The following is a 57,671-nucleotide window of genomic DNA, read 5'->3' as shown; positions in this document are numbered from 1 at the left end:
ATCGCGCTGGAGACGACCACATTGCCCGCCCGCGCGGCATTCACCAATCCGGCGACGCCGAGCACCGAATCGGGTCGGAAGTGCATCGGGTCCAGAAAGGTGTCATCGATGCGGCGGTAGATCACGTCGACCTGGCGCTCCCCCGCCGTGGTGCGCATATACACGACATTGTCGCGGCAGAACAGGTCGCGCCCCTCGACCAGTTCCACTCCCATTTGCCTGGCCAGCAGCGAATGTTCGAAGTAGGCCGAGTTGTAGACGCCGGGCGTGAGCACGACCACCGTCGGATCGGCCTCGTTCGGTGCGGCCGAGGCGCGCAGCGCCGCCAGCAGATGGGTCGGATAGTCACCGACCGCGCGCACCCGGTGCGAGGAGAACAGGTCCGGGAAGACCCGTGCCATGGTGCGCCGGTTCTCCATGACATAGGACACCCCGGACGGCGAGCGCAGATTGTCCTCGAGCACCCGGAAGTCGCCGCGCTCGTCGCGGATCAGATCAATACCCGCCACATGGATGCGCACCCCGTTCGGCGGAACCAGTCCGGCGGCCTCGCGGTGGAAGTGCTGACACGAGGTGACCAGCCGCTTCGGGATGACCTCATCACGCAGGATGTTCTGCTCGCTGTAGACATCGGCGAGGAACAGCTCCAGCGCCGTGACGCGCTGCTTGATCCCGCGCTCCAGCTTGGCCCATTCGGCGGCCGCGATCACCCGCGGCACCAGATCGAGTGGGAAGGGCCGCTCCTGTCCGGACAGCGAGAAGGTGATGCCCTGATCGATGAACGCGCGGTCGAGTGCGTCCGAGCGGGCCGCGAGATCGGCTACGTCGATGGGTGCCAGCGCCGAGAAGATGCCCCGGTATGGCTGACGCACCCGGCCCTGGCTGTCGAACATCTCGTCGAAGGCGTCCGCGTACCGGCCGGGCCGATAGCCCTCGAACAGTCCGGATGTGGTTGCTCTGCCGTTGCCGTTCCCCTGCCCGTTCGGCCGGGCACGGGTCGGCGCAGGTGATCGTGCCGAACGTGGCGGCGCGGCGGGGGTCATGCAAAAATCGTGCTACATGCAGCATCGATGCTGTGTGAGACGCAGGTAAATTTCTCGCATCACTCCGGGTTTCCGCCCGTTTTTCCGGGTCGGTAACGTTGCTGATCGAACCGTTCGCGCGGTGGCGATTTCGCATGCCGGGTGGTGGTGATTTCGTGTGCGACGCGCCGGCTGGTACCCTCGATCTTCGGCGTCGCGTTACCTGATTACTCCGGTTGCCACCGCGCGCTCGCAAACTTTTCAGCACCGTCCACCAGCGACAGGAACACGAGGAAACAGGCGTGGCCAACATCAAGTCCCAGATGAAGCGGATCCGCACCAACGAGGCGGCGCGCAAGCGTAACCAGTCGGTCAAGTCCGAGCTGCGCACCCAGATCCGCCGCTTCCGGGAGGCCGCCGCGGCCGGCGACAAGGAGAAGGCCGCCGAGCAGTTGGTCTTCGCCAGCCGCAAACTGGACAAGGCCGCCTCCAAGGGCGTCATCCACGCCAACCAGGCCGCCAACAAGAAGTCGGCCCTCGCACTGGCGCTGAACAAGCTCTGATCTCCCCGGTGCCGCCCGCGGTACCCCATACGTTGACGCAGCCGCCGTGGCCCCGATGACCACGGCGGCTTTTGTCGTCCGCGTCGCCTATCGCGAAGATCACTTTTTCGGTTCGGTAGCCGCAGTTCAGATTTTTCCTCAGCAATAACTCAGCAATCCTCTGCCTCGGTGGTGATGCCGCTCCCTGGGCGTTGAGCGGAACCGTCCCGGCAGATGCCGTGTCATCGAGACTTCCCTGGCAAACCGGCAGGAAAGTGGCGGCCCGGCAACATCCCCAGGTCATCGCCATATCCCACTCCTCGAGCCGAATTCGGATCGGGCAGCCACATGTCGGAGGTTCCCGCTACGATTCGGCGCATGGTTACCGTGTACGCCAATCAGACGCCGGTTCGCTCCGAAGATCTGCCGGATGTCATCCGCGCAGCCGAGGTCCTAGGCATCGGACTGAAGATCGAGAACGTCATGGTTCCCGATGAGGAGGGCGGCTACTCGCTGGAGTGGATCGTCACCCGGGACGAGGAAATTCCGGTCTACGAGGAGTGGGAGGGCCGGTACGAGGAGTCCGAAGACGACGTCGAGCTGGTTCTCAGTTCGGCCGAATAGAAACCCCGCGAATCCGCACCCGCACCGAGCGGGTGCGGATCTCTGACGGCGCTGAGTACTCAGCCCAGGTCGGCGTTCAAGCGATCCAGCGCGGCCTGCGAGTCCGCATCGGCCGCGCGATAGATGATGATGCGCTGGTCGGGATCCTGTAGCGGCATGAGTACTTCGAAATTGACCACCAGCGGGCCGACCTCCGGGTGACGCAGCGGCTTGCTCCCGCGCCCCTGCACCCTGACGTCGTGCCTGGCCCACCCCTGCGCGAACTCCTCGCTGCGTGCGGTGAGCTCGGCGACCAGATCGGCCAGCTCCTGATCGTCGGGGTGGGCCGCCCATGCGGCGCGCAGATCGGCGACCCCCTCGCGAATGATCCGATCCCGGTCGCAGTAGAAATCGCGCATCGCGGGATCCAACAAGCACAACCACATGGAGTTGCGCTGCCGCGGCGGCAGGGCACCGAAGTCGACGATCAACCTGGCCATTTCCGGATTCCACGCCAGGATGTCGTAGCGGTGATTGACCAGCATCGCGGGCAATGGCGACAGATCGTGCACCAGCAGCTCCAGCGCGGGTGCGGGGACGGTGCTCGGTTTCCCGGCATTCGGCTGGCGCTGCTGGGCCAGATCGAAGAGGTAGGCGCGCTCGTCGGTATCCAGGCGCAGGGCGCCTGCGAGCGCCTCCAGGACATCCGCGGATGGGCGCAGACCGCGCCCCTGTTCCAACCGCACGATGTAGTCGGTGCTCACACCCGCCAGCTCGGCGACTTCCTCGCGGCGCAGTCCCGGGGTGCGCCGAGCCTGTTTGCGCGCGGGCAGACCCAGATCGCCCGGATTCAGTCGCTCGCGCCGAGCGCGCAGAAAGGTCGCGAGTGCTTGTGCCCAAGTCGCGGAGCTCCCCGACGCTCCGTGGTCACGCGAGCCACCGCCTCCGGGCCTGAGCTCGACCCGCTGTGTGGCATTCACCGTGCTGGTCATAGCCCTCGATCTTACGGCTGACTAGGACTGGCTTTCCCAGGACGAACCTTCCCTTACCCACGGTATCGCGCCGTTCCAGAATCGATGGCATCGGAAACGAAATACGAATGACGGGAGCACGATATGTCTGGAACCCGCACTCTCGATACCTACCGGTTGCTCGGCCGCTCGGGTCTTCGAGTGTCTCCGCTGTCCCTCGGAACCATGACGTTCGGCGCCGATTGGGGTTGGGGCGCCGATAAGGACGAGGCCCGCAAGATCTTCGACGCTTACGTCGAGCGCGGCGGCAACTTCATCGATACCGCGAGCCAGTACACCAACGGCACCTCCGAACAGCTGCTCGGCGAGTTCAGCGCCGCCAATCGCGAAAGTCTGGTGTTGGCAACGAAATACACGATGCTGCGCCGCCCGGGCGATCCCAACTCCGGCGGCAATCACCGCAAGAGCATGGTCGGTTCGGTGGAGGCCAGCCTGCGTCGGCTGAATACCGACTACATCGATCTGCTGTACCTGCACGCCTGGGACTTCCTGACCCCGGTCGAGGAAATCCTGCGCGCCATGGACGATCTGGTCCGCGCCGGCAAGGTGCTCTATGTCGGCATCTCCGACGCACCGGCCTGGCAGATCGCCCGCATGCAGACCATCGCCGACCTGCGCGGCTGGTCGCCGCTTATCGCGCTGCAGATCGAGTACAGCCTGATCGAACGGACCGTCGAACGCGATCTCATTCCGATGGCGCGGGAACTCGGCCTCGGTGTGGTGCCGTGGTCGCCGCTGGCCAGCGGCGTGCTCACCGGCAAGTACAGCCGCACCGATCTGGCGCACGACGCGGAAAGCTCACCCCAGGGCACACGCAAGAATGTGGCAGCCGCCAACGGCTCGCTCACCGAACGCAGCCTCACCATCGCCGATGTGGTGAAAGACGTTGCGGCACAACTGGGTAAGACGCCAGCGCAGGTGGCGCTGGCCTGGACGCTACAGAACCCGGGTGTCACGGCGCCGATCATCGGCGCGCGCACCGCGGCCCAGTTGGAGGACAACCTCGGTGCACTCGAGGTCGAATTCGATGCCGCGCAGCTGGACCGGCTGCAAGCGGCCAGCGCGATCGAACTCGGCTTCCCGCACGACATGCTGGCCCGTCCGATGACTCGCAGCGTGACTTTCGGCGACCTGAAAATCGAGGGCCGCGACTGAGTTTCCCTGATGCGGTGGTGCGAGCCGGACTCACACCACCGCATCAGGACGTCAACAAGATGGCGGAAACTCCGACCAACATCCGTTACGACGACCTACATAGGGTGTGCTGCGAACACTTCGGCACGCCGCGCCAGGAAGACACCAGCCACGCGGTGATCCGCTCGCAATTGTTGCCACGGAACCGCGTCAGCTTGCGGAGTGCAGGTCCAGGATCCGCGTGAGGGCGTGCTCCAAGGCGTAGTTGGCGTCGGCGGCACCGCCCTTGACATCCGCATTCAGCGTGGCGACGACTTGGAGGGCCGCGCCGATGCTGGCCTGGTTCCACCCCCGCGCTTGGGCTTGGGCCTTCTTCACCTTCCACGGCGGCATACCCAATTGCTGGGCCAGCTTGAATGGGTCGCCACGGCCCGCGGAACCGACGCGGGCAATGGTGTGGACCGAGTCGGCGAGTGCGTCGGCGAGAAGTACCTGCGGGACGCCGCGGTCGGTGGCCCAGCGCAATGCCTCCATCGCACCGGGCCGATCCCCTGCCACCGCGAGTTCGGCGACATCGAAACCGGAGATCTCGGCCTTGCCGGAGTAGTACCGGCGCACCGCGGCGATATCGACTTTGCCGCCGGTATCGGCGACCAATTGCGAACAGGCGGCGGACAATTCCCGCAGATCCGAGCCGACCGCCTCCAACATCACCTGCACGACCTCGCTCGACACCCGCACCCCGGCGTTGCGGAATTCGCCGCGCACGAATTCCACCCGCTCGGCCGCCTTGGTCAACTTGGCGCATTCGTGCACCTGCGCACCCGCCTTTTGCAGCGCGGGGACCAGCGCCTTGGCCCGGCCGCCCCCGGAGTGCAACACCACGAGCACCACGCCATCGGGCGGATCGCCGGCGGCGGCGGTGATCACCGCGACCGCATCCTTACCCGCATCCGCCGCGGACTCGAGCACGATTACCCGATCCTCGGCGAACAGGGAAGGACTCAACAACTCCGCCAGTTCCGCGGTGCTGGCATCCCCGGCCCGCAGCCGATCGACGGGTACCGCATCGGGATCCGGCGCATTCGTCCGCACGTGCGCCGTAATCCCCGCGATGGCCCGTTCCACCAACAGCTCTTCATCACCGAGCACCAGGTGCACCGGCGCAGTCCGCTCGGTCATGACCGCACCTCGCTGTGCTCCGGCGTGACCGATGGTGCTGTGCATCTGGTTCGCTCGCTGCGGTCGCTCACGGCGAGCATCCTACGGTTCCGCACCGACAGGTCCGCACCCTCACGGGCACCAGTACAGCCAGCCCGATGTGAACACCGGTTGCCCGCCGCAGTGGCCTCGATCAACTCCCGCCGACACACTCCGCCTTTTGTCACCCGTTCGTACGCCCCCTGAGGACCCTCACGCCGATCGGGCGGACGGTGTTCGTGCTGCGCGAGGCCTTGATCTGGGGTCGACGCGACGGCTTCTCGGAATTGCGCACGGAGTAGATCGCGCTGGAAGCCGTCATGGCGCTCGGACAGTCGCCGCACTTCTATTCACCACGACCATGTCACTGGGCTATCCCGACGACGGTCTGGTTGGGCGGACGGTCAGGGTTCGCAGCTGGCGGCCCTCCCCCAGGACCAGTACATCGCCCTGTTGATCGGTCCGCGCGACCGCAACCCCCAGATCGGCCAGGTCCGTGAGCACTCCCGGATTCGGATGTCCGAAGGTGTTGTCGGCACCGACGCTGACCAAGGCGAGTCGAGGGTGGACGGCGGCGATGAATTCCTTGGTGGTCGTTCGGGATCCGTGGTGTGGCAGCTTCAGCACGTCGGCCTGTAGGTGAGCACCCGAATGCAGCAGTCGTTGTTGCGCCGGGGCCTCGATATCGCCGGTGAACAGGATTCGGCCCGCGGCTGTGGTGGCGGCGATGACGATCGAGCGGTCATTGGCATCGTCGGTGCTGGGCTGGCCGGTCGGGTGGTGCGCGAGTGGGGCCGGGGCCAGTACGTTCAATTCCACAGCGCCGAAACGCAGTACCTGTCCCGAGGACAGCTCCTGCACCGGGATGTCCGCCTGTGCTGCGAGGCTGGCGACTTGCTCCGGTCCGCTGACCGATGCGCGCCGATTTCGTGGGGAACGCGGTTCGCGGGAAGCGGCCGTCGACTCACCTGAATCCGCCTCGGATCTGTTCGGATTCGATGTTCGACGGTCGCCCGCGCGTCCGGATTCGACATTGCCCGTTGTTCCGGAGAGCTCGCCGGGACCGACCGCCAGGGCATCGACCGAACGACCTCGTAAGGCACCGGCCAACCCGGCGATATGGTCGGCGTGCGGATGGGTCAGCACCAGGAGTGAGATTCGGTTGATGCGCAAGCGATTCAGACAGGTGCGCATGGTGCGTGGGTCCGGTCCGACATCGATGACCACCGCCGTGTGGTCATCGACGGATAAGGCGAGTCCGTCACCCTGACCGACATCACAGACGGCCAGTACCCACCCAGCGGGTGGCCAGCCCGGGTGCCAAACGCGGACCGGAATCAGTACCGCCGAGACACCGAGCAGTGCGGCAGCGGCGAGGCGGCGCATCATCGCCGACCGCAATGCCAACACGATGAGAACTACTGCCGCACAAGCGATAGCCCCGCCGATGAGCCCATCGCGCACGGAAATCTCGGCACCCGGAACATTCGCCGCATGTTCAGCGACGAACAGCAACCACCACAGTGGCGGTTGCGCGCAGCGCAGTATCAGTTCAGCCAGCGGCGGCCAAGCCGCAGCGAGCACGGTGCCGACCGCCCCGAGGACCGTCACCGGTGCGATTACCGGTTCGACCAGGACATTCGCGAGGATCGCGACCAGGCTGAGCCGTCCGGTCAGCGCGACGACGAGCGGTGTCGTCACGACGAATGCGGCGGCCGATACCGCGACGATTTCGGCCGGCACCCGCCACCAGCCGCGGCCGCGCAACCAGTCCGCCCAACTCGGCGCCAAGAGGATCAGTCCGGCGGTCGCCAGTACCGACAGTCCGAATCCGGCACGCACCGCAAGTTCCGGCCACAGCGCGAGCAGACCGATGACCGCCGCGCAGAGCGCGGGCAATGCTTGTTTCCGGCGTCCGGTCAGCAAGGCGAGCAAGGTGATCGCGCCCATTGCCCCTGCCCGCAGCACACTCGGGTCCGGACGTGCCACCACAATGAACATCAGCAGTGCCGCCGCCGCGACCACGGCACTGGCGCGCGGGCCCACGGTGAGCAGCCGCAGCGCACCGAGCACAACCGCCGACAAGATCGTGAAATTGGCCCCGCTGACCACGCAAATATGTTGCAGTCCAGCGATTTCGAACTCTTCGCGAACTTCGTCGGATAGCGCGGAGGTGTCCCCCACCACCAGCGCTGGCAACAGCCCCGCCTGCCGCTCGGGCAGCACGCGTGCCGCCGACGCGAGGTCGGTGCGTACCGCGGCGGCGACGCGTTGCCACCAGGGCAATGCGCCGACCACCACCGGCGATCCCTGGACGCGCAGCGTGGCGACGGTCAGATCGCGGTGCCACGGCGGCTCCGGCTCGGCCCGAAACTCCACCGCTCGTCCGGGCAGCAGCTCGCCCCATTCCGCGCCGGAGGCCAGAATCACCACGGTGCCACCCGCCCGCACAGTCGATACGCCTTGCCGGTACTCACGCAACCGTGCCCGAACGGTCCATCGCTGCTCACCTCCGAATGCACTGGACCGCACCGGCTTCGGGTCATCGATGGGTACCACGACCACACGCACCGAAACCACGGTGTTGCGCAACGGATGCGTCGCCACCCGATGCTCGCGCCACGCCCCGGCCAGCGCGAACCCGGCACCTAGCAGCAGCGCGGCAAGCGCGGCCACGGCGACCACCCGCCACCGCTCACTGGGATGGGCCACCGCACGCAATAGCACCACCCAGAGCCCGATGGCCAGCAGCACCAGCGCGGCTGCCAGTACCAGCCCGGCCGTCCATCCCACCGTCAGCGCGACAATCGTTGCGCCCCAACAACTCAGCGCCGCAGGCAGCAACCGAGCGTCCAGCACCGGTGCCGCCGCTACCGCTGGCTCGCCGTCGGTGGCAGCCCGCCGATCGATATCACCCGGCCGGTCCGATATCCGCTCGAATGCGGTCATACCGTCACCAGATCGCGCAGGCGGGCGAGGCGGGCCGGGCCGATGCCGTCGACCTCGCCGAGTTGGGCGACATCGGTGAATCGTCCATTCGTGGTGCGCCAGGCGACGATCGCGCGGGCGGTGATCGGGCCGATACCGGGTAGGGCGTCGAGGTCGGCTTCGGTTGCCGAATTGAGGTCGACCTTGCTCGACGGACGTTGCGCCGCAGCCGAATTCGATGCCGAGCCGCTTGGTGCTCGACCGCTTGCGCTGATCGTGGTGCTGCCGAGCTGCGGCCCCGCATTCGGACCGCTCGGACCGACGAGAACCTGGTCGCCGTCCTGAAGACGCTGCGCGAGGTTGAGTCCGCTCAGGTCCGCACCGTCCTTCGCACCGCCCGCGGCGGTGAGCGCGTCGGCGACCCGCGCTCCCGCGGGCAATCGCACCAGACCGCCGCGCTGGACGAGACCGACCACGCTGATCACCAATTCCGTTGCGGGACTGGCAGATATCGGCACAGCAGAAGGTGCGGCGCCGGATGATGCCGCCATGCTGGCGGACAGCCCAGCCGGTACCGTGCCGCCGCTGATGCGCACCGCGGACGGCGGCGGCACCGGCTGCGCGACCGGCCGCTCACGCAACACCACGACAGCCGCAACGACCACCGACGCCAGTCCGACCGCGATGAGCGTCGCAAGTCCCCGCCATCCCGGATCCAGTCGAGTCCCGCGAAACCGTTCCGGCACAAGCCGATCCCGCCATGCGGAGCGGCGCTGCGGTTCATCCAGCCAACCCGGTGCCCGCACGTCGCCGGCCCGGCCCACACAATCCTGCTCACCGTCGTCGGACCCGACGTCCTCGGTCCACTCATTCTCAGGACGGGACTCCACTTCCTCGGATAACTGCTCGTCATCCCAGCGCCCACCGCCCACCGCACGCCCCGGCTCAGTGCGCACCGACCCTTTTCCGGACCTCGACGAACGGGGCGAACTTCGACAGAGCTCAGCACCTACGGGGTCGGACGACGGCGGACGCCCGGTACCGATCGTTCGGCTGGCGCCGACGCGCTCGGTCAGCACGGTCAGTCGGCGGCGAATCCGCTCGCGCTCGTCATGTCGTGACATGGCGGCGACGCTAGTCCTGCGACAAGGTCAGCAAGCCGTGCCGACCAGGCGAAATAAAAAGTCTGTTGATAACTGCGAGCCTGTGGATAACCACGCCCGCGAAGGCGCGAAAACTGGTGCGGCAATACCGGATCAGTTGCTGGGCATCTTCGCCGCCAGCCGTGCGAACGAGTTCCCCACCCGACGTTGGCCAACCCGCTGGGCCGCGACCCCGTCGCCCTGGGCACGGTGCTGCGCGAGCAGTTGTCCAGCGATTGATCCATGACACGACGAACCGCATCCGGGATCGTTCGAGCTCATGAACCACCGAGGCCGGATTGGGTTTCTCGTTTGACTTCGGTGGGGGATTTGTCGGGGCGCAGGCCGCGCCAGGAGGGGTGGCGGAGGCGGCCGTCACCGGTCCATTCGGTGAAAGTTACTTCGCCGACGAGGGTGGGGTTTGTCCAGACGGCGTCGCCGACATCGGCGCTGACGGTGGGGGTATCGCGTTGTAGGGGTTGAAGTTTGGACTGCAGGGCGGCGAGGGCGGATTGGGTGAAGCCGGTGCCGACACTGCCGATGTAGACCAGATTTCCGGAGTCGTCGTGCACTGCCATCAGCAGGGAGCCGATGGTGCCCGCGCGCCGGCCGGTTCCCGGTCGCCAGCCGACGATGACGACCTCCTGGTCGCGCATATTTTTGACCTTGGTCCAGCGTGGGCTGCGCCGGCCGGGTAGGTAGGGGCTGTCGAGGCGCTTACAGAGAATGCCTTCGAGGCGGAGGCGTTTCGATTCGGCGAGTATGTCGGCGCCTATGCCGTGCAAGCGCGGTGGAACCTGCCAATGCGGGCCGCGTAAGCCGAGCTGTTCCAACAGTTGGCGACGCTGCTGGTAGGGCAGGTCGATCAGGGATCGGTCGCCGATGTGGAGCAGATCGAAGATCAGGTACGTCGCCGGGATGGACTTCTGCAGAGCGCGGATCATGGCCGGATTGCGCTGATGCATCCGCGGCTGCAGCGCCTCGAAGGAGGTCCTGCCGTCGGCGGTGAACGTGACGACCTCGCCGTCGACGACGAATCTCGGATTCCCGGGTGCGATATCCGCGAGTTCCGGCCAGGCGGCGGAGATGTCCTTGTCGTTGCGCGAGATCAGCCGCAGAACGTCATCGACGTAGCCGATGGCGCGAATGCCATCGAATTTGACCTCGTAAGCCCACTGATCATCGTCGGCGGGAAGCTTTCCCGCCGCTGCCAGCATCGCCGCGTAATGCGGCAGCCTCGTCACACCCGCCTCGTCGCCATCACCAGTCCTCTCGCGCACTCTAATTGCTGCTAGATAACCAGTTGAATGGTACCGGCCGGTCTCGGCGTCGCGTGGGAGCGCGCGGTGCTCTATTCAGGTGGCAGCGAAAGCGCGTGTTGATGTGCCCATTGCCGGATAGGTACACATATCAGCTGATTGCGGCTGGCATGGATGATCTCTACCTCGGCGAGCCACAAGCCGCCGATATTGAGCCGTAGCCAGCGGTGTAGCTGGGCGGGGATCCACTGTTCGGACGGCGGCGGATCCACTGCGCCCGCAATCACTTCGAGCGCTGCGCGGCCCGGTGGCAGCCAGGCGGAGGGTAGGACGAAACACCACGCGGGTTCTCCATTCTCTGAACACAGTTCGAGCGAGTACCGCATGCATCTGGCCGGCAGTGACTATGTACCGCTGCGCTGCACTCGGTGTTGCTTCGCCGCAGTAGAGCGCGCTGTCGGGAGGTTGTGGTTCATCGAGACGAGGTTGGACTTCTTGATGTGGATATGTAGTATCCAGAATTATGCGGATGTCAGGGGGTGTCGAGTGGGCGGTACACAGCTGTCTGAATCTGTTCTGGGCCGGGCCCGATCCGGTCTCGGTCCGGGAGTTGGCCGCCTACCATGAGCTGCCGACGGCCTACCTCAACAAGCGCTTGCAGGCGCTATGTCTGGCCGGCGTGCTGAGCTCGCGTTCCGGGCCGCGGGGCGGTTTCCAGTTCGCCCGACCCGCGGACACGGTGACCGTCATGGACATCGTGGCCGCGATCGAGGGACCCGACAATGCTTTTGCCTGCCAGGAAATCCGGCGGCATGGGCCCGATGGCGGGCCGCCGGAGAAGTTCCCGCACGAGTGCGCGGTGAAGCAGGTGTTCACCGCGGCCGATCTGGCGTGGCGCCGGAGTCTGGCATCCCGGACTGTCGCCGATATCGCGGCACAGGCCGAACAGGAAGCTCCCGGCGTGGGCGAGCGCGTCCGCGCCTGGTTCCATCGGCCTGCTTGAACACCTCTTCGGGCGCGTTCCCGCATGCCCCCAATTCTGGACTCCTAATATCCAGGAAAGAGATTGGATCGAGATGTCTACGACCCTTCCCGCACGCACGACAACCCGCGAGTGGCTCGCCGTCGCCCTCGTCGCGTTGGGCATCTTCACCATGGTGACGGTGGAAATGCTGCCGGTCGGCCTGCTCACGCCGATGACCGGGCAACTGAACGTCACCATCGGCACCGGCGGACTCATGGTCACCATTCCCGGTGTAGTGGCGGCGATCGCTGCGCCGTTGGTCATCGGAGGCGCGGGTCGTCTCGACCGACGCATACTGCTGTGCGGACTGATGAGCACCCTCGCCCTTGCCAATCTGATTTCCGCTGTGGCGCCCAATTTCCCGGTGCTGCTGACCGCGCGTGCTCTTGCCGGCGTGTGTATCGGCGGATTCTGGTCCGTTGCAGGAAGTCTCGCGGTTCGCCTGGTTCGTGCGGAGTCGGTGCCCCGAGCCACCTCGCTCATCTTCGGCGGGGTTGCCACCGCATCGGTGCTCGGCGTCCCGCTTGGCACCCAACTCGGTCAGATCGCCGGGTGGCGTTGGGCTTTCGCGGCCGGCGCGGTGCTGGCCGGACTTGTCCTGGCCGGCATGGTCTCGACGTTGCCCACCTTGCCGTCGACCGCGAGTTCGCTACGCAGCCTCCCGAATCTGGTACGCACCAACCTCGGTATCCGTTGCGGGCTGTTCGTCACCGGCTGTGTGGTAGTCGGCCACTTCACCGCCTACACGTTCGTTCGCCCGATCCTCACGGATGTGGCCGGGATCGCCCCCGGTCTCATCGGTGCGCTGCTGCTCGGTTACGGGGTGGCCGGTATCACCGGCAATTTCATCGCCGGCGCGCGAGTGGCGCGACGCACCTTTGCGACCATGGCCGCCATCGCCATCGGCCTCGCGGTGGTCCTGCTGGCAATTCCGTTGCTGGGCAATGGCCCTGCGGGCGGCGTCGGCATCCTGCTGCTGTGGGGCCTGGCCTACGGCGGGGTCTCGGTGAGCACACAAACCTGGATCATGCGTGCCGCACCGAATGCGGCGGAGGCCGCCACCGCCCTGAACGTGTCGATCTTCAACCTCTCCATTGCCCTCGGTGCGGCAGCCGGTGGGTTCATCGTCGGAACAACCTCACTCACCACCACGGCCTGGTTCGGCGGAATCCTGGTCGTCCTCGCCGTTCCCGTTGCATACGTCGGCCGTAAATCGGTCGCCTGAGGTGTGCCACGACCGCACCGTTGTGGAGGGCACCCGCCATCGCCAGCATCGCCGCATAGTGCGGCAGCCTCGTCACACCCGCCTCGTCGCCATCGCCAGTCCCTCGCGAACTCGAACGCAGCTGACATTCAGCTGAATGATACCGACTGGCCTGGCCAGCAAGGGTTGGCGGAAGAAGAGTGAGTCCTCTCCGGATGAGTCGGACCGGACCGAATCCGGGCCTACTCAACCGGAGAGGAATCTCGGGCATCCCGCGTTGTGTTGAGTGTCGGCACATGGCATCTACCTCCATTTCAGTGCTGGAACCGAATCGACGGATTTAGGTGAACAGCCTGGTGAGGAAGGCGTTCATATTCTCCCGAACCCGCTCGATCTTGGTCTCCTCGGTGATGAGATTTTCGCGGTATCGATTGCCGAGCGCGGGCGTCCGCTTACCGCGCGCGTACAGCGAACACGCCAGATCGGTGCACATGTAGGTACCGATCGAGTTGCCCCGGCGCCCGGATTCGCCGGCCTTGCGCGCGGTCATCAGCGACACACCCCGCCCGGTATGCGAGGTCAGGCAGATCGCGCACATCTGGGTCCGGCCGGATCCGCCGGTTTCATAACGCAGTGCGACGCCGACGATGCGATCGTCCTGCGGCACAACGAGATAGCCGCGGCCCGGTAGCGACGGATCGTTCCAGCCGAGGAAATCCAGGTCATCCCACGGTTGTGCGTCCAGGTCTCCGGGCACCGGCAACTTCTTGGCGGTCGTCTTGGAACAGTTGATGAACGACGACCTGATGTCGCGTTCGGTGACGGCTTTCATGACGGCATCGACTCCTTCGATCGATCGGTTGACAAACCGAAGCGACGTTACCGCTGGTCATTAGCCCGAGCAACGGAATTTCGAGCCGCCGCGCCGCGCTCACACGCGACGCATCACCGAGACAACCTTCCCCAGCACCACGGCCTCGTCACCGTCGATCACGTCGTAGGCCGGATTCCGCGGTTCCAGATAGATATGCCCGTTGCGACGCCGATAGACCTTGACCGTCGCCTCGCCATCGATCATCGCGGCGACGATGTCACCGGAATGCGCCTCGTGCTGTTTGCGGATCACCACAAGGTCACCGTCGCAGATAGCCGCATCGATCATCGAATCGCCGCGCACGCGCAGCCCGAAAACCGTTCCGCGACCGACGAGTTCACGCGGCAGCGTCATCATGTCGTCGGCGTGCTCCTCGGCGAGGATAGGCGTGCCCGCCGCGATATCGCCGACGACCGGAACCGCGACCGAATCCTCGACCTGCTCCGCGACCACGGAAGCCTGCAGGAACATCCGCACATCGATCGGCCGCGACATGGTCTCCCCGCGCCGCAGAAATCCCCTGTCCTCCAGGGATTTCAGATGCTTCGAGACCGAGGACGAGGACCGCAGGCCGACGGCATCGCCGATCTCCCTGGTACTCGGCGCGTACCCGTACCGCAGCACCCAGTCCCGAATCGTGGCGAGGATCCGCTGCTGGCGCGGCGGCAGGGTCGAGGTGTCGAGGTGCTCGAAGGCATCGTGGTCATATCCGGTCACCCGGGAATCCTAGAGGTGCGCGCGGACAATTCCCGGCTTTGTCACACCCGGTCCGCCTGCGTCGTCATCCGGGTACAGACATCGGCCCACGCGAACTTCGGAGGAACCATGACGACAATCCTGCTGACCGGCGGCACCGGCACGCTGGGCCGCCACGTCACACCACTGTTGGTCGAAGCGGGTTTCAAGATTCGAATGCTCAGCCGCAATGCCCACGAGTCGACCGATGGCATCGAATTCGTGACCGGGGATCTGCTGGCGGGCACCGGCGTCGAGGCGGCGGTCGACGGCGCGGAGCTCATCCTGCACTTGGCGGGCGGCCCCAAGGGCGACGAGGTGGCGACCCGGCACCTCGTTGACGCCGCCGTCAAAGCGGGTGTCCAGCACATCATCTACATCGGCGTTGTCGGCGCCGAAAAGCTGCCGATCGGTTACTTCCGGGCCAAGTACGCCGCCGAACAGGCCATTATCGAATCGGGCGTCCCGTACACCATCCTGCGCGCGGCCCAGTTCCACGACCTCGCCCTGAAGACCGCGCGTGCCATGGTGCAGAGCCCGATCGTCCCGGCGCCCGGTGCGGTGCTGTGGCAGCCGGTCGATTCGCGGGAAGTGGCCGCGCGGCTCGTGGAGCTGACGCGCGGCGCGCCGGCCGGGCGGGTGGCGGATCTGGTTGGGCCGACGGTGTACTCGATGGCCGAGCTGATCCGCGGCTACCTGAAGGCCGAGGGCAAACGACGGCTGTTCCTACCGGTTCCGGTGCCGGGCAAGGTCGGGCGCGCGTACCGCGCGAAGGAGAATCTCACCCTCGATGGTGCGACAGTCGGCAAGCTCGCTTGGGAAAACTTCCTCGCCGAGCAGGCGTGAGCGCGAATCTGCTGGCGCGGCCGCCGGAATAACCGAACTGCCAGCGCTGTGACGGTTCTGCTACTGTGGCGCACATGAAGCGCGCCGCTGTGACGACGACGCCGGAGACTGTCCCGGCGCGCTGATTTCTGTCTTGAACGAACGCCCCGGGCGAGTGCCTGGGGCTTCGTCTTGTGGTCACTCGCCCGCTGTCCGCGAGGAGATCCCATGCACGACCATCGCAAACTCGGCCGCGAACTCGGCCTGTTCGATACCGACCCACTGATCGGATCCGGCTTGCCGTACTGGCTGCCCGATGGCGCCACCGTGCGCCACGCACTCGAAGAATTCATCCGCACCGCGGAGCGACGAGCCGGGTACCGACACGTGTACTCACCGGTGCTCGGAAAGCGGGAGCTCTACGAAATATCCGGGCACTGGTCGCACTACCGCGACGATATGTTCCCGCCCATGGCGTTGGGCGGCGAACAGGTGGTGTTGCGCCCGAGCCTGTGTCCGCATCACGCGGTGATGTTCGGCTCCCGCTCGCACAGCTACCGCGAATTACCGTTGCGGATGGCCGAATTGGGCGGGATGTATCGCTCCGAACTCTCCGGCGTCCTCGGCGGACTGACCCGGGTCCGCGCGATCCAGCTCAATGACGCACACATCTTCTGCACCGTGGATCAGGTCGCCGACGAGGTCGCGGGCGCGCTGGAACTCATCCGATCGGCCCACGCGGCCATGGGCATCCGGCCCACCCGATACCGCCTCTCACTGCCCGGACCGGGCGGGAAATACGTTGTGGCCCCGGAACTCTGGCAGCAGTCGATCGCCATGCTCACCGACGTGCTCGACCGCTCCGGCCTACCCTACGAAGCAGTCGAGGGCGAGGCCGCGTTCTACGGCCCCAAAATCGATATCCAGTTCACCGACAGTGCGGGCCGCGAATTCACCCTCTCCACTGTGCAGGTCGACTTCCACCAACCGGAGCAATTCGATCTGCACTATATCGGTGCGGATGGTGCCCAACACCGCCCGGTCATGGTGCACCGCAGCATTATCGGCAGCGTCGAGCGGGCCGTCGCGCACCTGATCGAGGTGCACGGCGGAGCGTTCCCGGCCTGGCTGGCCCCGACCCAGCTGATCATCCTGCCGGTTTCGGCGGCTGAAGCGGCACCTGCAGAAGCGCTCCTCGCACGCTGCCGCGAGCTGGGACTGCGCGCCGAAATCGCCGATCACGAACTCGGCAGTCTCGGCGCGCGTATTCGCCAGGCCCGCCTGGTCCCCTATCAAGTTGTGATAGGTCCGAAGGAGGTCGCGAATGACCTTGTCGCGGTGCGTCTTCGGAACGGACATCGCCTCGAACCCTTGTCGTCCGACGAATTACTTTCCCGGATAACCGAACTCATCGCCGCACACAGCACCCTGCTGTGACCATCACTGCTCGGTCACGAAGTGAATCGCCAAGCGATCACACAGTTCACCGAGCGCACACGCATCGATATGTGGCCCGTCCGGCCACGCATCGGCGTTCGTCCACGGCACCCAGTCCGGGGTGCCGTATGGACGAGCGAATACGTGCTGATGGAAATGCGCCACACTCAGGTCGGTGATCGCGGAGAACACGAATTCCGATGCCAGCTCGACGTGCAACGCGTGCGCGGCGCGTCGAGCGGCCCAGCCAACCGCCTGCGCCTCGGCGTCGGTCAAGGTCGATAACGTCGGTGCGTGCCGCCGGGTTTCCACGAAAAGGTAGCCCGGCACCGGCGTGCCCTCGGTGAGCGGCCGATGCGTCACCAACACCAGGTCGTCGGCGTAGAGCACCGGGCCGACCAGCGCCCCGATCCCCCGGTGCTTATCGCAGATCGGGCATTCGTTCCCCACATCGTCGCCATGGCTTTCGTGCAACGCCTCGATATCGAAACTCCGCCATCCCACTCGACATCGCCGAAAGCCCTTGCCGCACTCGGTGATTTCCCGCTGAGGTGGTCGGGTCGGGCGGGGTCGCCGAGCGGACCCGCCGCACATTGTGGATCGTGGCATCGTCGATCAGTTCAGAGCCTTCGCGTTGCGGAACTCGTCATCGCCGCGATGATAGTCACCTCCGATGCCGACCGAAGGGGTTACGATCACGCAGAAATTATTAGGCCCACCACAGCATTCGACCGGAGAGGCGGCATATTCGCGAGTGCTGAACCGCGGCCGATCACGCGCAGCCGCCGGGGACGACCACCACACCGACAGCACCGACGCCGAGATGTACGCCGAGGGTCGGCCCGAATTCCGCGACGATCAGTTCACCGATGCCGGGCACCAACTCGCGCAGTTGGGTGGCAACGGTATTCGCGGCGTCCTCGGCACCCAGGTGTTGTACCGCGACGGCGGCGCCATCGTCACCCGCCGCATCCACCGCTGCCGCAACGAGTTTGGCGTATGCCTTGGAGCGAGTGCGAACCTTTTCGCGCAGTTCCAGGCGGCCCTCGACGATCTGTAGCAGCGGTTTGCTCACCAGTTCGCTGCCGAAAAATGCGGCGGCGCTGCTCAATCGGCCGCCGCGGCGCAACTGTTCGGTGCGGTTCACCAGGACGAAGGTGCGTGATCGGCTGGCCGCGGCAACGGCGGTGTCATAGACGACATTCACGTTCGCGCCGCTATGCGCGCGCCGGGCGGCGGCGAGCACCGGCAGGCCGGTGGCCAGACCGGCGCCGAGTGAATCGACCAACCTGACCCGATCGGCAGCATCCATATCGCGAACCGCCTGTCGTCCCGCCTCCCAGGTGCCCGAGAGTTGGCGCGAAAGATGCACCGCGACAACACCGTCCCCGTTGCTGCGGTCCAGGGCCTGTTCGTAGGCCGCGCGCAGCTCACCGGGCGAGGCCGCCGAGGTCGTCACGGTATCGGAGCCGTAATCGATATCGATGGCGTCGACACCTTCGCGGATGGTGCGGTCACCGACCAGAACATGCAGTGGGACAATGGCAATGTCCAACTCACCGACAAGTTCGGCAGGCAGGCTCGCGGACGAATCGGTGACGACCACAACGGCCACGGACTACCGAACCTCCTGCAAGGTCTTCACCATTGCATTCGCGACCGCGGTATGTCCGGCCCAGCCCCAGTGGATGCCGTCCGGATTCGCGTCGCCGGAGAAGATGTCCTCACGTACCGCTTCCGCGAGATCGACCAGCGGGACGGAGGTCTTGGCCGACCATGCGCGCAGCACCTCGACGGCAGGCTCCCGACCGCTGTGCACATGCCCGTAGGCGGCACAGTCGTGCACGGATGGCAGTACCGCGACGACCGGCAGATCCGGGCGCAGCTGGGCCAGCGCTTCGCGCGACTGCTCCAGGTAGTCCACACTCACCTTCGGCGGCAAGGCCACGGGGCGACCGAGTTTCGACAGCTTCGGCTGCAACCAGTTGTAGGTGGCGCGAACCACGCGACGCAGCGCCGGGGGACGCACATAGCGGATCAACTCGCGCAGCGCGGTCGGTAGCGGCGAGGGCAAGGTGTCCATGCCGCCGACCGCGAAGACGACCGCACCCGCGCGCGGCACCGTGGCCCAGACCCGGGGATCGCCGATCAACGCCCAGTAGGCGTCCCGGCAGGTCCAGCCGATTCGCCCGACCAACTCGACATCCCAGTCGAGTTCGGCGCCGACCAGGTTCGGCCAGATCTTCGGATGGTCCGCGGGCAGGCCGCCCTTCGGACCGAAGTAGGACAGCGAGTCGGCGATCACCAGCAGCACCGGACGATCCGATACATCGGTCGAGGCCGGTTCCACCGCGGCGGCCGAAACCTCGTCACCGATAACCGATTCGGGCTCGGGTACCGATTCGGGCTCGTCGACGACCGAATCCACCGTGACAGTGGATTCGGCACCGCTTGTCGAAACCGCGGCCGGGACATCCGGCGCGGATTCCGCTGCGGGAGCTATGGACTCATCTGCGGGGGCAGCGCCGATCACCGATTCCTCGGTCGACGCCGCGATATTCGTATCGGCAGCCGCCGCACTACCTTCCGGTGGCTCACCTGCTGGTTCCGCGGGCTCCACACCGCTTCCGGATACGGTCGCGGGTCCGGCCGGCTCCTCGTTACCTTCCCCGGAGTCGGCGGCGGCAACCGTTTCATCGCCCTCGGACTCGGCCGATTCCGCCGGCTCGACCTGCTGCACCGGGGAAGGTCCGAACAGCGCATCCGGGATCGCCCGTTCGGGCTTTGCCGAAACCCGACGGAACAATTCATCCGGTACTTGCCGAACCGGTTCTTCAGAGGACATCCGGGGCCACCTTCGCCGCTGCGTTCCACACATCCAGGCGCCAGCCGGGCTGATCGATGCTCGGACCGTGACTGCTCAGCTGTACCCAGCTGGTATTGGCCAGTCCCCCAAGGGCAGGCCAGTTCCGCGGCGGCAGGTCGAGCAGCGCGGCGGTGAGGGCGGCGATCAGCCCGCCATGCGCCACCAGGATGATAGTCCGGCCCGGCCAATCCTGCCGCTCGGCGAATAATTCCCGCACAACCGGTAGTGACCGTGCGCCGACCTCGAGTTTGCTCTCCCCGCCCGGCGGGGTATAGGCCGCGTCCAAGCGCCAGGCCACCCGCGCGCCCGGATAGTCGGCGTCGACCTCCAGATGGGTCAACCCCTCCCAGTCACCGAGATTGGTTTCACGCAGCCGCGGATCCGGGACCACCGGAAGATCGGTGTGATCGGCCAGTGCCGAGGCGGTATCGAAGGCACGGCGCAGATCGGAGGAGACGATCGCGATCGCATTGCGCGAAACCAGTTCGCGTGCGGCCTCTTTCGCCTGACGACGACCGAGTTCGGTGAGATCGGTGTCGATTTGTCCCTGCATCCGGTCGGCGGCATTCCACTCGGTCTGCCCGTGCCGCAACAGGATCAGCGTGCGGACGCCGGCATACTTGCTCACAGCTGCGCCTCGCTCCGCTCGGCTCCGCCGCGAGCAAGCTCGCAGTATTGATGGTTCACTCGCTACGCTCGCTCACGCTGTCTTCCCCCGCTTGACCACGTACCGCGACGCCCTCGGACTCGGTGTGCTCGCGCACCTCGGTCCCGGCCGCGATCCCGTCCACCGGAACCACCGGACAATCCTTCCAGAGCCGTTCCAGCGCATAGAAATTGCGTTCGTCATTGTGCTGGATGTGCACGACGATGTCGACATAATCCAGCAGTGCCCACCGGCCCTCGCGGGTGCCTTCGCGCCGGACCGGCTTGTGTCCGGCCAGGCGAAGCTTCTCCTCGACATTGTCGACGATGGCATTGACCTGACGCTCGTTCGGCGCGGAAGCGATCACGAAACAGTCGGTGATCACCAGCTGTTCGGACACGTCGAGCACCACGACGTCGGTGGCCAGCTTCTCGTCCGCCGCGCGCGCGGCGACCTGCGCCATCTCCACCGACTCGACAGATGCGCTCAATTAACTACCTTCCACTCCAACGGGCACATACAGATGCCGCTTCGATATGTACTGCACGACGCCGTCGGGCACGAGGTACCAGACCGGCCGGTTCTCCGCGGCTCGGCGACGGCAGTCACTCGATGAGATCGCCAACGCCGGGATCTCGATCATGGTCACCGCATCGACCGGCAGGTCACGCAGATGCTCCTCGAGATGATCGGTGTTCAGCTCATACCCCGGTCGGCTCACTCCGACGAATTTCGCCAGTTCGAACAACTCCGCCCAATCCTGCCACGTCAGGATGTTGGCGAGCGCGTCAGCTCCGGTGATGAAGTACAGCTCGGCATCGGGATGCTTGGTGCGCATCTCGCGCAGCGTGTCGACGGTGTAGGTGACCTTGCCCCGGTCGATATCGGCCCGGCTGACCGAGAATCGAGGGTTGGAAGCGGTCGCGATCACGGTCATGAGGTAGCGATCCTCGGCCGGGCTGACCTGCCTATCGGCCTTCTGCCACGGCTGTCCGGTCGGGACGAAGATCACCTCGTCCAGTTCGAACCGGTTCGCGACCTCGCTGGCGGCGACGAGGTGGCCGTGGTGGATGGGGTCGAAAGTGCCACCCATCACCCCCAGCTTGCGTCGACGCCGACCGTTCTCCTGCATGAGAGCCGAGCTTAACGGTCGGTTCGGTCCGAGCCGGGGCCGGACGGTCAACTGCTGACGATTGCCCGCAGACCCGGCTTCAGCACTCCGTCGAGTTCGGACCACGGGATCGTGATGTCGATATAGCCCAGCGCGTGCGAGGCGATCTCCCCGAGGTAGACGCGCAGACCGTCGGGTGTGGCCAGCCAGTCCTTGAAGTTCTCCACGGCGGGCGCGATGCGCTCCTTGTCGTAGGGGTTCGTGCCGACGCGGGTCTTGGGGATCTGCTCCTGCGCCTGCGCCGAGAGCCGCTCCAGGCCCTGCCGTAGATCGGTGAACAGATCCGGCAGGGTGAGCGCTTTGCCGGTGTCGATATCCGTCACGTGCGTGCGTTTGAAGGTGGTCGGATGCAGATAGCCGTCGCTGACCTCGATGCCGAGCACACCGCTGAGCACATGGCGGCCGATGTGGGCGACCTCGCTGTTGAAGCCCTTCACCCGCTGGTTCTCCGCCGCGGCGCGCAGGTACGGATCCAGCTCGGCGCGCATGCCTTCGTTGAAGTCGGTGCGCGCTTTCTCGGTGCCGCCTGCGACCTGCGGCAGGTCGAAGGAGTACCAGGGGCCCTCGAGCCGAATCGAGGTCGCGGTGAACGCCGGTGCCGCGGGTGTGTCGGCCCGATCAGCGGACCCGCACGCCGTGAGCACGGCGAACAGCACGCTGACCAGGACAGCGGCAGCGGTCTTCCTCATTACGCCTCCACGAATAACTCGCGTCCCGTGCCCGAGAAGGTACCACCGCGAGCTATTGCGGGTTCATCAACTGCTGACGACCGCGCGGATCTCCGGCTTCAGCACGCGCGTTTTCGATCAACAGTCGTCGGAAGCGCATACCCCGTATATTAACCGGGGGGATTGCCCCGGTTATCTATTGCACAGGAGTATGCCATGTCCGTGACCCCTCGTGAGACCATCGAACGCCTGCTGACCTTGATCGCTAGCGGACCGACCCCGGAGATGGCCGATATGTATGCCATTGATGCGGTGTTCGAACTGCCGTTCCTACCGCCGGGGGCGCAACATCCCGAGGTGGGCCGCGAGGCATTTCGCGCGCACCTGGTGGCAGGCGCGCGGATCCAGCGCTTCGATTCCGTCGACGACGTCCACATCCACGAGACCGCCGACCCCGAGGTTGTCATCTCCGAATACCGGATCAACGGCACGGTGCTGGCCACCGGCAAGCCGTTCGATCTCCGGATCATCAATGTCTCCCGGGTACGTGCCGGGCTGATCGTCTCGACCCGCAGCTATTCGAACCCGCTCGCCGCTGCCATCGCTTTCGACCAGGTCGAAGCGCTGCTCGGCGGGCTTGTCGCCGAGCAGTCGGCCAGGTGATCAGTCGTCCTCGTCGCGCTGCATATCGGCAAGTTGGGTGCGGGTGTTGAGAAGTTCGGTGGTCACCTCGGGCGATGGGGAGGTTTCGGCCAGGTCTTCCAGTTCCGTGAGTAGATCGCGCATGGTCGTGAGCCATGGGCGGTCGGATGCCATTCCGGCGCCGTATCGCTGTAACCACGCCGCGGAACGTAGGCATTTGGCTCGGGAGCCGATGCGGTCGAGGGTGCCCCAGAGGTGAGCGGCGCGGAGGAAGGCCACGACAGCTTGTTCATCATCGCCGCAATAGTCCAGGGCCGAGGCCGCCGACCATATGAGCTCGGCCTCGAGTTCGACGCGGTCCGGATTGTTGTAGACGAGACAGCCCGCCTCGACGAACTGCTGTGCCGCATCACGGAATCGGTTGAGCTTGCGCAGGGACTCGCCGTATTGCCGGCGCACGATCGCCATTTCGGCGGGCGGGTACGGCTGTTCGCCGGCCGCGAGCGCCTGTTCGAACAGCGCGGCGGCCTCGCCGTGCCGTCCGGCCCGATGGCAGGCGCGCGCGGCGACGAAGGTGAGGTGTATCGCATCCGCGGCCGAAATCGGTTCCCACCGTGCGGCGGCGGTGAGTGCCGCATCGGCCAGTTCGTATTCGCGGCCCGGCTGCGCGGAGAGCACCATGACGAGCTGGGAACTCAGCCGGGCCAGATGTTCGGCGGGCAGTGCGGTCGCACCGATCGAAAGCGCTTGGCGCAGATACTGTTCGGCATCCTGCGGATAGTCGACCAGACGTACCGCGGCCAGTTCGGCGAGTTGCAGTGCGTCCTCGGCTTGTTCGGCGACGGTGGCGGTAACGGCGGGCGCCACAGCGACGTCCCTGCGCGACAAAGTGTTTCGCACACCGAGTGGGAGTTGGTCGATCAGTGGTTGTTGCGCGAGCCGGGCCGCGACCCGCTCGCTGACCACCGTATTGCCATTGCGCGCGTCATACCGTGCGGTGAGCTCGCCGATTTCGACGCTCAGCTCGGCACGGACCGAATCCGCCGTGCCCGCACCGACTGCGAGCGCACCGAGACCCAGTTCAGCCAGCCGCCGCAGCAGTACGCACACTCCCGATATGAAGGCGAGCCGAATGGCGACATCCGCGCCGGGATCGGCCAGCCACGCCGCGTGCTCGGCCAGCATCTCCAGACCACGCGCCTCATTTCCGGTCAGTGCGCAGAACTCGATGTGCTCACCGACCGAGCGCCGCAGATCCGGAAGGTGGCGCACCAGTGGATAACCCGTCAAATGCGCACTGCGTGCCTCGGTGGTGCGCCCGGTGCGCAACATCGGCAGCAGGGCCTGCCCGAGCACCCGATGCGGCTCCTCGGCACAGCTGCGCGCACCATCGATGACCGGACGCCAGCTCTCCAGTGCGGACTCATCGTCACCGGCCTGCGCGTAGTTCGCGCCCCATTGGCTGCGTTCACAGGCGTCGCAATCGGACATGCTGTCGCGCGGTGCCGCACGCGCGGTATCCAACAGCTCGGCGGCCAGGTCGTGCTGACCCAGTTCCCGTGCCAGCTCGGAACGCAGGGCGAGCACCGGGCGCACACTGTATCCCCGCTGCCGATAACGTCTTTCGAGCTCGTAGAGCCAGAGGTAGGTGGTCGGCAGCGGCACCGCTGGATTATCGATCAGACCCCAGGTCAGCCATTTGAGATACCAGTGCACCGAATACGTCATCGGACCGAGTTCGGCAGGGAAATCGTCATAGATCCGCAACAGCCGGCCGTAGGCGACCGGTGCCCGATCACGTTCGCCCGCATAGGCATACGCCTGGGCCAGCTCCAACAGGACACTGCCCTCCAGTGCCCGGTCGGGACCCGACTTTGCCGCGGCGGCAAGCATTTCCAGGCGTTCGGTGCGGCCGCGTCCGTGCGGCAGTGAACGGCTGTGTGCCAGCGCGGATTGGATCTCGGAGGTTTCCATCTCAGGCTGCCACCGCGCTCCGGCCCGCCGCACGTCGGGTCGCCCAACCGATGCGGTGATCGGTTGGGCGCAGACCCGATTCATCGACGACGAATCGAATCGCGGTGGGCGCCAGGGCATCACGCTGCCCGCGCGTGGTGACGGCATCGACCGCGTTCTGCCGCAGCTCACGGATGTAGACCCGGGGACTTGAATACAAGTCGACCTGGAATGAATAATCCCCACTACCGCTGTGGCCCGACCCCACCCGTGCGCCATGCGGCGCGTTCTTCACCATGGACCGAATCCTGGTGCGCGGCCCCAATGGTTCCCTTAACGAATGCTGATGGTGTTAACCGACACCGATAATGAGTTCGGTCACCATCGCGTCATACCGGTAGCAGCCGGGACACCACCGCGGTCAGTTGTTTGGCCGAGCGGCACTCGTGCATCTCGATCACTTCGCGATACCGGTCGGCGGCGGAATCGCCGGTGCCCCAGCTGCTTTCCTTCTCCGGATTGAGCCAATGCGCGTGTTTGGCGGTCTGCACCAACTCGCGCAGCGTCTTCAGTTCCGGATCACGGTAATTGGTGCGGGCATCACCGAGGATCAGCAGCGAGCTGCGGGCGGTGACCGCGTCCGGCCACTGCTCGACAAAGGTCGACAACGCATAGCCATAGTCGGAATGCCCGTCCAGGCCGACCACCTTGCCCTCGGTAAAGATTCGGGCCATGGACTGGTCCAGCTGAGTGTTCGGATCGAAGAACCGGGTCACCTCGTCGGTCCGGTCCACGAAAGCGAATATCCGCACCCGGGAGAACTGTTCGCGCAGCGAATTGACCAGCAAAAGCGTGAAGTTGCTGAATCCTGCCACTGAGCCGGATACATCGCAGAGCAGCACCAGTTCGGGGCGACCCGGCCGCGGTTTGCGATTCACCAGGTCGATGGGCACACCGCCGGTCGACATGGATTTGCGCAGCGTTTTGCGCAGATCGATCGCACCGCGGCGAGCGTGCCTGCGCCGCACGGCAAGTCGGGACGCCAGGATCCGGGCCAATCGCTGCGTGCTGCGCCGCAGCTCCGCGAGTTCGGTTTCCGAAGCACGCAGGAAATCGACATCCTCGACCTGCCGGGCGACGGCATAACTCGCGACGCGCTCCCTACCGATATTCTCGGCGACCCGCCGGTGCGTCTCCGCCTCCACGATGGCGCGGAATCCGGCAATGCGCTGCCGGCCGATGCGGCGGGCGATCTCGGTCTCGAATTCGCTGCTATCCGGTCCGATAGCCAAACCCGCCAGAATCCTGGCCAGCAGCGTTTCCGGCTGCACCTCGCGCAGCGTCCGGTAGGCGGAGAAAGACGGACCGCGCGAGGATTCGTACTGCCCGAGTTGTTCGACCAGCTGCGCGGCGATCATTTGCTGCTGCTGCGTCGAATCCTCCCTGGTCAGCATGGCCGCGAGCAGTGCGCGCAGCGCCGGAATGTCGATCTCACCGGATGGCGTGCGTGGAATCTCCAGATCATCGGGAGCGCCGCTGCGCGCGCCGAGGGCGGCCGGGAACCACAGGTCGAACAGGCCGTCGAAGGTGCTGCGATGGGTGGTGCGGCGCAGCAGCGCACAGGCCAGCCCCTCGCGCACTACCTCGCGGTCCATCAGATCCAGCACCGTAACCACGCGCCCCGCGTCCACCGTCTCCGAGGGACCGACCGGGATGCCGCGCGCCCGCAATGCCTCGACGAAACCGACGAGATGTCCCGAAATCCCGTGCGGCGCATCGAGTGTGGGCTGCGATCCGGCCGCCATGGCTCAGGCCAGCTTCAGTTCGGCCAGCGCGCGCTGGTGGTCGGCCTGATGTTTGAGCACGACACCGAGGGTCGCGCGCACCGTGGTGTCGTCGAGATCCTGCAGCCCCAACGCGAGCAGGGTGCGTCCCCAGTCGATCGACTCCGCGACGCTCGGCAGCTTCTTCAGCTGCATCCCGCGCAGCACGTGCACGATCCGCACCAACTGCGCGGCGACCGCGGCGGACAGCTCCGGCACCCGGCTGGCCAGGATGCGACGCTCGAGTTCCTCGTCCGGGAAGTCCAGGTGCAGGTAGAGGCAGCGGCGCTTGAGCGCTTCGGAGAGTTCGCGCGTCGCATTGGAGGTCAGCACCACGAACGGCTTGCGGGTGGCGGCAATGGTGCCGAGTTCCGGGACGGTGACCGCGAAATCGCTGAGCACCTCGAGCAGCAGACCCTCGATCTCGACATCGGCCTTATCGGTCTCGTCGATGAGCAGCACGGTCGGATCGGCGCGGCGGATCGCGGTCAGCAGCGGACGGGACAGCAAGAATTCCTCGGTGAAGACGTCGGCCTTCGTCTCTTCCCAATCGTTCTCGCTCGACGCCTGGATCCGCAGAATCTGCTTGGCGTGATTCCACTCGTACAGCGCGCGGGCCTCGTCGACACCCTCATAGCACTGCAGACGCACCAGCTCCGCGTCCGCGGTCTGCGCGACCGCCCTGGCCAGTTCGGTCTTGCCGACACCGGCCGGACCCTCGATCAGCAACGGTTTACCGAGCCGATCGGCCAGGAATACCGAGGTCGCGGTCGCCTTATCGGCCAGGTACCCGGTCGTGGCAAGCCGTTCGATCACATCATCGACCGAGGTGAAGACCGGCTCCTGCACTGCGCTTTCGGTACCCACGTAGCCGTCCTTCCTTCGAAACCCACCCATAACGCTACGGGAGGACCCGAAGCAAGCACTCGGCGGTTCTTACAGCGAACGAAATCTAGACCGGGCGGATCTGGCCGTCGCCCCAGACGATCCACTTGGTCGAGGTCAGTTCCGGCAGCGCCATCGGGCCGCGGGCGTGCAACTTCTGGGTGGAGATGCCGATCTCCGCGCCGAAGCCGAACTGCTCACCGTCGGTGAAGGCGGTGGAGGCGTTCACCATGACGGCGGCGGCGTCGACGCGGCTGGTGAATTCGCGGGCCGCGGCCATCTCAGCGGTGACGATGGCCTCGGTGTGGCCGGTGCCCCAGGTGTTGATGTGCTCGACCGCCGCATCGAGATCCTTGACGACCTTGAGCGCGATATCGAGGGTCAAATACTCCTCGCCCCAGTCCTTATCGTCGGCGGGCACCAGTCCGGGCAGGTCGCCGTGCACGGTGACACCGTGGCGTTCCAGCGCCTTGATCAGCCGAGGCACGGCCGTTGTGGCGATCGCGTCATCGATGAGCACCGTCTCGGCGGCATTGCACACGCTGGGACGGCGGGTCTTGGCATTGATCAGGATCTGCTCGGCCATCTCCAGATCGGCGGCTTCGTGCACATAGACGTGGCAGTTGCCGGTGCCGGTCTCGATGGTGGGCACCTGGGCGTCGCGGACCACGGCATTGATCAGGCCCGCCCCGCCGCGCGGGATGACCACGTCGACCAGGCCGCGCGCCTGGATCAGATGGGTCACGCTGGAGCGATCGTGGCTGGGCAGCAGCTGTACGGCATCCGCCGGAATGTCCAGTGCGACAAGGGCTTCCCGCAGCACCGCCACCAATGCGGCATTGGAGTGCGCGGCCGAGGAAGAACCGCGCAGCAACGCCGCGTTGCCGGATTTGAGCGCGAGTCCGAATGCGTCGACGGTGACATTCGGGCGGGCCTCGTAGACCATGCCAACGACGCCGAGCGGCACCCGGACCTGACGGATCTCCAGCCCGTTCGGCAATGTCGACCCGCGCACGACCACCCCGACCGGATCGGGCAGCCCCGCCACCTGGCGCAGCCCGGAGGCGATGCCATCGATGCGCGCCTTCGTCAGCCGCAGCCGGTCCAGCAGCGACTCCTCGGTCCCCGCCGCCTGCGCGGTCGCGATGTCCTCGGCATTGGCGGCGAGCACGGTATCGGCCGCCGCGAGCAACGCATCCGCCGCAGCATGCAGCGCCTCGTTCTTCTGCGCCGTGGTCAACTGCGCGAGCACCCGCGAGGCCACCCGCGCCTTATGCGCGGCATCATGCACCGTCTCGCGGATATCTTGGCCGGTCGTCGTTCCTACCGTCATGACCAACAGCGTACTGACCGGGCGAAGTGGCCTCGGCACCCATTCCCGCGAGCGCGAGGAGTCGACCAGCGCGTTCGGCAGATCCGACCGACCGTCAGCACGAGTTCGCTCAGCAGCTGTTCGTGCAGCCGCTGCCAGCACGTCGCACCCGAGGCTCCGAAGGGGCGGATCGGCAGCTGGTCCCAACCGAAACACGCTGCGCGGCAAGCTAAACCGGCACATCAGACGCAGTCCGATCCGAGTTCTCACCTTGACAGGCTGATACCTTGCATACCCGCACCGTCCAGTGCCTGGTCCCGATAGCTGCGTGAAGGAGTCCTCCGAGTGAACAAGGCTGCAAGGTGGCTCACCGATCAGCGCAGGATCTGGATCACGGTGCTGATCGTGGCTGTGGTGGCGGGTATCGCCGCGGTCGTGTGGGTGAACCGATCGCCAGAGCAGCCGCAGGAGGTATCCGCAGCGTACGGCCGGTTCCTGATTTCGCCCCGGCTCGACTCCACTCCGGTGCCACGATGGACATTGCGCGCTGCCGACTTGTCCGACGAGCCCGGTGCGGTTTTGCTGGCCGCGCCGTACTCCCTGGGTCGCTATTCCGGCTACGGCTCGCCGATGGACGCCGGGACGATGATCGTCGCGGCAACCGCGGTGCCCGGCGAGCCCGCGCCGGGTGAAAATGCTGGACTGACCGTCGGACCGGTGCGGATGCACGGCATCGATCCGGATACCGGCCTGGTGCGATGGACGACCGATGTCGGCGAACTCTTCGGCTGCCGTGAGCAGGTATTCGACGGACAGCTCGCCTGCTACGGCACGCATCGAGTGTTGATCATCGAGGCTGCCACGGGCGCGGTACTCGGGGACCATACGACGGACTTCGAGGTCATGGACGTGGTGGTGCGGGACGGTGCGGTTTCGGTGGTCGGCCGAACCGCGGACTGGACGACCACCGTCGTCACGCGAGGGACCGCTTCCGCTATCGATGCCACCTGGCGGCGGACGTATCCGACGCCCGTTCCCGGCGACCCGGTCAGGCCCAGGATCGCGCAGGACTACTTCCTGGACGTGCACGACCGTGACGTTCGCGTCTACGATCTGCGTACCGGCGAGTTGCTGTTCACCGGCCCCATTGCCTACACGTTCGACGGCGGCATTGTCGCTTCGCAGGTGATCGATCGCGGCGCGAGCGCGGGACGGGTCACGCTTCTAGATCGCAATGGCCACCCGATCACCGAGGTCAGCAACGCCAGCTTCCTCCTCGAGTGGTACCCGACCGCGACTGCGACGCCGCCGCCAATCCTCACCGGCGAGAGTGCCTACGAGCGAACGACAGGCCGAGTCCTCTGGACCAATGCGCAGATCGGTATCGACGAGTACGCCGGACGCAAGAGCGCGATACAAGGAGTAGTGAATAACACCGTGATCGTCCGATCGCTCGATGGATCAGAGCTGGTCGGCCTCGATCTCACCGACGGACACCGAATCTGGCAGCAGCCGACGCCGTTCTCGAACAGGTCGCGCTACGACGGCATAGCCGACGCGAGCCACCTCATCCTGACCGACGGCACCACCGTGCACGCGATCAACGCCGCAGACGGTTCGACCGCCTGGTCGATGCCGTCACCGCCCAGTGGTGATCCCAGAATGCGCTCGGCGGTGAAGGCAATGGGTGGCCGCATGGTCACGGTGGCCGCGCAGGAATTCACCGGATACGCTGCGGCATAACGTGACTTCGATGCCTTACGCGCGATCTCGAGGTCGGTGACCTCGCAGCGCGCCGAGATGTCGAAGATCGGCAGGCCGTGGTCGGTGGCCGCCGCCGAAATCGGACAATCAAGATCAGGTGGAACTGGTGGCGTAACCTCTCGCGTTTTGCCGCCATGGTTTCCACGTGATCATTTGTCCAGTGGAGCGAGGGCGGTGCGGACGATGTGGGGGTGGGGTCGGGTCAGTGTTGGGCGCCGTTGTGTTCGACGGCCATCTGCTACTTCCGCCAACCGAGGTCGACGCGACCGACGCTGAGTGGTCCAGTCGCTGGGACCGATCCGGCGAACCGCTTCCCTCGCGAGCGTTCTCTGCCACTCTGGTGGCACGTTCCACAGCAGCGAAGGCGGCCGAATGAGAGAGCACACAGCGGCCCAGGAACCGATCGGTGCTGCTGTGGCCGATCGACGCGGACGGCAAGATCGTGGGCGAGGATTCCTACCATTCGGGCCCGGTCGAGGTGCGCAAGCTGACCCGCGACGAGTTGCCCGCGAATATGTCGAGTTCGTCCACGCCGGCGCCTGATCGGCTCGGATCATCGGCCCACGAAAGCGATTACGACATGACTGATCACCGGCGCGCCGACATCGCCGCCATGCTCCTCGACCGCCTCGGCGACACCCATCCCGGACTGCGCACCCGCACCGCCACTTGGACCTGGGACGAGGTGGTACGCGAATCCGCCGCGCGGGCGGAGCTGGCGCGAAAGTTGCGGCGGGACGGGCCGTTTCATATCGGCGTGCTGCTGGAGAACGTGCCCGACTACGTCTTCTGGCTGGGTGCGGCGGCGCTGGCGGGCGCAACGGTGGTCGGCATCAATCCCACTCGCGGCACCGCCCAGCTCGGGGCCGACATCCGGTACACCGACTGCCAGCTCATCGTCACCGATGCCGCCGGGCGGGCACGGTTGCGGGAGCTGGATCTCGGGCTGGAGCCGGATCGTTTCCTCCTGGTCGACGACCCCGCCTACACCGGTCTGATCGATGCACAGCGGGCCGAGCCCGGTCCGGCCGTCGGGGCGCCGGATACGCTGCTGCTGTTGCTGTTCACCTCCGGCACCACCGGAACATCGAAGGCCGTCAAATGCAGTCGGCGCCGGCTGGCCACTATCGCCTACGCCGCCGTCGACAAGTTCGGTCATGTGCGCGCGGATGTCGACTACTGCTGCATGCCGCTGTTCCATGGCAATGCCATCATGGCGTTGTGGGCGCCCGCACTGGCGGTCGGTGCGACGGTGTGTCTCACCCCGAAATTCTCTGCCTCCCGGTTCCTTCCGGATGTGCGGTACTTCGGCGCGACGTTTTTCACGTATGTGGGTAAGGCGCTCGGCTACCTGCTCAGTACGCCGGAGACGGCAACGGATTCCGACAACGCGCTGGTGCGGGGGTTCGGCACCGAGGCGTCGGTGGCCGACCAGGTCGAGTTCCGCCGCCGCTTCGGGGCCGAACTGTTCGAGGGCTACGGCTCCAGCGAGGGGGCGGGCCTGGTCGCGCTCGATCCGCACGCCCCGCCCGGTGCGCTCGGCCGCCCCGCGCACCCGGGTGTCGTGGTGATCGATCCCGAAACGCTGCGCCCATGTGCCCCCGCCGAACTGGACTCCTACGGCCGCGTCCGCAATCCCGACGCGGCGATCGGCGAAATGGTGGACAAGGCCGGCGCGCTCACCTTCGAGGGCTACTACAAGAACGACGCCGCCGACGCCGAACGCATTCGCAACGGGTGGTACTGGACCGGCGACCTCGGTTACATCGACACCTCCGGATTCCTGTACTTCGCCGGCCGCAAGGGCGATTGGATCCGCGTCGACGGGGAGAACACCTCGGCCCTGGTGATCGAGCGGGTGCTGCGCCGCCATCCAGCGGTGATCGCCGCGGCGGTGTACGGCGTCCCCGACCCACGCTCGGGCGATCAGGTGATGGCGGCCATCGAGGTGCCCGATCCGGACGGCTTCGACGTGGTCGAATTTGCCGAATTCCTCTGCGCCCAAGACGATCTGGGCAGCAAGGGCACGCCGCGACTGCTGCGGGTGTCAGCGAATCTGCCGGTGACGGGCTCGAACAAGGTGCTCAAGCGCGGACTGCAGGAGCAGGCCTGGCGTACCGACGATCCGGTGTATTTCTGGGCGGGCCGCGGCGCCCCGGAGTACGTCCGTCTCTCGGCCACTGATCGGGGGGAGCTCGAAGCCGAGTTCGCCGCCAACGGGCGGCAATATCTGCTGTAGCCCGGCTCGGTTGTCGGAGCTACATCGGCATCGGCCACAGTCCGGCCCAGCAGCCGTGAGCGCTGCACGACCGACATTGTGAAACGTTCACCATTCGAAATGGACCCTGAAGCATGGAACTCCAGGCGTCCAGCAACGCCCGCACCTCCGTCCAATGCCGTTGAGCCCGAACGCAACTCAGTCGCGATCCGGTACACGCCGACGTCTTCTACCTCATTCGGGATCACTTTCGTGATATGTCCGCTCGCTGATTCCATCGATCTCGTTCAGAATCTGTCGCAGGAAAGGCCGGGGTGGCACGCCGGGTGCCTCGGGAGCGGCGAGCAGGGCTTCCACGACCGGCGCGAGCGCGGGGGCACTGTCCACGGCCACTCGAATGAAACCGACTTCGGCGCACCGAGAAAGTACCGGAGCCAGGCAGGCAATCGCCTGATCGGTCCGTCCGGCGACGCAAAGGCAACCGCCATACAGCAACTGAGCCTGCAAAAGAGCGCGGGGGCGAGGCTGGGTACGGATTTCGGCGACCATCTGTTCAGCGGCGGCGACGCCGCGCTCGGCGGCGGCCGGTGACTGTTGGGCGAGTAGAAGGCGGATGGCCGACTCGTGGGTGAGTTCGGCGGTGACCGCAAGTGCGTGGTTCGGTTGCCGGTGGTACGTGGGCAGGTGCTCGAGCTTCTGCCGGTCTTCGTCGGTGATCGGCAGACCCAGTCGTATCCGCTCGTTCAGAATGCGCGCGGTCAGCCGTGGCAGGGCGATGTTCTCCGCGACCGTCTGCCCTTCGTCCAACCGTCGTCGTGCGGCATCGAGGTCGCCGCGCAGTGCCGCCGCCCTGGCACCGGTCCCGTAGGTGGCGACCAGGAATTCCACGGCACCGGACGCGACACCCGGACCGGGTGCCAGCAACTCGGCGGCTTCGGCGTATTGCCCTTTCTCGTAGAGCAATTCACCGAGCAGGCCGCTGGCCAGCCGAGTCGCGTAGGAATGGCTGCCACTATTCCGGGCGAGTGTGAACGCGGAGCGGAAGAGCGCCTCGGCTTCGGCGATGTCGAGCTGTTCTTCGGCGGCTTGGCCGGCGATGCAGGCGCCGTATACCACGCCGGCCAGGCCGTTGATGCGAGTCCGGTAGGGCTCGGCCCATGCGTGCCAGCGGCGGGCGCCGGCGAAATCGAAACGGTAGAACGCAGCCGCTTCGGCGGTGGTCGCCGCGACGCTGGCGAAGAACGGTCGTACCGGCTGCTGCAGCCATGCCACGGCGGCATCCGGGAAATCTTTGAACCGGTCCGTCACAAGGTATTCCGCGGCTCGCGTCACATCAGCTTGGATGCGCAGATCCGCGGTCCCGGGATCGTCCGGTGCGGCGGTTGCCAGTGCCGCGTCCACACGATCCAGCGCGGTCCGGGTCGCGGCGGGGCGCAGGAGCGAGATATTGGCCCAGGCCACCGACAGTTGCAGCTGTGGATCAGCAACCGTGATCTCGACGGGCAGCTTCTTCACCAGCCCGAGAAAGGTGGCCATGCGGGAATCTTCGATCAGCGTGTCGGCGTGTTCTTGCACCAGTTGTTTCGCCTGCTCGGCGGCGCCGGCCGCGAGCGCGTGATCCACGGCTTCGGTGAGCATTTCGTGTTCGGCAAACCAGGTCGACGCGGTCAGATGGAGCTGTTCGAGCAAGCCGGGATGCTGCCGGATCAGTCTGCGGCGCAAGAAGTCCGCGAAGAGCGCGTGATAGCGGAACCACCGCAGCTCGTCATCGATGCTGCGCAGGAACAGGTCTCGGCGCCGCACCTCCTCGAGCTGTTCCTGCCCTGACCGCACTCCGGTCAGCGCCTCCGCGAGATCTCCGCAGATGATGTCGGTGACCGCGGTCCGAATGACGAAGTCGAGCATCGTCGGTTCGAGCGCGCCGACGACGTTTTCCATCAAGTATTCGCCGATGGCGTAGTGCTGCCCCGTGATCTGGTGCAGGTATCTCCCGGGATCCTCCTTGCCGCGCAGTGACAGTGAGGCGAGCTGCAGCGCCGCCACCCAGCCCTCTGTCGACTCGCGCAGCCGGTCGACCTCGGCGCCGGAAAGGTGCAATCTCTTCACATCAACCAGGAAATCCGTCGTTTCCCCGGAATCGAAGCGCAGTGCGGTCTCGTCGATTTCCACCAGTTCGTCCTGAACGCTCATGCGCCCCAATGGAAGACCGGTGCGGGTGCGGCTGGTGACGATCAATCGCAGGTAGTGGCCCCCGTTGTCGAGCAGGAACTCCATCGCGGCGAGAGTCGCCGGACTGGTCACTTGGTGCCAATCGTCGATCACGACGGCAACGGGCTCCGCACTGTCGTGGATCTCGTTGATCAGGGCCGTCATCACCTGCTGCACCGCGGCGGCGGAATGCTCCTCGAGAATCTGCGTCAGTTCGATCGCCAGCGTGGGACGAACCTGCCGAATCGCCTCTGCCAAGTGGCTCAGGAACCACACGACATTGTTGTCGTCCTCCGCGATCGCCAACCAGGCAACTCGGACGCCGGCCGCATCGAGGGCGTGCGCCCACTGCGCGGCCAGGGTGCTCTTGCCGAAACCGGCCGGACCATGAATGAGGACCAGCCGCCTGGACTGTCCCTCCCGCAAGGTCTCCAGCAACCGCGGGCGATCGACCAGCCGGCGCAGCGTCGTCGGTGGACGGAACCGGGTCTTCGGCGCCGATTGCGGTCCCAACGCGATTGCGGTGGTCGGCGGGATCGGCCGACCACCCGCGACCGACACGGTTTCGACGGATCCGTCGCGCTCCGGAGCGGCCATCGTGTCCACCGGCAGACCGCAAGAGAACTGCGCGGTACGCAACCGCTCGCCGAAGTCCCTGGCAGTGGCCGGCCGGTCGGCGGGGTCGGTCGCCATCGCGGCTTCCAGGACGGCGCACACCATTGCTGGTACGCCGGCGGATCGCAGGTCGGGGACGGGTTCTGAGGTGATGCGCACGAACTGCGCCACCATCGATTCGCCCGCCTGGCGCTCGAACGCGGCGTGGCCGGTGAGAGCCGCGAACAGCGTCGCACCCAGCCCGTAGATATCGGAGAGAACCGTCGGAGGTTCGCCGCGTACTACCTCCGGGGCCGTATAGGCCGGGGTCCCCGCGACGCGGCCGGCCGCTGTCTCGAACGCGCCGCCGACGCGCGCAATACCGAAGTCCGCCAGCTGCGGTTCACCGTAGTCGCTGATCAGCACGTTAGCGGGATTGACGTCGCGATGGATGACACCGCTGGCGTGCGCGGTCGCCAGCGCGCCCGCCAGCTTCACACCAACAGCCAGTACCTCCTGCCACGGCAACGGTCCGTCCGCGCGAATCCGGGCGGCGAGTGAGCCTCTGCGGTGCAGGGGCATCACGATGAACGGCCGTCCAGTCGGGGTGACGTCGGTCGTCAGCACCTGGACGATGTTCGGGTGGGTAGCGAACTTCCCCAACGCCCGTTGTTCGCGCAGGAAGCGGGTCCGGTCCTCATCATCGACCGTGGAGCCGAGAACCTTGACCGCCACTTCCCGATCGAGTACGGACTCGATGCACCGGTACACAATGCCGAAGGCGCCGCGGCCGATCTCTTGGGCGTCGGTGAACCCGGCCGCAGCCAGTTCCGCTGCGATGTCGAAAGTCAGGTCGCGTTGCGTCCCCTCGGCATTACCCTCGGACATTGACCGATCACCCGATCACCCGATCATCGGCGCAGACTTCCGGAAAATTCGCGCGTTTGCGGCGGCCTGACACCGCACCACGAGCGACTCATGTACTTACCTCTCGAGGCGAAAACCAACTGGTCCCGACACCTCGATCATAAGCCGCGACGACGGGAGCAGTGGGCCGGGCATCGAACTGGCCGCGGCGCCACCGGCAAAGCTCATTCGGCGCAAAACCCGACGAGGGCGGATTATCTTGGGGCTATGCCCACTATGCCGGATCGGATACCGGCCGAGGGTGCCCACGATGCGTTGATCGGGCACCTCGAGGCCCATATGGTTGCGCTGACCTTTGTGGACAATGCCGGGATAACCAGGGTGAAATCGGTGCCGAAGGGGCGGTTGGCGCATGCCGCCAAGTTCGGGATCGGGGTGTCGCCCTGTTTCGAGACGTTCACCTTCGATGATCTGATGTCCGTCGGGCGGTATCTCGGCGGACCCGATGGCGATCTGCGCCTGATTCCCGATCTGTCCCGATTGACCGAACTCGCCTGTCAGCCCGGATGGGCCTGGGCGCCCGCCGATAAGTTCACCCAGGACGGCACCCGCTTTGTCGCCTGTCAACGCGCCTTCGCGACCCGGCAGGCCAAGGCGGCCGAGCATGCCGGTCTGCGGCTATCGATGGCATTCGAGACGGAGTGGTCGGTCGGGCGCGCGGATGTCGACAACGATTTCGTCCCAGTGATATACGGGCCTGCCTACAGCATGATCCGGTTGAGCCAGGTGGGCGAATACGCCAGCGATCTCGTCGCGGCATTGGAACGTCAGGAGATCGCCGTCGATCAATTCCATCCGGAATACGCGCTGTCGCAACTGGAGCTGTCCGTCGTGCCCAATGATCCGGTCGCGGCCGCCGATGACGCGATCCTGGTGCGGCACACCATCCGGCAGGTGAGCGCGCAATACGGTTGGCGCGCACTGCTCGCGCCGTGTATCGAGCCCAGCGGCGCGGGTTCCGGTGCGCACCTGCACTTTTCACTGCACGACGACGAAGGACCGCTCTTGGCCACGGGCACGGGCCCCTATGGCATGCACCCCGCAGGTGAGGCTTTCCTGGCCGGTGTGCTGCGGGAACTGCCCGCCCTGGTCGCGATCGGCGCGGGCAATCCGGCGAGTTTCCTTCGGCTGCAACCCTCGCGCTGGGCCGGAGTCTGGCAATGCTGGGGTCGGGAGACGCGGGAGTCCGCGCTGCGCTTCATCACCGGTGTGCAGGGCACCCAGGACTGGGCGGCCAATGCCGAGGTCAAATGTTTCGACGCAACCGGTAATCCATATCTGATCGTCGGTGCGGTCATTGCCGCCGGACTCGCCGGTGTCGCCGAAGAGCTGCGGCTGCCCGCCGAAATCACCGGCGATCCGATAAGTTTCGATGCGGAACAACTCATGCTGTCGGGTGTGCGGCGGTTGCCGACCAGTTCGATGGAGGCCGCCGACGCACTCGCGGACTCCAAGGTGCTCGCCGAAGCACTCGGCGTCGAATTGCACGATGCGCTGCTCACGGTGCGCCGCGCCGAGGCGGAACGCTATCGGGATATCAGTCCGGCCAAGGTGGTCGAGCTGACCCGCTGGCGGTTCTAGCGTGCTCACTGATGGTGTCGCACTCACCGATCACCATTGTCACGGCGTCGTTGCCGCGGATCTGGACCGCCCCGGTTTCGAGCGACTTCTCGGTGAGGGACAACGCGGCACCTTCGATTCGGCGATCGGTCTGGCGGTAAGGCATTGGTGCGCACCGATTCTCGACCTGGAACCACATGCGGATCCGGAGCGATATCTGGCGCGCAGGGCCGAACTCGGCTGGCGCGAAGCGACCACCCGACTGCTGCGCGCCGCCGGCACGACCCGATGGTTTCTCGATACCGGATTCGGTAGTGGGCGAGCAGAATTCGCCGCCCTCGCCCCCGGTGCGGTGTGCGAGATCGTCCGGCTCGAACAGGTGGCCGAGCAGGTGATCACCGAAATCGGCGCGGCGAAAAGACCTTTCGAGGATATCGAGATCGCGTTGCGCGGTCGGGTCCGAAATGCCGTCGGCCTCAAGACAATCGTGGCCTACCGCTGCGGCCTGGACTTCCCACGCACCGATTCGCCGCCATCGACACTCGTCCACGAACGCCGCCTCACCGATCCGGCGACGCTCGGCTGGCTCGTCGGACTCGGCGCCCGCATCGGAGCAGAACTCGGCCTGCCGCTGCAGTTCCACACCGGATTCGGTGATACCGATCTGCGGCTCCAGTCCGCCGATCCGTTACTGCTCAGCGACTTCCTGCACGCCACGGCGGGCTCCGGACTATCGGTCATGCTGCTGCACTGCTGGCCATTCCATCGCAACGCCGCCTACCTCGCCCACGCCTTCGACCATGTACACCTCGACCTCGGGCTGACCATTCCCTACGTGGGACAACGAGCCGACGCCGTACTCGCCGAAGCATTCGAACTCGCCCCGTTCCGCGCCCTGCTGTACTCCTCGGACGGCTGCGGACTTCCGGAACTGCACTACCTGGGCGCACTGCTGTGGCGGCGCGGTCTCGGCCGCCTGCTCGACGAGTGGATCGCCGACGATGCCATCACCCTCGCTGACGCCGAACGGCTCGTCACGGCGATCGCCAGCGGAAACGCCGCGCGCACCTACGCGCTAGCCGGAGACTAGAGCGTCTCTCCTACCGAGTACCTCGACGATGCGGCAGCACGGCGGGGGCTCCGGCCGGGAGACACGCCCTAGCGTGCGGCGGCGATGGCAGCGGCGAGTCCGTTGAACACCTGGCTGGAGTCGAGTTTCTTACCGTTGACGAAGACGGTTGGAGTCGAGTTGACGTCGCCGTTGAGGACCTGCTTGGTTTTGTCACGGACATAGGTGTCGTATTTGCGATCGGTAATGCATTGGGCGACAGCCGGATCGGTGTAGCCCGCCTTCTCGGCGATCTCGATGAGCTTGCTGTCGGGCAGGCCACTACCGCCCTCGGCGGGCTGCTGTTCGAACATCGCGGCGAACCAGCCTTGGTATTTCGCATGGTCCTGTCCCGCAACACAATACGATGCATTCGCGGCGCGCGAGGAGTACTGGGTGGAGGAGGCGCGGTCCAAGAATGAGATGACGTCGTACTCGATGGCCGCCGTGCCGTTCTTGGCGGCGTCTTCGAGAGTCTTGGCGTTGCGTTTCTCGAATTGTTGACATGCGGGGCACTGCAGGTCCGCGACCACGCGAACAACAACCTTCGCATTCGAATCGCCGACGCGGACCGTGCCGGTGGCGGTCAGGCCCGCCGGGGTCGTCCCGGAATCGGCGGCCGCCGCCGTGGCGGCACCCGAAATGACCTCGGTACGACTCTGCACCACAACGACGCCGACCACGCCCACGACTACGAGCAGCAGTGCGGCGACCACCGCCGGAATGACGACCGCGGGTTTGGTCGACCGCAACGCCGACGGCGGACCGGCCCATCCACCCTGAGGGTTGCTCACGGTAGCTTCACCACGCTTTCGCTCGCCGAAAAGTTCCGCTCCGCACGATAGCGGTTGCCGAACGCGGCATGCTCGTCCGGTCGCGCGCCGACGACGCCTGACCGCCGATTTCTTGCGGCCGACTTCGCGAATATTGAAGTGCGCACAGCCCTGCCGGGAATCTAGCGTTGAAGGGAACAGACCGAACGCGAAAGGACGCTTCTCATGTTTCCCGTCGAGCTGCGCGGTACCAGGGCGCAGACGCTCATGTGGGCCAACGAGCACGATATCGAGCAGGCCGCGCTGCGGCAACTGCGGAATATCGCGCAACTGCCATGGGTCCACGGCGTCCGCGTCATGCCCGACGTGCACCTCGGCAAGGGCGCGACGGTCGGCTCGGTGATCGCGATGCGCGATGCGGTCGCACCCGCGGCCGTCGGCGTGGATATCGGCTGCGGCATGGAGAGCGTGCGGACCGACCTCACCGCCGCCGACCTGCCGGACAATCTACATTCACTGCGCTCGCGCATCGAAGCGGCGGTGCCGGTGGGGTTCCAGGCACATAGGGATGCGGTCGACGTCGCGAAGCTTGGTGCGCGGTTCGCCGCATCACATGGCGAATTGGCGAGGCACGTCCGCGGGTGGGCGCGTTTCTGGTCCGAGTTCAGCTCTCTGAATCCGGGCGTTCAGGCACTGGAGTCCAAAGCACACAAGCAGATCGGCTCACTCGGCTCCGGCAACCATTTCATCGAGATTTGCCTGGATGAACACGACACGGTCTGGATCCTGCTGCACTCCGGTAGCCGCAACATCGGCAAAGAACTCGCCGAGCGGCATATGACCGTCGCGCGCGCACTGCCGCACAACCAGGACCTACCCGATCGCGATCTGGCCGTATTCCTCGCCGGCACACCGGAAATGGAGGCTTACCGGCGCGATCTGACCTGGGCGCAGGAATACGCCGCACGCAACCGCGCGGTCATGCTTTCGCTGGTATGCGATGCGGTGCGCGCGGAATTCGCCGGACGCGAAGTGCGTTTCGACGAGCCGACCTCGTGTCATCACAACTATGTGGCGGAGGAGGAGATCGACGGTGTGCCGATGCTGGTGACCCGCAAGGGCGCGGTGCGAGCGGGTGCGGGCGATCTGGCATTGATCCCGGGTTCGATGGGCACGCGCTCATACGTGGTGCGCGGCAAGGGAAATCCGGCCTCGTTCCAGTCGGCATCGCACGGCGCGGGTCGGCGGATGAGTCGGAATGCCGCGAAGAAGCAGTTCACCGTCGCGGATCTGATCGCGCAGACCGAGGGCGTGGAATCGCGCAAGGATGCGGGCGTGGTCGACGAGATCCCGGCCGCGTACAAAGACATCGACGAGGTGATCGCGGCACAGAGCGATCTGGTGGATATCGTCGCGACGTTGCGTCAGGTGCTGTGCGTGAAGGGGTGAGTAGCCGAATTGCGGTAGGCACAATCGCAATTCGGCCCGAAGCAGCTCAGCGACATCCACGATGCTGCGTCGCCTCATTATTGGCGATGAGACTCGGGCAGTAACACGGACATCGACTCGGGCAGGGCCGAATTGCGGTGAGCACCGTCGCAGTTCGACCTGGAAGAATTCAGCGCCGCCGCATCGTGCCCGCGACGCCCGCACCGAGCAGCAGGACGCCGAGAATGAATGCGTATCCGCTCGCCACCCAGGTGATCAGCGCTTGCCGCATCTCCTCGGACAACAGCGGCAGATCGTCATGGATGATCCGCCAGGTGTCATCCGGGAACAGGAAATACACGAAGCCCGGTACCACGCCCCAGACCAGACCGGCGAGCACCGTCCCGGCCGGTGTGTATGCGGCGAGCGCGGCCACCAGAAGCAATAACAGTGCCCCTCCGACGATCTGGAACGTCGACCCGGCCCGATTCGCCGCGGATCCGAGTATGACCCACTGCCGGGTATCCAGCGCCGCATGCGCGGCGAGTCCGATGCCGACCGGTGTGACCACCAGACCGGTCAGTATTCCGACAACGGTCCGCCCGGATCCACCCGTACTGCGGAATTGAGCACCGGGTGGCGACCAACCCGGCGGCGGCTCGTAGTTGGTCATGGCTGCCTCCTGCGCGGTCCCACGGTGCGGAGCAATCGTCTCACCCTATTGTCCGTTGCCCAGGGATATTTCGCTGTTTCGGCCGCAGTGCCCAGGTGTCACCGGTGAGCTGTATCTCGCTGGACCTGCACACGCCCGCGGCAATCACGGGCGTTGCGGCTCGACGTCGGAACGTTTCGCCGCGAATCCGTGGGCGCACCGCCCAGGCGGCGCCGGAGATGTCGGCGTCTACCGGTAGCCCTTCGATCCGCCGAGCCTTTCGTCGAACCGGATAGCGCGCAGCACGGCTGTCGGCATCGATGTCGGAGGCATCAGGCACGATGGAGCGCATGACCACCGCGGCCGGTACTTCAGCGATCGACCTCACGGCACCCGACCTGCGGGAACGGGCCGAGGAGTTGCTGCGTGACCTCGCGGGACCGCGGGCGCGGCTGCGCGAGGATCAATGGACGGCAATCGAGGCTTTGATCGTCCAGCGGCGCCGTGCCCTGGTGGTGCAACGCACCGGCTGGGGTAAGTCGGCGGTGTATTTCATCGCGGCCAAGCTGCTGCGCCGGGCGGGGCGTGGGCCGACGGTGATCGTGTCGCCCCTGCTGGCGCTGATGCGTAACCAGGTCGCGGCAGCGGAACGGGCGGGCGTCGTCGCGGCGACCATCAACTCCGGCAATGTCACCGAATGGGATGAGATCCATGATCGGGTGGCCGCGGGCGAGGTGGATGTGCTGCTGGTCAGCCCGGAGCGGCTGAACAATCCGGACTTCCGCGACCAGGTATTGCCCAAGCTGGCCGCCGACGCCGGACTGGTCGTGATCGATGAGGCGCACTGCGTCTCGGACTGGGGTCACGACTTCCGGCCCGACTACCGCCGCATCCGCACCTTGATCGCCGATCTCGGCTCCGATGTGCCGGTGCTCGCCACCACCGCGACCGCCAACGATCGGGTGGTCACCGATGTGGCCACCCAGATCGGCACCGACACTGTATCTACCCACCCCGCCGATTTCGTCGGCCTGCCACCCTCGTTGTCTACCCACCCCGCCGACTCCGTCGGCCTGCCACCCCCGTTGGTACTGCGCGGCACCCTGGATCGCGAATCGCTGCACCTGTCGGTGGTGCGCTTCGACGATGCCGTCGAGCGTACCGCGTGGCTCAGCGGACACCTCCACACATTGGCCGGTTCCGGCATCGTCTACACCCTCACCGTCGCCGCCGCGCACGATCTCGCCGATGTGCTGAATTCGCACGGACACAATGTCGCCGCCTATACCGGGCAGACCGATACCGCCGAACGCGAGGCGCTGGAGGCGGCTCTGCTGAACAACGAGGTGAAGGCGCTCATCGCGACCTCGGCGCTCGGTATGGGCTTCGACAAACCCGATCTGGGTTTCGTGGTGCACGTCGGCGCACCATCGTCCCCCATCGCCTACTACCAGCAGGTGGGTCGTGCCGGTCGTGGCACCGATCGCGCCGAAGTGGTACTGCTGCCCGGTCCGGAAGATGCCAGGATCTGGAGTTACTTCGCCTCCGTTGCCTTTCCGCGCGAACACATCGTGCGCTCGGTACTCGACGCACTGGACTTCGACCGGCCCATGTCCACAGCCGCACTCGAGCCGCTGGTCGAACTGAACCGCTCGCGGCTGGAAATGGTGCTCAAGGTGCTCGATGTGGACGGCGCGGTGCGCCGGGTGCGCGGCGGCTGGATCGCCACCGGACAGCCGTGGGTCTATGACACCGAACGCTACGAACGTCTCGCCGCGGCCCGCGAGGTCGAACAGCAGGCGATGATCGACTATCAGCGCACCACCGGCTGCCGGATGCAGTTCCTGCGCCGCCAACTCGACGATCCCGGCTTGCCCGCGCTGGACGGCAATGCACCCGGCTGCGGCCGCTGCGACAACTGCACCGGCACCCGGCTCGATACCACCATCGACTCCTCGGCTATCGCCGCGACCCGCGCCCGGCTCGACCGTCCCGGCCTCGATCTCGCCCCGCGCAAGCAGTGGCCCACCGGTATGGCCAAACTCGGTATTCCCTTGTCCGGCAAGATCACCAACGGTGCGGACACCGGACGTGCGCTCGGTCGGCTCACCGACCTCGGCTGGGGGCAGCGCCTGCGCGCCCTGCTGGACGCGCCCGACGATCCGGTCCCGGACACCGTCTTCGACGCCTGCATCGCGGTGCTGCGCGAATGGAATTGGACGACCCGCCCGACCGCGGTGCTTGCCCTTGAATCACATCGCTATCCGGTGCTCACCGCCACCCTCGCCGCCCGCCTCGCCGAAGTCGGCCGCCTGCGTGATCTCGGCACCTTGCCACTGCGTGCGGATCGGCCGCCGGTATCCGCCGCGAACTCGGCCCATCGGGTCGCGGGACTGTTCGACTCCTGGCTGATTCCGGATCTGACTTCAGTGGACGGTCCGATCCTGCTCGTCGACGCACTCGCCGATACCGGCTGGACGCTCACGATGGCCGCGCACGCCCTGCGTAACGCGGGGGCATCGGCGGTACTGCCCTTCGCACTCGCCACTCAGACCTAGCCGATGTTCGCCGATCAGCAACTAACGAACTAGCAAACATTTAGCTAGCCGGCGTTTCGCGCTCGGTTCGATAGGTCACGATATGGGTATGCACTCGAACTTGCCCGCAAAGCGGCTGCTAGATGAGGTCACCTCGCGGTACGGCTCGGCCGAGGCGTTCTTCGATACCTTGGACAACCCGCGCATCGACCCGACTGCCGACACCATCGAGCTACCACCCATGCCGGAGCTGCGCGAGCCCAACTGAGCCTGCGCGGTGGCCACCGGATACGCCCTACTGACGGGCGTCCGGTAGCTGAAGCGTCGGCGGTCCGGCTCGATCCGCCTGGTGTCGCCGGTGGTACCGGCCGGCGCGGCTCGCGGACGCCGGCCTCCGCCCGCGGGCTCCGCGCGCAGTTCGAGCTGTGTATCACTCGGGATACCGGCGGCGGACCCACCGAGCCGTTATCGTCGGACGGGTGGCCAGAAAGTCCGCGTCGCCCGCCGTCGAACTCGATGTCGGTGACCGCACCGTCCGCATCTCCAACCCGGACCGGATCTACTTCCCGGAGTCCGGCGCGACCAAGCTCGACCTCGTGCAGTACTACCTGAGCGTCGGGGACGGCATAGTCCGCGCGCTACGGGATCGGCCCTGCATGCTGCATCGATTCCCCAAGGGACTCGCGGGCGACAAGGTGCATCAGAAGCGGCTGCCCGCCGGTGCGCCGGACTGGATTCCCACTGTGCGCGTCTTCTTTCCGCGCTACGGGCGGCATGCCGACGAACTCTGTGTGGACAAGTTGGCCGATGTCATCTGGGCGGTGCAGATGTCCACGGTCGAGTTCCATCCGTGGAACTCGCGCCGCGACGACACCGAGCGACCCGACGAATGGCGCATCGACCTCGATCCGATGCCGGATTGCCCGTGGTCACGGGTACAGCGAGTCGCGGACGTGGCACATGAGGTGCTCGACGAATTGGGCGCAGTCGGCTGGCCGAAAACCTCCGGCGGCAGAGGCATGCACATCTATGTGCGCATCGCGCCGGAGTGGGGTTTCACCGAGGTACGCCGCGCGGCACTGGCCTTCGCGCACGAGGTAGAGCGGCGCGCACCCGACGATGTGACGACCACTTGGTGGCGCAAGGACCGCGATCCGAAACTCCTCTTCGTCGACTACAACCAGAACGCCCGCGACCACACCATCGCCGCGGCCTATTCGGTGCGCGGCGTCCCGGATGCGACGGTCTCCACCCCCATCCGCTGGGACGAGATACCCGATATCGACCCGCGCGACTTCACCATGAAAACGGTCCCCACCCGCTTCACCGAAGTCGGCGATCTACACGAGGGCATCGACGAGGCAGTATTCCGCATCGACCAACTGCTGGAATGGGCCGATCGCGACAAGCTGGACGTCGACCTCGACGAGGACTGACCACACACGGCCCGATGGTTCGGACCGGACGAAAGGTGCCGATGCTACGGTTCGCTGCGGAGTCAACCGCAGGCGCCGTGCCGGTGGTTCGCCCGCGACAGGAGGTCGTCCATGAGCCCCGCCGAGGTTCCGGTTCCGGTCGCGATCGGCCCGATGACACCCACGCCGACGTTATTGCGCAAGGCCGTTGTCGAGGGTGGCGCGACCGTCGCGGATCTGGCGCAGGCCAGAGCCTTGATCTGGTCGGGTGGTCCCGGTGAATTCCCGGACGACTTGCCGGACTCCGTCGAATGGGTGCAGCTGCCCGTAGCCGGTGTCGAGGACTGGTTCACCGCTGGCATTCTTGCTCGGCATCCAGACGTTCGATTCACCTCCGCCGCAGGCGCATTCGCCGCGAGCGTGGCCGAGCACGCATTGATGCTGCTGCTCGCCGGAGTGCGCTATCTGCCCGAACACCTGCGGGCGGGCAGTTGGCGACAGTACGATTTCTTCCCGCATGTCGACACACTGCGCGGCAAGACGGTCACCATCGTCGGTGCGGGCGGGATCGGACGCGCCCTGATTCCCATGCTCGTCCCGCTCGGTGCGCACATCATCGCCGTCAATCGCTCCGGCCGCCCGGTGACCGGGCCCGGAATTCCGGATACCGTCGAAACCCTTCCGGCCGAACATCTCGCCCGCATCTGGCCGCGCACCGATCACGTGGTGATCGCCGCACCCGCGACGGTCGAGACGAAACACCTGGTCGGAGTGGAGGAACTGGCCCGATTGAAGCCGTCGTCCTGGGTGATCAATGTGGCGCGCGGCAGTCTCATCGACACCGACGCGCTGGTGGCCGCCCTGGCCTCCGGCGCGATCGGCGGCGCCGGTCTCGATGTCACCGATCCCGAACCACTGCCGGACGGCCACCCACTCTGGGTGCTGCCGAATGCCATTGTCACACCGCATGATTCGAATCCCCCGCAGCTGCGCCTCGCCGCCTTCGCGGACCATGTCAGCGCGAATGTGCGGCGCTTCATCACCGGACGGGAACTGCTCGCGCCGATAGATACCGAACGGGGTTACTGACCCGACCGCAACCATCCCGTTTGGGTCGGCATCGGCGGCAAACGGGTCGGCGAAATCGGTTTCGCCGACTGGAATTGGGCACTCGGCATCAACCTGTGGGGTGTGGTGCACGGATGCGAGATCTTCACACCGCAATTGCGCGCCGCCTGCGGTGCCGGGAGCGACGGGCCCGGAGGCGGTAGCTTGCCCCGCGTAGGCTCCCATCAGCACAGGGCCGGAATCATCAATGTCGCCTCGGCCGCCGCCTTCGCCGCCGCACCATCAATGGCGGTCTACAACACATCCAAGGCCGCGGTGCTGTCGCTCTCGGAAACCATGGCGGCCGAACTGAGCGGTACCGGAGTCGCGGTCACCGTGCTGTGCCCGACCTTCGTCAAGACGAATGTGGCTCGCGACGGCCGCATCACCCCGCAATCGGCCCGATTGGCCGACACCCTCATGCGCCTGACCGGCTTCTCCCCCGACCGCGTCGCGCGCACCACCCTCGACGCCAACGACTGCGGCCAACTGTATGTGCTGCCGCAACTGGACGCGCAGCTCATCTGGCGGCTCGAGCGCTACTTCCCCACCCAGTACACCTATGCCCTCGGGCTTCTGGATCGGCTACTGCCACAGGAGAACTCGACAACCTCGGATCGGACTTCGGTCTCGGATAAGACGGGCGTCTGATCATGGCGAACGCCGGCCCTTCGAGCGACCCGCAAGAGATCGCTACGGTATGGACTTCGACGATATTCTCCGCAAAATCAGGGATCGGCAGTGGGCGCTGGCCGATATCGACTGGGACGCGCCACATCATGATCACGACCGCCGAACAGCACATCGTCGACGAACACGGGACCGGCTGGTTGCCTGAGACCAGCAGCGAAATCGCGGACACCACAGCGGTGCTGCGCGAACTGGCCGTTGCCTCGGTGCACGCCACCCTGGCCCGGTCGCTCGATGTCACGCTGCGGCGCGAGCTGGGCGATTACCTCGCCGCCGCCGCGGAGCGCGAACGCGGACGTACCGGTTCAGTGCCCGACGCGCCTTGACCGCCAGCGAAATTCGGTGGGGTGCGCGTTGATTCCGGGGGTTCACGCCGCCGATTGTCCGGTTTCGGGCCGACCGAGCGTTTCGGCTCGGCAGGCACGATGCTCCGGGCACAGATAGCCAAATCCGGGCCGGATGAATGCCGGGTCGAGTCGCTGTGCGAACGTCAAGTTTTCGCGACGCCAGCAGTCGCCGCATACCACTGTGTTCATGTGGCACCTCATTCCGCTCACGGGACGTGTGACCAGGGATTCCCAATTTCGGCGGGCTCAACGCTGGCGTGAGCCCATGGCAACACAACCGTTACCTGACCCACGTCTGCGCGTATTCGCAGTTCGCGCCGGTCAATGGCCGGGGTTCTTGCTCACCCGGACCGCGATCTGGCTGCTTTCAGTGAATCCCAATTCGGTCAGAATGTGCTGGACGTGGTTCTGCGCCGTGCACTCGGATAACACCAATGCGGTCGCGATCTCGCGGTTGCTCTTACCGGCCGCGATGAGGCTGGCGACTTCTCGTTCCCGTGATGAAAGGTCGCGAGGTCTAGCGGAGTCGCGGCAAGGGCGAACATGCGCTCCCCAGGGCCCATACCGTAGGACTCTGCCGGTGCCAGTGCGGATTTGGCCATGATTACGCCATCTTCGTCGGCACCGCGCCTGATCAGGAGATCGGCCGATGCACAATCGGCTTCGACGGCGAAGCAACGAGCGCCGATGTGCGACTGATGTGGTGCGCGTCGAGACGGGTGTCGAACTCGAGGCGGCGTGCTCACCCACGGGCTGAAATTGGCTGCGGCCATTGGACTTACGTCAGGGTGATCGCCTGCACGATCAGCACTACGTACAGCGTCAGGATGAACAGGACGGCCGGGAGTACCGGATAGTCCGGCTTGCTGCCGCTGGCGAACTTCACCGCGCCCCAGATAGGAAGCGCTAAAAGCGCCAACGGAATCCAGGCGACCATCGCCTGCGCGGACGGGTACGTCCATGGCTGGACGAGGGCGATATCGGTGGCGGCGGCGACGGCCGCGCACACCAGTCCGAAGGCCGTGCTGCCGGTCGCGCCGAGCGCATTGGAGTAGAAGTGCTCATCGGTGCGTGGTGTGCGAGAGGTTTTGCGAGCGAATTCGAATTGCAGGAACGAGCCCGCGAAGATCAGGGCGACGGCCGCGGTCTTCCAGGCGGCGCGGACCTCGCCGGTGTCGGCGGCGGACAGGACCACATAGGCGGTGACCAGGAGCTGGACCGGGTAAGTGACCGCCAGATTCGCCAGGATATCGGTTCGGATGGTCGCCGATATCCGCTCGAGCCCCCACAGCGCCAAGCCGTAGGCGAGAACGGCGGCGATCATGAGCGCGGAGATCACCGAGAGCATCAGGCTGGCGGCGATCGCACCGATGGCGATGGCCGCCATGGCGGCTCGGAGTTCGGTCGCGGAAATCGCGCCGGTGACCAAGGGGCGGTCCGGATTGTGCACGCGGTCGTAGTCGAGGTCCTTCTGTTCGTCGACCATGCGCAGATACAGCAGGACGAAGGCGACGACGACGATGCGCAGAACCGTGGCCCCGGTCGGATGCCAGGCCGAATCCGGTTGTGACACCAGGGCCGCGGTGCCCTCCAGGGCCAGCACCCAGAGCACGCCGTACAGGACGTAGTGCGGTTTGTACATGACCGCGGTGAAGCGCCCGATACGGACAGCGGAGTCGAGCAGGCCGGAGGACGATGTCCCGGCGGCGGCGCTCATGCCCGAGCCCCGCCGGCGCTCAACTCCGGGATGCGCGGTGACCTGATTCGCTCGCTCATGCCTCGGTCCACCGATCCCACATCGTCACCTCCGCGGCAGGTGTGCGCCGCAGCCCCGGCCCGCGCGTGCCCGGCAGCAGATGCGCGACCGGCAGCATCGCGACCTGGGTGACCTGCTCGAACGGAATCCCGAGCAGATCGGCGATCTCGCGCTCATAGGCCAGATGCGCGGTGGTCATGGTGGAGCCCAGCCCACGTTCGTGCAGCGCGAGCATGAAATTCCAGACCGCCGGGTAGATCGAGCCGTAGAAACTGGCCAGCAGCGCCGGGGACGCGTCCGCGGGCGGGCGACCGAGCGAGCACACGATGACCAGCGCGGGCACCTCGTGCAGATGCGCCGCGAGGTGCTGCCCGGAGGCCAGATCACCGAGCTGGTCCGGACGAGGTGTGCGCGCGGAAAGGTAAGCGGCGAAACCCTTTCGGTAGTACTCGGCGATCTGCTGTTTGGTCGCCGGATCCACCACGACCAGGAAGCGCCACGGCTGCCGGTTGGTGCCGCTCGGCGCGTGTACCGCGATATCCAGGCAGTCCAGCAGGTCCTGACGCGCGACCGGACGGGTCAGGTCGAGGCGGCGGCGGAAGGCGCGGGTAGTGGTCAGCAGATCGGTGCCCGAGAACTCCGCGCCCATCAGACTCCTTCGCTATCGACCTCGGAAATCAGTGCGTCCTCGGCGAATTCGAGATCGATCCGGGCGGCCACGGCGTCGGCCTGGTGGATCTCGCATTGGATCACGGTGGTACCCGCGCCTTGGTCGGTGATCTCCGCGGTGCATTCCACCGGCAGGTCCAGCTCGACGAATCGTTCGAAAGCACTTGCCACACATGCGAGTTGGGGCAGGTCGCGCACGAGCATCGACAATGCGGTCTGACGGCAGGCCTCGATGAGCAGACTGCCGGGCACATGGTCGAGCTGGTGGTCGAACAGGAAGGGATGGCCGAGATCGGGTACCAGTCGTGCCCGTGCGGTCGCACCGTCGCGCACCGGCGGGCCGATCACTACGTTGCGCCAGTTCTCCCGGCCGACCGCGGCGGGTGCGGCGCGTTCGGTGAGTGCCGAGGCACCACGAAACGGGCCGAGCCCCAGGCTTTCCCGGAATCCGCTGCGCAGCGCCGACCACTGCCGTGCGGTCACCCAGGAGAAGGATCCGTCGACCGTCAGCATCGGCACGCCGTCGGATTCGATCTCGAGCACCATATCCACCCCCTGCAGCACACCACCACGCTGATGACGCTGCGGAACTCGCACATGCATCACCAGATCGGCGGGTGCGGTGCGCACCTCCCACGCGGCGGTGTCGGATCCGGTGCCATTGAAGGTGCGTACCACGAAGGCCATCTCGGGCGGCACCTCATAGAACGTGTGCGTCAATGCGATGGCGGCCTGCCGGGCCGCCTCCATGACCACCAGCGGATCATGGCGCACCGCGAGCGATCCGGCGTGATCGCCGTAATACGCGTGCATTCTGGGCAGTTGGGCCCCCGCGACGAAAGTGTGTTCGGCCACGGCGTCCAGCGAGGTGACGAACACCTCCGAGACCGCGCACCGGTGTGCGAGTTCCCGGGAGATGGTGCGGGTATGGCTCGCCAACTGCACGGCGGCCGCTTCTATGGTCACGTTCGACCCTCCAACCATTCTTCGGCGGACACCGGTCGCAACGTCTGCGACGCGGTACCGGTCCGCATGGGAAGTACATAGGACCCGAGTACGATCGCCGACCACGGGTCGAGCTCGCGGCCATCGGCCCAGGCTAGATGCAGCAACTGCGCACAGTCCGCATCCGAGGCCGGATCGAAGCCGGGTGGGGCCGACCTACCGCCCCGTGCCGAATCGTGTAGCACCCGGTCGAGCGCGTCCGCCCGATCGAAGCTGCGCGCCGGTGTGCGCGCATAGAGTTCCTCGGCGATCGCGGCCGCCTCCGCCGCGCGGTCCGCACCGGCGCAGGCTTGTGCGATCACCGCCGCCCGGCTCCATTCGTCCAGGTAGATGGCGAGTTCCCGCAGTACGTCGGCGGGATCGTCGGGCGAATGCACCAGGTTCAGCAGATAGTTGTGGCGGCCGAGCAGATACCGCAATTCACCCGGGCGGCGCTTGCGCGGATCGGTGGCGCCCTTCGCCACGGTGAGCCGCACCGGCACCGGCAGTTCACCGTCGGGGGCATGCACAACGAGGACGAGCACATCCGAGATGGCGACCAGCAGATCGGCCAGGCGGCGGCGTTCAGGGGAGGCGATATTCCAGGCGAAGTACCACAGTGCGCGGGCCACATGCCGGTCCACCGGGAGACGGAAGGCGCTGACCACCCGAAAACCGTTGTCGGCCAGCCAATTCAGCGTCGGCTCCACGGAGCGCGCGACGATCGCGTCCGGCTTGAGCAGCAGTAGCGAATGCTCCCTGGCGAATGTGGCCGCATCGACACCGAGTCGGTCGAGTTGGTCCACCGATTCCTGGACATAGGTGTCGGCGACGTAGGCATCGACCTTCTGCGGCGATGGCGTCAACGCGCTGAGCAGTGCCCGCAGCGACTCGGGCGTTGTCGCAGCTGCATCTTCGGTTCGCTCGCTCATGGGGCGGCTCCGTCGAAGTCGTTGCTGGCCAGGATGTCCGCTATCGAGGGCAGCGGTATACCCAGGTATCCCGATTCCAGGCAGTAGTCCAGCAGTACCCGCAGATACTCCTTGCCGCTGGCCGGGGACGGTTTGCCGAGCAGCACGTCGGCGTGGGTGGTGTCGAACACCAGTCGCCGCCGGAAATAGCTGGTGTAGAGCGAACCGATGCGGCGGTAGTACTCCCGCTCGATCGGCTCGAGGTCGTCCTCGGCGAAGGTCGACTCGGGCACGAACGTGGCGACCTCGAACGACGGATATTCGGCGAGCACATCGGAGACCTCGCGCAGCGACAGGGTATCGCGGCCGAGCGCGTGCAGCGTGCGATGGTGTACGGAGTCGAAATCCAGTACGGCCGCGGCGATGACATCGGCGACATGGTCGACCGGCGCCAGCGAGAGTGTCGCGTCGTAGCGGCCGGGCAGCGAACGCAATTTGCCCTCGACCATGAGTTTCACCACGGTGTACAGATTTTTGTACTCCCGGATGGTGCCGGTATCGCTCGCCCCGGTCACGATGCCGGGCCGCACGATCGCCCACCGCAGGCCCTGCTCACCAGCCGCGCGGACCAGCTTCTCGGCGCGAAACTTGCTGTCCTCGTATCCATTTCCGAAGGTTTGACCGGCGTCGAGTTCGTCCTCGGCAAGGGTGCCGCCGCGCATGCCGCAGACATATGCGGTGCTCACATGCACCAGCGGCACCTCCCACCGTCGCGCGAGCGCAATGGCATTCGCGGTGCCGACGACATTGAGTTCCTCGTAGTCCGCCGCCGACGCGTCGAATGCCGTTGTCGCCGCGCAATGCACGATGATGCCGACCCGCTCGGCCAGATCCTCGGCATCGCGCTCGGCGAGGCCGAATCCGGGCGCGCGCACGTCGCCCGCGACGACTGTACCGGCCTCGATCAGCGTGCCGTCATTGCGCACAATGGTCGAATTGCGGTGCAGCACAGCGGCAACCGGTCGACTCGCGGCCGCGAGCCTGGCCACGACCTCGGCACCGACCAACCCGGCCGCACCGGTCACCAGCACGGTATCGCCAGGACTCATCGTGGCACCTCGCCGGACGCGTCGGCCGCCGCCACAGTGCCCGAGATCAGGGCGATCACCGCATCGACGCGGCGCACACCCACCAGTTCCTCGGGCCGGAAGCGCGGCAGCGCGAACGCACGCTCCAGGACGACGGTGAGTTCCATCAGACGCAGCGAATCGAACCCGAGATCCTCCACGAGGCGGTGCTCGTCGGACAATTCGGCCGGCGGTTGCGGGGCCATCGCCAGGACGATCCGGCGCACCTTGTCGGCAGTCGTGGTGTCGGCCACCGCGGGCCCATCCGGCACCAGGCCGCCACCCGTCATCGAATCGCTACACGATGCTGCCCTCATGACTCTCCTTCCCGCAGATGCGGTTGTTGGCCACCGGAGGTCAGCAGATCGCGGGCCTCGTCCAGGGGCAGGTCGGTATTCAGATACCCGGCGATGCGCAACCAGTCGTAACCGATCGCCAGCGTGCGCCGCCACTGCTCACGCGAATCGAAGGAAGCCGGGAATCCCGTTGTCTCCGCCCCCGACGCGACCCGCCGGACCAGTGTGACGAAGTCGTCCAGCACCGCGAGGCCCGCAAGCGTATCACCGCCCGTCTCGACTATCGCCGAGAAGCGGACCTGCCGTGCCGATTCCAGCTGCGTCAACAGATCGTCACGACGCACGGCGTGGTCCGGTAACAGCCGCCGAACAGTCTGCACGGGCGCCACATCGGCGGGCAGCGGGTGAATCCCGAATGCGGACAACAGGACACGGACCGCCATGGCGATCAGCCGATGTGCGGCGATATCGGCGACCGCACCCTGGGAGTTCTTGACCGCACCCGCCAGGTCCTCCCTGGCATTCTCCAAGACGACATTGGACCACACCAGATTCAATGCGCATTCGGTGAATCTGGTTGCGGGCAGGGGCGACAACGTCGCGACTACTTCGTCGCGGGTAGCACCGGTCAGGCCGAGGGCGGGCGCGGCCGCATAAGGCACCGGGGTGTACGGCTTGACCGGCTTGCACATGGCCAGCGCGGGATCGATGAGGTCGCCACCGCGCCACTGCAATCCGACCAGACCGAGCCCGAGGAACTCGACCAGATCCCCGGCGATGTCATATTCGGCGCGGCCAAGGACATCGCGTAGCGAATGTCGGAACACCACCGAACGCCAAGCACGGGCCGCGCTGTCCGATAGTGCGAAGACGTCGCGGTCGTCGCGGATCACATGGATGCGCCCGCCGATCGTCCAGGTGGTGACTTTTGGTCGGCGTGCGAAGAGGATCTGGTGCGGATCATCGGTGATCTCGGACACACCGAGCTCCGCGGCCAGCTCCCAAACCTGTTCCCACGCAACCTGCTCGGTCGACCTGGTGAGTTCGTGATAGCGATCGATGAGCGCGTCGGTTCCGATGCGGTCGAGTTGGTGCGGCAGCCATTTGGTTTCCAGATAGCTTTCGCCCTTGCCGGCGGCCCAGCCCTTCATGGCCTGGAGCAGGCCGTCGCGGGCCCAGTCGGCGGCCTCGGCCTCGGCGTGCAGTGCCCGCAGCGCGACCGCGTAGCGCAGTGCCTGCGTCGCGCGCCGGGCCCACCAGTCGGCCACCAGCGCCGTGAACCGCGAATGCGGCAGCAGTGCACGCAATTCCACGACATCCGGTGCCCCGGACCGGACCACCGTGGCACGCAGGAATCGCTGACACCGGTTGAGCAGATCCTCGTCGATCTCGTCCGAACCACTCGCCGTCAGCTCGAGCTGATTGCGCAGCTGCGCCTCGGACCGCGTCCGCACCTCCACGCGCCGACCATCGATGAACAACACCGTCGGCAGCGTCGGCAACTCCTCGTCACCGGGTGCGACTACCAGGAAATCGACATCGGATCCGGCATTGCCGAAGCCCTCAGCCAGCGAGCCCTCGAACAGCATGGTCGAATCTCGCGGTACCGCAACGCTTTCCAAGGCCCGATCGAGCAACTGTCGTACTCGTTCGGCAGGCAGCGCGGGCTCGGGCACGGCATCGCCGGTAACCGCTCGGTCGGTCCGCGGTTCCGTCGCGGTGGCCGCATCGGCGGCATGCAACACCGCACCCGCCAACGCACCGTCCTCGAACAGTTGCCACATATGCCGACGCCGCGGTTTACCGCTGGAGGTACGGCGGATGGTGCCGCGCGGGCCGGTCACAATGGTCACCGTCTGCGCGGGTCCGAGTTCTCCGCGAATGATCCTGCGCGCCTCGGCAATCCACTCGCCCGGTGCCGATTCGGCGAACAGTGCGATGCCCTGGGCACCGGCCTCGGTGATCGCGACGGCGGCGAGTTTGCCCTTGGTAATTCCGGTTTCCTGGGCCACCCGGGATTCGATGTCCTCCATGAACACCGACCGACCGCGCACCTTCAGGCTCGAGCCCATCCGGCCGAGTACGAAAACCTCACCATTGTACAGGAATCCGGCATCGCCGGTGAACAGCACCTTGTCGACGATCCGGGTGGAGGATCCGGTGGTGGGCTCGCCGGAGTAACCCAGCGCGACCGAATCCCCAACGACGATCATCTCGCCGAGGGTGCCGTCCGGCAGTTCCCGACCGTCTTCGTCGACCACTCGCACCGTCGATTCCGGCGTCGAGTAGCCGAGTCCGGTGATCCACCCGGAGCCCTCGACGCGGTGGGTGTCATCGAGTAGTTCCTCGGCCAGGATCGTAATCGGTTGGCCGAAACGCAGACTGGGATTATCCAGCCGCAGCGCGGTGATGGGCCGGTTGCGCGCGGAGGAGGTGACCATCAGCGTGGCCTCGGCCAGACCGTAGGCGAGAGTGTACGCAGAGGTCGAAAAACCTTGTCGGCCCGCGAGATTGGCGAAGGACTGCAGATCGGCCATCTCGACCGGCTCGGAACCGACGGCGAGCGTACGCCAGCCGGACAGATCCAGCTCCGCGATCTCCTCCGGCGCGACCCGATGCGCGACATAACCGAGCGCGAACGACGGCGACGGACTGTGCTGTGCGTGCGACATGGCGCGCAGCCAGCGCGCCGGATCGCGGACGAACTGGTCCGGGCGCATCAGATACAGCTCGCCCTGATTGGTCACGGTGGTGAGGAATGCGCCGACCAGGCCCATATCGTGATAGAGCGGCAGCCAGGAAACCATGGCATCGCCGTGCCGCCAGCCGAGCAGCGTCGAAATCATCGCGACGTTGTTGGCCAGGTTGTGCCAGCTGACCCGCACCCCACGCGGCGTTCCGGTCGACCCGGAGGTGAATTGCAGCAGCGCACATTCGTCGGGCTCACCGAATTCGCGCTCTACCGGCGCGGGATCGAGATTCGCGGCGTCGATCACCAGTGGCTCATCGGTGCGGCCGGCCGCCTCCGCCGCTTGGCGCACCAACTGCTCGAACTCGATCGAGGTGACCACCAGTCGCGGCCGGGCCTGCTCCAGAATTGCCGCGATATGCGCGATGATCTGGTCCAGATCACCGAACATCGGCGGCGCGACCGGGGTGAAGATCCCACCGCAGGCCCACACCGCGTAAAACGCTGCCGCACAGGAAAACCCGGTCGGCATGATGACGCACGCGCCATCGCCGCTGCCCATACCGTGTTCGCGCATGCGCGCCGCGATCGCCCAGGTCAGCTCCGCGAGCTCGGAATAGCTGCGGTACTCCCAGCCGTCGGCCTCGTCGGCAAAGTGGATTCCGGCGTCGTGCGCCGGATCGGCCAGCCAATTTCGTACTGCAGCAACGTCTTTACCAAGCTTCATTCCGCTGAATCTCCTCCCGAAAGCACAGTAACGGTACCGTTCGTGCCATCGACCCGTATCCCCATGCCGGAACGTATTTTCTTGGTCAGGTCCTTGACTTGAACCACCGTCGGTACTCCCAACTCCCGCGCCACGATCGCGACATGGGTGAGGGGGCTGCCGCGCTCGATCACCAGCGCCGATGCCGAGGGCAGTGCGGCGACCCAACCGGGATCGGTGCGGTATGCCACCAGAATGCCGCCAGCCACATCGCGTGGC

Annotated in this window: 50 protein-coding genes and 1 pseudogene (2 of these 51 cut by a window edge); 19 read left to right on the top strand and 32 right to left on the bottom strand. The window is 66.1% G+C overall.

Annotation, left to right across the window (positions count from 1 at the left end):
• Positions 1-1,043: the 5' portion of a circularly permuted type 2 ATP-grasp protein gene (locus tag AB0J29_RS10940; protein WP_364782773.1), read on the bottom strand. Its footprint begins 697 nt before the window's first position; 1,043 of the gene's 1,740 nt are visible here — the first part of the coding sequence; its start codon is at positions 1,041-1,043; its stop codon lies beyond the left edge, outside the window.
• 281 nt (positions 1,044-1,324) lie between these two features.
• Here AB0J29_RS10940 and rpsT point away from each other — a divergent pair, with 281 nt between their 5' ends.
• Both rpsT and AB0J29_RS10930 read left to right on the top strand, forming a co-directional pair.
• Positions 1,325-1,585, top strand: coding sequence for a 30S ribosomal protein S20 (gene rpsT, locus AB0J29_RS10935; protein ID WP_364782770.1), 261 nt, complete (start codon positions 1,325-1,327; stop codon positions 1,583-1,585).
• A gap of 357 nt (positions 1,586-1,942) precedes the next feature.
• Positions 1,943-2,188 carry a hypothetical protein gene (locus AB0J29_RS10930; RefSeq protein ID WP_364782767.1) on the top strand — a complete coding sequence of 82 codons (246 nt, stop codon included), beginning with the start codon at positions 1,943-1,945 and terminating at the stop codon, positions 2,186-2,188.
• Between the two features lie 59 nt (positions 2,189-2,247).
• Here the strand turns inward: AB0J29_RS10930 and AB0J29_RS10925 are convergent, their stop codons facing one another.
• Complete coding sequence (locus AB0J29_RS10925) at positions 2,248-3,159, bottom strand: helix-turn-helix transcriptional regulator (protein WP_364782764.1); 912 nt, start codon at positions 3,157-3,159, stop codon at positions 2,248-2,250.
• A 123-nt stretch (positions 3,160-3,282) separates the two neighbouring features.
• Between AB0J29_RS10925 and AB0J29_RS10920 the strand changes: the two genes are divergently transcribed.
• Positions 3,283-4,353: an aldo/keto reductase gene (locus AB0J29_RS10920; protein WP_364782761.1), complete on the top strand. Its 1,071-nt coding sequence runs from the start codon at positions 3,283-3,285 to the stop codon at positions 4,351-4,353.
• A 189-nt stretch (positions 4,354-4,542) separates the two neighbouring features.
• On the opposite strand, the gene holA is transcribed toward AB0J29_RS10920, so the two are convergent.
• From holA to ligD (AB0J29_RS10900), 4 genes are all read right to left on the bottom strand, one after another.
• On the bottom strand, positions 4,543-5,514 hold the full coding sequence (holA, locus tag AB0J29_RS10915) for a DNA polymerase III subunit delta (protein ID WP_364782758.1): 972 nt from the start codon (positions 5,512-5,514) through the stop codon (positions 4,543-4,545).
• Positions 5,515-5,904: 390 nt separating this feature from the next.
• Positions 5,905-8,481 carry a ComEC/Rec2 family competence protein gene (locus AB0J29_RS10910; protein WP_364782755.1) on the bottom strand — a complete coding sequence of 859 codons (2,577 nt, stop codon included), beginning with the start codon at positions 8,479-8,481 and terminating at the stop codon, positions 5,905-5,907.
• On the bottom strand, positions 8,478-9,416 hold the full coding sequence (locus AB0J29_RS10905) for a ComEA family DNA-binding protein (RefSeq protein WP_364782752.1): 939 nt from the start codon (positions 9,414-9,416) through the stop codon (positions 8,478-8,480). Before AB0J29_RS10905 ends, AB0J29_RS10910 begins: the two co-directional genes overlap by 4 nt.
• Before the next feature lie 464 nt (positions 9,417-9,880).
• Positions 9,881-10,846, bottom strand: a complete 966-nt coding sequence (gene ligD, locus AB0J29_RS10900) for a non-homologous end-joining DNA ligase (protein ID WP_364782749.1) — start codon at positions 10,844-10,846, stop codon at positions 9,881-9,883.
• Positions 10,847-11,390: 544 nt separating this feature from the next.
• Between ligD (AB0J29_RS10900) and AB0J29_RS10895 the strand changes: the two genes are divergently transcribed.
• Together AB0J29_RS10895 and AB0J29_RS10890 are read left to right on the top strand one after the other, a co-directional pair.
• Positions 11,391-11,864: an Rrf2 family transcriptional regulator gene (locus AB0J29_RS10895; RefSeq protein ID WP_364782746.1), complete on the top strand. Its 474-nt coding sequence runs from the start codon at positions 11,391-11,393 to the stop codon at positions 11,862-11,864.
• A 73-nt stretch (positions 11,865-11,937) separates the two neighbouring features.
• Positions 11,938-13,110, top strand: coding sequence for an MFS transporter (locus AB0J29_RS10890; RefSeq protein ID WP_364782743.1), 1,173 nt, complete (start codon positions 11,938-11,940; stop codon positions 13,108-13,110).
• Positions 13,111-13,429: 319 nt separating this feature from the next.
• On the opposite strand, the gene AB0J29_RS10885 is transcribed toward AB0J29_RS10890, so the two are convergent.
• The gene (locus AB0J29_RS10885) at positions 13,430-13,921 is read right to left on the bottom strand and encodes an FBP domain-containing protein (protein WP_364782740.1); all 492 of its coding nucleotides are present in this window, start codon (positions 13,919-13,921) and stop codon (positions 13,430-13,432) included.
• Positions 13,922-14,020: 99 nt separating this feature from the next.
• Entirely contained in the window at positions 14,021-14,680 is a 660-nt protein-coding gene (gene lexA / locus AB0J29_RS10880; protein WP_364782737.1) for a transcriptional repressor LexA, read from the bottom strand.
• 108 nt (positions 14,681-14,788) lie between these two features.
• On the opposite strand from lexA, the gene AB0J29_RS10875 reads away from it, so the two are divergent.
• Positions 14,789-15,544 carry an NAD(P)H-binding protein gene (locus AB0J29_RS10875; RefSeq protein ID WP_364782734.1) on the top strand — a complete coding sequence of 252 codons (756 nt, stop codon included), beginning with the start codon at positions 14,789-14,791 and terminating at the stop codon, positions 15,542-15,544.
• A 207-nt stretch (positions 15,545-15,751) separates the two neighbouring features.
• Positions 15,752-16,960: a threonine--tRNA ligase gene (gene thrS, locus AB0J29_RS10870; RefSeq protein ID WP_364782731.1), complete on the top strand. Its 1,209-nt coding sequence runs from the start codon at positions 15,752-15,754 to the stop codon at positions 16,958-16,960.
• Between the two features lie 3 nt (positions 16,961-16,963).
• Here the strand turns inward: thrS and AB0J29_RS10865 are convergent, their stop codons facing one another.
• The 7 genes from AB0J29_RS10865 to AB0J29_RS10835 all read right to left on the bottom strand — a co-directional run bounded on the left by AB0J29_RS10865 (position 16,964) and on the right by AB0J29_RS10835 (position 22,332).
• Positions 16,964-17,464, bottom strand: coding sequence for a hypothetical protein (locus AB0J29_RS10865; protein ID WP_364782729.1), 501 nt, complete (start codon positions 17,462-17,464; stop codon positions 16,964-16,966).
• 268 nt (positions 17,465-17,732) lie between these two features.
• Positions 17,733-18,575 (bottom strand): DegV family protein, encoded by an 843-nt coding sequence (locus tag AB0J29_RS10860; protein WP_364782727.1) that lies wholly within the window; start codon positions 18,573-18,575, stop codon positions 17,733-17,735.
• Positions 18,576-18,578: 3 nt separating this feature from the next.
• Entirely contained in the window at positions 18,579-19,310 is a 732-nt protein-coding gene (octT, locus tag AB0J29_RS10855) for a diglucosylglycerate octanoyltransferase (protein ID WP_364782849.1), read from the bottom strand.
• Positions 19,311-19,794: 484 nt separating this feature from the next.
• The gene (locus tag AB0J29_RS10850; protein WP_062993388.1) at positions 19,795-20,454 is read right to left on the bottom strand and encodes a histidine phosphatase family protein; all 660 of its coding nucleotides are present in this window, start codon (positions 20,452-20,454) and stop codon (positions 19,795-19,797) included.
• A gap of 55 nt (positions 20,455-20,509) precedes the next feature.
• Positions 20,510-20,962: a ribosome silencing factor gene (gene rsfS / locus AB0J29_RS10845; RefSeq protein ID WP_364782724.1), complete on the bottom strand. Its 453-nt coding sequence runs from the start codon at positions 20,960-20,962 to the stop codon at positions 20,510-20,512.
• The gene (nadD, locus tag AB0J29_RS10840) at positions 20,963-21,604 is read right to left on the bottom strand and encodes a nicotinate-nucleotide adenylyltransferase (protein ID WP_364385030.1); all 642 of its coding nucleotides are present in this window, start codon (positions 21,602-21,604) and stop codon (positions 20,963-20,965) included.
• 47 nt (positions 21,605-21,651) lie between these two features.
• Positions 21,652-22,332, bottom strand: a complete 681-nt coding sequence (locus AB0J29_RS10835) for an RsiV family protein (protein ID WP_364782721.1) — start codon at positions 22,330-22,332, stop codon at positions 21,652-21,654.
• Between the two features lie 195 nt (positions 22,333-22,527).
• On the opposite strand from AB0J29_RS10835, the gene AB0J29_RS10830 reads away from it, so the two are divergent.
• Positions 22,528-22,974 (top strand): nuclear transport factor 2 family protein, encoded by a 447-nt coding sequence (locus tag AB0J29_RS10830; RefSeq protein ID WP_364782718.1) that lies wholly within the window; start codon positions 22,528-22,530, stop codon positions 22,972-22,974.
• Here the strand turns inward: AB0J29_RS10830 and AB0J29_RS10825 are convergent, their stop codons facing one another.
• From AB0J29_RS10825 to AB0J29_RS10805, 5 genes are all read right to left on the bottom strand, one after another.
• A complete protein-coding gene (locus AB0J29_RS10825; RefSeq protein ID WP_364782715.1) occupies positions 22,975-24,927 on the bottom strand; it encodes a hypothetical protein in 1,953 nt (650 codons plus the stop codon).
• A gap of 1 nt (position 24,928) precedes the next feature.
• Positions 24,929-25,204, bottom strand: a complete 276-nt coding sequence (locus AB0J29_RS10820; protein ID WP_364782712.1) for a hypothetical protein — start codon at positions 25,202-25,204, stop codon at positions 24,929-24,931.
• Positions 25,205-25,295: 91 nt separating this feature from the next.
• A complete protein-coding gene (locus tag AB0J29_RS10815; RefSeq protein ID WP_364782709.1) occupies positions 25,296-26,711 on the bottom strand; it encodes a VWA domain-containing protein in 1,416 nt (471 codons plus the stop codon).
• Between the two features lie 3 nt (positions 26,712-26,714).
• A complete protein-coding gene (locus AB0J29_RS10810; protein WP_364782706.1) occupies positions 26,715-27,626 on the bottom strand; it encodes a MoxR family ATPase in 912 nt (303 codons plus the stop codon).
• Between the two features lie 55 nt (positions 27,627-27,681).
• On the bottom strand, positions 27,682-28,947 hold the full coding sequence (locus tag AB0J29_RS10805; RefSeq protein WP_364782703.1) for a glutamate-5-semialdehyde dehydrogenase: 1,266 nt from the start codon (positions 28,945-28,947) through the stop codon (positions 27,682-27,684).
• A gap of 324 nt (positions 28,948-29,271) precedes the next feature.
• On the opposite strand from AB0J29_RS10805, the gene AB0J29_RS10800 reads away from it, so the two are divergent.
• Both AB0J29_RS10800 and AB0J29_RS10795 read left to right on the top strand, forming a co-directional pair.
• On the top strand, positions 29,272-30,669 hold the full coding sequence (locus AB0J29_RS10800) for a PQQ-binding-like beta-propeller repeat protein (protein WP_364782700.1): 1,398 nt from the start codon (positions 29,272-29,274) through the stop codon (positions 30,667-30,669).
• Positions 30,670-31,270: 601 nt separating this feature from the next.
• Entirely contained in the window at positions 31,271-32,929 is a 1,659-nt protein-coding gene (locus AB0J29_RS10795) for an AMP-binding protein (protein WP_364782846.1), read from the top strand.
• Between the two features lie 213 nt (positions 32,930-33,142).
• Here AB0J29_RS10795 and AB0J29_RS10790 read toward each other — a convergent pair whose 3' ends face one another.
• Entirely contained in the window at positions 33,143-36,598 is a 3,456-nt protein-coding gene (locus tag AB0J29_RS10790) for a protein kinase (RefSeq protein WP_364782697.1), read from the bottom strand.
• Positions 36,599-36,844: 246 nt separating this feature from the next.
• On the opposite strand from AB0J29_RS10790, the gene AB0J29_RS10785 reads away from it, so the two are divergent.
• Positions 36,845-38,218 (top strand): glutamine synthetase family protein, encoded by a 1,374-nt coding sequence (locus tag AB0J29_RS10785; RefSeq protein WP_364782694.1) that lies wholly within the window; start codon positions 36,845-36,847, stop codon positions 38,216-38,218.
• A gap of 1 nt (position 38,219) precedes the next feature.
• On the top strand, positions 38,220-39,287 hold the full coding sequence (locus tag AB0J29_RS10780) for an amidohydrolase family protein (RefSeq protein ID WP_364782691.1): 1,068 nt from the start codon (positions 38,220-38,222) through the stop codon (positions 39,285-39,287).
• A 68-nt stretch (positions 39,288-39,355) separates the two neighbouring features.
• Here AB0J29_RS10780 and AB0J29_RS10775 read toward each other — a convergent pair whose 3' ends face one another.
• Complete coding sequence (locus AB0J29_RS10775) at positions 39,356-40,099, bottom strand: thioredoxin domain-containing protein (RefSeq protein WP_364782688.1); 744 nt, start codon at positions 40,097-40,099, stop codon at positions 39,356-39,358.
• 204 nt (positions 40,100-40,303) lie between these two features.
• On the opposite strand from AB0J29_RS10775, the gene AB0J29_RS10770 reads away from it, so the two are divergent.
• Positions 40,304-41,527, top strand: a complete 1,224-nt coding sequence (locus tag AB0J29_RS10770; RefSeq protein WP_364782685.1) for an RtcB family protein — start codon at positions 40,304-40,306, stop codon at positions 41,525-41,527.
• A 169-nt stretch (positions 41,528-41,696) separates the two neighbouring features.
• Here the strand turns inward: AB0J29_RS10770 and AB0J29_RS10765 are convergent, their stop codons facing one another.
• A complete protein-coding gene (locus AB0J29_RS10765; RefSeq protein WP_364782682.1) occupies positions 41,697-42,179 on the bottom strand; it encodes a hypothetical protein in 483 nt (160 codons plus the stop codon).
• 329 nt (positions 42,180-42,508) lie between these two features.
• Between AB0J29_RS10765 and AB0J29_RS10760 the strand changes: the two genes are divergently transcribed.
• From AB0J29_RS10760 to AB0J29_RS10735, 6 genes and pseudogenes are all read left to right on the top strand, one after another.
• Positions 42,509-44,716 carry a DEAD/DEAH box helicase gene (locus tag AB0J29_RS10760; RefSeq protein ID WP_364782679.1) on the top strand — a complete coding sequence of 736 codons (2,208 nt, stop codon included), beginning with the start codon at positions 42,509-42,511 and terminating at the stop codon, positions 44,714-44,716.
• Between the two features lie 88 nt (positions 44,717-44,804).
• The gene (locus AB0J29_RS10755; protein ID WP_364782676.1) at positions 44,805-44,963 is read left to right on the top strand and encodes a hypothetical protein; all 159 of its coding nucleotides are present in this window, start codon (positions 44,805-44,807) and stop codon (positions 44,961-44,963) included.
• 211 nt (positions 44,964-45,174) lie between these two features.
• The gene (gene ligD, locus AB0J29_RS10750; RefSeq protein ID WP_364782672.1) at positions 45,175-46,131 is read left to right on the top strand and encodes a non-homologous end-joining DNA ligase; all 957 of its coding nucleotides are present in this window, start codon (positions 45,175-45,177) and stop codon (positions 46,129-46,131) included.
• Between the two features lie 111 nt (positions 46,132-46,242).
• A complete protein-coding gene (locus AB0J29_RS10745) occupies positions 46,243-47,199 on the top strand; it encodes a D-isomer specific 2-hydroxyacid dehydrogenase family protein (protein ID WP_364782669.1) in 957 nt (318 codons plus the stop codon).
• Positions 47,200-47,223: 24 nt separating this feature from the next.
• Positions 47,224-47,868: pseudogene (locus AB0J29_RS10740) on the top strand (SDR family NAD(P)-dependent oxidoreductase); the annotation flags it as partial.
• A 128-nt stretch (positions 47,869-47,996) separates the two neighbouring features.
• The gene (locus tag AB0J29_RS10735) at positions 47,997-48,233 is read left to right on the top strand and encodes a hypothetical protein (RefSeq protein ID WP_364782666.1); all 237 of its coding nucleotides are present in this window, start codon (positions 47,997-47,999) and stop codon (positions 48,231-48,233) included.
• Positions 48,234-48,575: 342 nt separating this feature from the next.
• On the opposite strand, the gene AB0J29_RS10730 is transcribed toward AB0J29_RS10735, so the two are convergent.
• The 9 genes in view from AB0J29_RS10730 to AB0J29_RS10690 are tightly spaced (at most 55 nt apart) and all read right to left on the bottom strand, a layout consistent with a single transcriptional unit that may run on beyond the window.
• Positions 48,576-49,004 carry a LuxR C-terminal-related transcriptional regulator gene (locus AB0J29_RS10730; RefSeq protein WP_364782663.1) on the bottom strand — a complete coding sequence of 143 codons (429 nt, stop codon included), beginning with the start codon at positions 49,002-49,004 and terminating at the stop codon, positions 48,576-48,578.
• A gap of 28 nt (positions 49,005-49,032) precedes the next feature.
• Positions 49,033-49,971, bottom strand: a complete 939-nt coding sequence (locus tag AB0J29_RS10725) for a hypothetical protein (protein WP_364782661.1) — start codon at positions 49,969-49,971, stop codon at positions 49,033-49,035.
• Between the two features lie 55 nt (positions 49,972-50,026).
• Positions 50,027-50,659 (bottom strand): nitroreductase family protein, encoded by a 633-nt coding sequence (locus AB0J29_RS10720; RefSeq protein ID WP_364782659.1) that lies wholly within the window; start codon positions 50,657-50,659, stop codon positions 50,027-50,029.
• Positions 50,659-51,645: a ScbA/BarX family gamma-butyrolactone biosynthesis protein gene (locus AB0J29_RS10715; RefSeq protein ID WP_364782656.1), complete on the bottom strand. Its 987-nt coding sequence runs from the start codon at positions 51,643-51,645 to the stop codon at positions 50,659-50,661. The genes AB0J29_RS10720 and AB0J29_RS10715 overlap by 1 nt, the downstream gene beginning before the upstream one ends.
• The gene (locus AB0J29_RS10710) at positions 51,642-52,595 is read right to left on the bottom strand and encodes a nucleoside-diphosphate kinase (RefSeq protein ID WP_364782653.1); all 954 of its coding nucleotides are present in this window, start codon (positions 52,593-52,595) and stop codon (positions 51,642-51,644) included. Before AB0J29_RS10710 ends, AB0J29_RS10715 begins: the two co-directional genes overlap by 4 nt.
• The gene (locus tag AB0J29_RS10705; protein ID WP_364782650.1) at positions 52,592-53,683 is read right to left on the bottom strand and encodes an SDR family oxidoreductase; all 1,092 of its coding nucleotides are present in this window, start codon (positions 53,681-53,683) and stop codon (positions 52,592-52,594) included. The genes AB0J29_RS10710 and AB0J29_RS10705 overlap by 4 nt, the downstream gene beginning before the upstream one ends.
• Positions 53,680-54,018: an acyl carrier protein gene (locus AB0J29_RS10700; protein ID WP_364782647.1), complete on the bottom strand. Its 339-nt coding sequence runs from the start codon at positions 54,016-54,018 to the stop codon at positions 53,680-53,682. Before AB0J29_RS10700 ends, AB0J29_RS10705 begins: the two co-directional genes overlap by 4 nt.
• Entirely contained in the window at positions 54,015-57,413 is a 3,399-nt protein-coding gene (locus AB0J29_RS10695) for an AMP-binding protein (protein ID WP_364782644.1), read from the bottom strand. The genes AB0J29_RS10700 and AB0J29_RS10695 overlap by 4 nt, the downstream gene beginning before the upstream one ends.
• Positions 57,410-57,671: the final stretch of a phosphoenolpyruvate synthase gene (locus AB0J29_RS10690; RefSeq protein ID WP_364782641.1), read on the bottom strand. It continues 2,462 nt past the right edge of the window; 262 of the gene's 2,724 nt are visible here — the last part of the coding sequence; the start codon falls outside the window, past its right edge; the stop codon is at positions 57,410-57,412. The genes AB0J29_RS10695 and AB0J29_RS10690 overlap by 4 nt, the downstream gene beginning before the upstream one ends.

The sequence above is a fragment of the Nocardia sp. NPDC049707 genome (assembly GCF_040674855.1).
Classification (GTDB): Bacteria; Actinomycetota; Actinomycetes; order Mycobacteriales; family Mycobacteriaceae; genus Nocardia.
This window is presented reverse-complemented; position numbering and strand designations above follow the sequence as displayed.

What these genes read in the sequence shown, in the direction of transcription:
- AB0J29_RS10930 (WP_364782767.1), top strand. Translation starts at nt 1,943, where the DNA reads ATGGTTACCGTGTACGCCAATCAGACGCCGGTTCGCTCCGAAGATCTG.
- AB0J29_RS10925 (WP_364782764.1), bottom strand. Translation starts at nt 3,159, where the DNA reads ATGACCAGCACGGTGAATGCCACACAGCGGGTCGAGCTCAGGCCCGGA.
- AB0J29_RS10920 (WP_364782761.1), top strand. Translation starts at nt 3,283, where the DNA reads ATGTCTGGAACCCGCACTCTCGATACCTACCGGTTGCTCGGCCGCTCG.
- holA (WP_364782758.1), bottom strand. Translation starts at nt 5,514, where the DNA reads ATGACCGAGCGGACTGCGCCGGTGCACCTGGTGCTCGGTGATGAAGAG.
- AB0J29_RS10910 (WP_364782755.1), bottom strand. Translation starts at nt 8,481, where the DNA reads ATGACCGCATTCGAGCGGATATCGGACCGGCCGGGTGATATCGATCGG.
- AB0J29_RS10895 (WP_364782746.1), top strand. Translation starts at nt 11,391, where the DNA reads ATGTCAGGGGGTGTCGAGTGGGCGGTACACAGCTGTCTGAATCTGTTC.
- AB0J29_RS10890 (WP_364782743.1), top strand. Translation starts at nt 11,938, where the DNA reads ATGTCTACGACCCTTCCCGCACGCACGACAACCCGCGAGTGGCTCGCC.
- AB0J29_RS10885 (WP_364782740.1), bottom strand. Translation starts at nt 13,921, where the DNA reads ATGAAAGCCGTCACCGAACGCGACATCAGGTCGTCGTTCATCAACTGT.
- AB0J29_RS10875 (WP_364782734.1), top strand. Translation starts at nt 14,789, where the DNA reads ATGACGACAATCCTGCTGACCGGCGGCACCGGCACGCTGGGCCGCCAC.
- thrS (WP_364782731.1), top strand. Translation starts at nt 15,752, where the DNA reads ATGCACGACCATCGCAAACTCGGCCGCGAACTCGGCCTGTTCGATACC.
- nadD (WP_364385030.1), bottom strand. Translation starts at nt 21,604, where the DNA reads ATGCAGGAGAACGGTCGGCGTCGACGCAAGCTGGGGGTGATGGGTGGC.
- AB0J29_RS10835 (WP_364782721.1), bottom strand. Translation starts at nt 22,332, where the DNA reads ATGAGGAAGACCGCTGCCGCTGTCCTGGTCAGCGTGCTGTTCGCCGTG.
- AB0J29_RS10830 (WP_364782718.1), top strand. Translation starts at nt 22,528, where the DNA reads ATGTCCGTGACCCCTCGTGAGACCATCGAACGCCTGCTGACCTTGATC.
- AB0J29_RS10825 (WP_364782715.1), bottom strand. Translation starts at nt 24,927, where the DNA reads ATGGAAACCTCCGAGATCCAATCCGCGCTGGCACACAGCCGTTCACTG.
- AB0J29_RS10820 (WP_364782712.1), bottom strand. Translation starts at nt 25,204, where the DNA reads ATGGTGAAGAACGCGCCGCATGGCGCACGGGTGGGGTCGGGCCACAGC.
- AB0J29_RS10815 (WP_364782709.1), bottom strand. Translation starts at nt 26,711, where the DNA reads ATGGCGGCCGGATCGCAGCCCACACTCGATGCGCCGCACGGGATTTCG.
- AB0J29_RS10810 (WP_364782706.1), bottom strand. Translation starts at nt 27,626, where the DNA reads ATGGGTGGGTTTCGAAGGAAGGACGGCTACGTGGGTACCGAAAGCGCA.
- AB0J29_RS10805 (WP_364782703.1), bottom strand. Translation starts at nt 28,947, where the DNA reads ATGACGGTAGGAACGACGACCGGCCAAGATATCCGCGAGACGGTGCAT.
- AB0J29_RS10795 (WP_364782846.1), top strand. Translation starts at nt 31,271, where the DNA reads ATGACTGATCACCGGCGCGCCGACATCGCCGCCATGCTCCTCGACCGC.
- AB0J29_RS10790 (WP_364782697.1), bottom strand. Translation starts at nt 36,598, where the DNA reads ATGTCCGAGGGTAATGCCGAGGGGACGCAACGCGACCTGACTTTCGAC.
- AB0J29_RS10785 (WP_364782694.1), top strand. Translation starts at nt 36,845, where the DNA reads ATGCCCACTATGCCGGATCGGATACCGGCCGAGGGTGCCCACGATGCG.
- AB0J29_RS10770 (WP_364782685.1), top strand. Translation starts at nt 40,304, where the DNA reads ATGTTTCCCGTCGAGCTGCGCGGTACCAGGGCGCAGACGCTCATGTGG.
- AB0J29_RS10765 (WP_364782682.1), bottom strand. Translation starts at nt 42,179, where the DNA reads ATGACCAACTACGAGCCGCCGCCGGGTTGGTCGCCACCCGGTGCTCAA.
- AB0J29_RS10760 (WP_364782679.1), top strand. Translation starts at nt 42,509, where the DNA reads ATGACCACCGCGGCCGGTACTTCAGCGATCGACCTCACGGCACCCGAC.
- AB0J29_RS10755 (WP_364782676.1), top strand. Translation starts at nt 44,805, where the DNA reads ATGCACTCGAACTTGCCCGCAAAGCGGCTGCTAGATGAGGTCACCTCG.
- AB0J29_RS10745 (WP_364782669.1), top strand. Translation starts at nt 46,243, where the DNA reads ATGAGCCCCGCCGAGGTTCCGGTTCCGGTCGCGATCGGCCCGATGACA.
- AB0J29_RS10735 (WP_364782666.1), top strand. Translation starts at nt 47,997, where the DNA reads ATGATCACGACCGCCGAACAGCACATCGTCGACGAACACGGGACCGGC.
- AB0J29_RS10725 (WP_364782661.1), bottom strand. Translation starts at nt 49,971, where the DNA reads ATGAGCGCCGCCGCCGGGACATCGTCCTCCGGCCTGCTCGACTCCGCT.
- AB0J29_RS10720 (WP_364782659.1), bottom strand. Translation starts at nt 50,659, where the DNA reads ATGGGCGCGGAGTTCTCGGGCACCGATCTGCTGACCACTACCCGCGCC.
- AB0J29_RS10710 (WP_364782653.1), bottom strand. Translation starts at nt 52,595, where the DNA reads ATGAGCGAGCGAACCGAAGATGCAGCTGCGACAACGCCCGAGTCGCTG.
- AB0J29_RS10705 (WP_364782650.1), bottom strand. Translation starts at nt 53,683, where the DNA reads ATGAGTCCTGGCGATACCGTGCTGGTGACCGGTGCGGCCGGGTTGGTC.
- AB0J29_RS10700 (WP_364782647.1), bottom strand. Translation starts at nt 54,018, where the DNA reads ATGAGGGCAGCATCGTGTAGCGATTCGATGACGGGTGGCGGCCTGGTG.
- AB0J29_RS10695 (WP_364782644.1), bottom strand. Translation starts at nt 57,413, where the DNA reads ATGAAGCTTGGTAAAGACGTTGCTGCAGTACGAAATTGGCTGGCCGAT.